Raw genomic sequence first — 56,296 nt, 5'->3', positions numbered from 1 at the left:
ATCCTGGCCCTCACTCCTCGACTGGTGCCTCGCCCCGTCGAACGACACCCCGATCCAGCACCGCACAGACGCCACTCCGGCGTGAGCCGCAGGGCATCTGCCCGACCTCGCCGGGCTCAGAGGTTGACCGGACTCGCGCGGAGCGGCGGCCTGCCGCCGCAGTCACTGACCGGCGGGACCTTCACCCTCAACAATTAGGGGTGTTCGGCGTGGACGGGTCGACGCCCCTCATCAACCACCCGGAGGCGGCGCTCCTCGGCGCGGGCCGCATCGTCGAGAGGCCCTGCGTGGTGGACGGCGAACTCGCATCAGCGTCCGCTCCCCGCGCTTCCGGACGGCGGACGTGAGGCAGGCGCCTCTCCGCCGACTGCCGTGTCCAGCGTCTTGAGCAACGCGCGGGCCACGGCGTCGTTCTGGCGGAAGGCGGGGGCGTTGGTGCGGGGGCGGGCGAAGGCCGCGACACCGCGGACGTTCGTCGGGGCACCGAGTGCGATCCGCCGGGGGTGCGGGCCGCCGAGCGTGGGGTCGACGACGTGGCTCGCGCCGTCCGTCGTCACCGTCAGCAGACCGGAACGGTGAGTGTGCGTGGGGTCGCTGAGGACCTCCTCGCTCAGGGCACCCGCGCCGTGCAGGCCCCGCAGCAGCGGGTCCTCGGTACGGCCCAGGGACGCGCCCGGAAGGTACGCCTCGATCAGCGCGGTCGCCGTGACGGTGTGCCCGGGGACCGTGGGGCTGGACGCGGTGAACGCGCCGCTGTCTTCGTCGGTGCCGACCCGCAACTCGGCGCCGAGGAAGCGCACGATCCCCGCCCGGGACAGGGCGAGCAGCTCGCGCAGCCGGAAGCCGGGCGGGCCGGAGGCCAGGAAGCTGAAGAAGCCGTGCCACCAGCCGTCGAGCCCGTCGGCGACGGAACGGGCGGTCAGCCGTCCCGAGGCGACGAGGCGGGGCAGTTGGCCGTAGACGGAGAGCAGGGCGAGGAAGGCGCCGAGGTCGGCACTGTGGGCGGGGTCCTCGCGTCGGGCGACGTCCTGGGCGATGTAGTCGCGCAGATGCTCCTGGAAAGCGTCCGACGCGGGGAAGGCCAGGCCGTCCAGCGGGCGGTCCAGTGCCTCGAAGTCCAGCCGGTCAGCCGGATCGGGCACGGCCACCGCGACCAGGGCCGTCATCTCGCCGGAGTACCAGCCGAGGCGGTCGTAGGCGGCGAGGAAGTCCCGCCACGGCAGGGTGGTGCGCTCCGGGTGGGCGTGGAACAACTCGTGGTAGTGGGCGAAGCCGATCTCCTTGGCCATCAGTGGCCACACGTCGTGCCGCAGGTCGAGCGGCCGGCCCTCGGCGAGCAGGGCGTCCACCGCCGCGGGCCCGAAGTGGCGTGGGAGCGGCGGCCGCGGGCCCTGGAGCTGGTAGCGGGTCTTGGAGTGGTACGGGACGCCACGGCGCGACCCGACGTACAGGACGGGCTCACGCCCCGACGGCATGTACGTGAGGCTGCCGTCCGCCTCGGAGCGGTACGTGCCGCCCCGCCCCTCGGTCAGCAGCACCATCAGGTCGACGAAGGCCAGCCCGAAGCCGCGCAGGATGACATGCTCGCCCGGCCGGAGGCCCGCCAGGTCGACGTCGGAAGAGAATGCAGGCGGAAGGTGAAAGCGCCCGTGGCGCCGGGCGAACCGGGACAGTTCGAGATGCCCTGCCCCGGGCACGGCATCCAGATGCCCCTGGGTGAGAAGCACCATGTCGGCCGTGAGCGGCGTGGCCCGGTCGGACAGGTGCACCTGCTGCGGCCCGTCCGGCGGGCCCGTGACCGCGGTCGCCGTGGTGGGGTGCCACTCGACCGTGACGTGCGAGGGCAGTTCGGCCAGCGTCCTGCGGAACACCCAGTCGAGGTAGGCGCTTTGGGCACGCCGGGTGGCGAAGTCGGACCCTTCGAGCCCGCGCAGCTCGGCGAAGACGTCCGGGTCGGCCGGCTCCGCGTAGGGCGCGAAACGCACCTCGCCACCGGAGAACCGGGCGGCCCACTCGGCCAGCGTGGGGCCTGGCCGTACCGGGCCCTCGATCACCGAGGACTCGTCCGTGAACATGGTGACGTCCTCGGCCATGGAGTTCATCCGCAGCAACGGCGACTGTTCATGCCGCCACACTCTGCCGGGTCCGGGCGGGTGAGGATCGATCAGATGGATGTGCAGCAGTCGGCCTTCCCACAGTTCGGACGCGTTGGCCGCGATGCGTTCCAGTACGCCCGTGGCGCGCGGACCCGCGCCGACGACGGCCAGGACAGCAGCGCGTGCGGTGGTCGTCGGTGCGTTGATCACCGGTGCGTCGGTCACCGGTCACCGCCGGTCGCGGGCCGGGCGTCGGCGGCAGTCGCCGCACGCAGCCGGGTGCGTACGGCGGCGAACTGCCCGCGCAGCCGTTGCAGCGGGGTGGGCGGCAGTTCCCGGGCGTTGCCGCGCGCGTAGTACCGCTCGACGTAGAACTGCCCCGCGCTCAGCACGGTCGTGACGGCGATGTACCAGAGCGTGGCGACCATCAGCAGCGGGATGACCTGGTACGTCTGGTTGTAGACCAACTGCACGGAGTACAGCAGGTCGTGCACCGCAAGCACGCTGACGATGCTGGTGCCCTTGAGCGTGCCGATCAGCATGTTCCCGGCCGTCGGCACGATGGACCGCATCGCCTGCGGGATCACGATCCGGCGCAGTGTGCGCGTTCTGCTCAGACCGAGGGCCTGCGCGGCCTCGGTCTGGCCGGATTCCACGGAGAGGACGCCGCCGCGCACCACCTCGGCGGCGTACGCGGCCTCGTGCAGCGTCAACCCGATCACGGCGGTGAGGGTGGGGCCGAACAGATTGACCGTCTTGACGGTGACGAACTCCGGGCCGAAGGGGATTCCCAGGCCGAGCGTCGGGTAGAGGGCGCCGATGTTGAACCAGAACAGCAGCTGCACGAGCAGCGGAGTGGAGCGGAAGATCCACACATAGCCCCAACTGAGCGTACGCAGCACCGGGTTGCCGGACAGCCGCATCACCGCCAGGGGCGTGCCGAGCAGAAAGCCGAGCACCATCACCGCACCGGTCAGCCAGAGCGTCAGCAGCAGCCCGTCGAGCACGGCACTCGTGGTGAAGTACCGGCCCACCACACCCCATTGGAAGGCGGGGTTGCGGACGACGGAATTCAGCACCATCGCGAAGACCAGCAGCGCCCCGGCGGCCGCCAGCCAGCGGCCGACGCGGCGGCGCGGCACTATGCGCGGCACGTCGTCGCGACCGGAACCGACGGTCGGCAGGTCTTCGGCGGCAACGTCTTTGGCGGCCGTGTCTTTGGCGGCCGTGTCTTTGTCGGCCAGGACTGATTCGGCCTGAGAAGTGGTGACTTCGGAAGGCGAGACCATCGGGAGGCTCTCCGGAAGAGGGAGTTGCGAGGGCGTGGGTGACCGTTCGGCGGCACACGTACGCAGGCGTCGCGCGGGTACGGAGGAGCCGACATCGGAGAAGGCGGACACTGCGCGGATACGGTGCGGGCGACACTGCCCGCGCACGTGTGCGGCCGAGTCCTGGCGTCATCACGTTCGCCGCGTCCCTCAACGCGGCCGGAGAGGCTCCGCACGAGGGGAGCCGGTCCGCCGTCGATCGTATGTGCCACCGGCCCGGATCTGTCAACAGGGCCCGGGAGCCGGCCAACACCCGTCCGGCATCCGGGCACTGGTTGACGGAATAACGAATGTACTGCTCAATTGACGGCATGAATGCCGATCAGCGTCTGGTCACGCGCGATCACATCGACTTCGGTCGGGTGTGGTCCGCAGCGTGTTGCGCCTGACCCGGCAGCGGGCTGTCTGACCGGCCCTTCCCTCCCTCGGTGAACCCGTCGCGGGCCGAGTTCCTCCCTCGCACCATCGCCGTACACGTGCGCCGACAGGCGTACCGGCGGTTCTGCGAGCCCGGACGCACGCTGCCGCCGCCGCCCCCTCCCGCCCGAGGCCTCATGCCCCTGGCGTCATCACTCATCACTCTTTCTTGATGCCGCATCCGAGCGTGCAGCTGAAGGACCGTCATATACGAACGTGACAGGGGCTGCTCCGCCCTGCCCACGTGCGGCTCACCGCCCCTTGAGGACTTGGGGACGAGTGGGAGGCCCGCGCCCGGGGCCACCGGCGGTTCCACCTCACCACAGGACCACGCCGGCCCGAGGCCCGCGGCCTGTATCTGGCCACCGGTTACACGCCCCTCTTCTGCACGGACGCCGACCCGGAAACCATCGGCCCCCTGCCCTGCGAGAAGCCTCTCCTCCCACTTCACCACCGACATACGCACCTGAAAGGCCCCGGCCCCGTGAACCTCCCAGGAACCAGAACCCGTCTGCGCCTCGCCGCCGCCTCCGTTGCGCTGCTGCCCCTGCTGGCGCTCACCGCGTGCGGCACGGGCACGGCCGACGAGAACGCTCCCGCGGGCGCCAAGGCCTCACCCGCGCCGAGCGACAACCCGGTCGCCTCCGTACAGAAGGTGGACTCCGTCGCCGCCCTGCTGCCCGCCGACGTACGCAAGGCGGGCACCCTGCGCGTCGGCAGCTCCATCGGGTTCCCGCCCGGGGCGTACTACCCGAACGGCACCGGCAAGCCGCCCGCCGGCCAGGACATCGACCTCGCGGACGCTGTGGCGAAGGTGCTCGGCGTCAAGCTGGAACGCCAGGACGCCTCGTTCGAGACGATCCTGCCTGCCCTCGGCAGCGGCAAGTACGACTTCGGGACCGGCAACTTCGGCGTCACCACCGAACGCCTGAAGACCATCGACTTCGTCACCTACATCAACGACGGCCAGGGCTTCGCCGTGAAGAAGGGCAACACGAAGCTCGGGACGAAGGTCACCGAACTGACGCAGCTGTGCGGGCTGACCATCGGCACCGGCGCCGGCACCACCTTCGAGGCGACTCTCGAGGCGCAGAAGGGTGTGTGCGCCAAGGCCGGCAAGAAGCCGTACGACGTGAAGGTCTTCTCGGAGAACGGCGCGACCCTCACCGCGCTCCAGCAGGGCCGGATCGACGTGATCATGTCCACCATCAACGGCCTGCGCTACCAGGCCGCCCAGCCCGCCGCCGGCACCACCTTCCTCGGTGAGTTCCACCGGCTCGACGTCGGTTTCGCCTTCAAGAAGGGTTCCAAACTCACTCCCGCCTTCCAGGCCGCCGTCAACCAGCTGATCGAGGACGGCACATACGCCCGGATCCTCAAGAAGTGGGGCACCGGCGCCTCCGCGATCGAGGAGTCCCGGATCAACCCGCCCGAGCAGAAGTAGAGGCGGCCGATGAGCGATGTCATGGTGGACGTGCACGGCGTCCACAAGAGCTTCGGGCCGCTCGAGGTGCTGCGCGGCGTCGACCTGCAGGTCCGGGCGGGCGAGGTCACCGTGATCCTCGGCCCGTCGGGCTCCGGGAAGTCCACGCTGCTGCGCACCATCAACCACCTGGAGAAGCTGAACCGCGGCTGGATCAGCATCGACGGGGAACTGATCGGCTACCGCCGGTCCGGCGGCAAACTGCATGAACTGAAGGAGAAGGACGTTCTGAAGCAGCGCACCCACATCGGGTTCGTCTTTCAGAACTTCAACCTCTTCCCGCATCTCACCGTGCTCGAGAACCTCGTCGAGGCGCCGGTCTCGGCGCTGCGACGCCCCCGCAAGGACGCCGTGGCGGCGGCCGGGCGCCTGCTGGAGCGGGTCGGTCTCGCCGACAAGGCCGACGCCTACCCGCGCCAGCTGTCCGGCGGCCAGCAGCAGCGCGTGGCCATCGCCCGTGCACTCGCCCTCGAACCCAAGGTGCTGCTGTTCGACGAGCCCACCTCCGCGCTCGACCCGGAACTGGTCGGCGAAGTCCTCGATGTCATCAAGGACTTGGCCCGCACCGGAACCACCATGATCGTGGTGACCCATGAGATCGGCTTCGCCCGCGAGGTCGCCGACACCGTGGTGTTCATGGACGGGGGAGTGGTCGTGGAGCAGGGGCCGCCCGCGGCCGTCCTCGACGCTCCGCGGCACGAGCGCACCCGCGCCTTCCTCTCCAAGGTGCTGTGACATACGCGTTTCTCTGACCGCGACTCGAAGGGCCCGGCGACGCTCAGCCGCCGGGCCCTCACGAGTCCGTCACGTGGTGGTGATCCGCAGAACCCCGGTCACCGTCCCCTGGTAGTAGACGCCGCCCGGTGCCGCCGTACCCGCCATCTGGAGCGAGTCGTAGAGGGAGCCGACGCCGACCTGGAAGCTGCGGATGACCTTCCCGGTGTCCGGGTCGATCTCGGCGTAGCGGTACGGGTCGAGGAGGCTCGTGCCGGACGTGCCCGGGATGAGGGGATCGCGCAGGACGGTGTGCAGCTTGCCGTCCGCCAAGGACAGTTTGGTCACCGCCGCCGACCGCAGTGTGTTGTCCCACACCAGATCGCAGCCGGTGCCGTCGGCCCGTACGTCCACCCGGGTCAGACCGCCCTTGAAGTCCGCCGATGCGGGAACACTGTCCCCGGCGTCGGCCGGCACGGCCGGATACGGGTAGCCGTACGTACTGGCCACGAAGACGCTGCGGCCCGCGCCGATGGGGGAGTTCTCGCTGCCCGCACCACCGGACAGGAGCACCGGTGTCGAGCAGATCCGGCGGCCGGTCGCCGTCTCGTACACCTGGAGCTTCACCCGGCTGTCCGCGTTGTCCACGATGGCCACGTAGTCGGTGCCGTCACCCGGCCCGAAGAAGGTGGGTGTGGAGCCGCTGCCCCAGCTGAGCTGGCCCGGCTTGCGGGCCGAACCGCGGTCGTACTCCTGGCGCCAGGAGATGCGCGGGGTGCCGTCCGCGGTGGCGGTCAGCAGATAGGTGGCCTGCGTGGTGGTGACGAGGGTGCCCTGGGGCGCGGTGGAGATGCTGTTCGCCACCTTCTCGCCGTCCGGCAGTCGCAGGGCGCGTACGGTGCCGGTGCGGTCGTCGGCGGTGCCCACCAGCCCGTTGCCGGTCGCGAACCACACCCGTCCCTGCCAGTCCGGGGACAGTCCGGTCACCGCATCATCCTCGGGTATCACCGAGGTCAGCGACAGACTCCTGTCGATCGTCAGGTTCCAGTCGCCGTCCGCGTCCTGGTGATGGCCGACCCGCAGCAGTGACCTGCTGCCGTCGATCACGACCAGCCGGTCCTGCTGATCGATGTACGCGTACACGCCGCCCAGCAACGAGCCCTTGGTCAGGGCGAGTTCGGCGATGGAGCTGCCGTCGTCCGGGTCGAGCAGATGGACCGTGGGGACCTGCCCGAAGATGGGCGTGCACAGCACCACCGGATAGCCGTCGGACCCGACGAGAACGGTTGGGCAGGCCGACGCCAGCGCCACTCGCTTCGAGGTGAGGGTGCCGGATCCCGGCCCTGCCAGCGGTGTGGTGTCGGAGGAGCCGGTGTCTCCGTGCATGGTGGCTGTGCCGTCCGGGCCGGCGTAGGGGTTGTGCGGGGGCACCGGGGTGAACACCGAGCCGGTGGCACTCGCGGGGGCCGCCGACGCGGCGACGGAGACCACCGCCGCGGTGAGGGCGGTCGCCAGCACTGTGCGCAGCCGTGAACGGGTGTGAGGGGCGGAGGACAACTGGTCTCCTGGGGGGAAGTCGGGATATGGCGGCATGGCGGCTCCGGGCACGTCCCGTCCGACTGCCGTAAGGCACACTTATCGGCAGAAGAGGAGAACTGTGGAAAATGCCCGGCGAATTACGTGCCGCGATTCGGTGCGGTGGCAAAAGGATTGCTCAGCCCACGGCTGAGAATTCCTGGACACTCGCGGCCAGTCACGGGGCGGGAAAAGGTCTGGTCAGGCGCGGGACTTGGACGTGCGTGCGGCGTCGACGCAGGCCATCCGGGGTCGACACAGGCTGGCGGACAGGCGAACCAAGTCGACATGGCGCCGCGCCGTCAGAAAGACTCCCGGATACATGCCGGGAAGAAAACCAAGAGATACGTGTCCCTGTCAAGCAGCTGGCGTGGGCGCCGCTCCATGACGAATCCGACGGCTGGCGGGAGACAGATATCCCATCCCGAATCGCGCCGTTTCCTTGGAAGTTGGCCATTCCCGCTGTGTCTGCCGCATCGGGCGGCCACCATGCCGGATGTGTCCCGTACGCGGCGGCGACGCCGGGCCGTACGAAGCCGGTTGGCGCGCATTGACATTCCCGCCGCTGGCTGCCTACCTTACGGCGCAGAACGGTCATGAGTGTCAGCGACAAGCCCTGGCTCGCTGGCCGGCAACCCTCGCGCCGCGGTGGGGTGCCCCAGGTGACGACCGGACCGGATCTTGGTTTTCGGTAAGCGCGAGGCCCCGCGGGGCGGAACGGCAACGGTGACGGCGATGTACGCAGCTCCGGGGATGGCCGCATGGCGGCGCCACGGTCGCGTCACGACGTGTGCGAACCGTCCCGTCGATCTGCTCCGGGTCAACAGTGCACTGTGTTGCGTCTCCTGCCGCGTCCTCTGTCAGGGCTGACGGCTTTTCTCCATCCCGTCAAGGCTGACGGCTTTCTGATTCCCTGAGGTTCGCCGCCGTCGTCGGCGTTCTCTCTCCCACCCCACCCTGTTCCGCCCGCTCCAGTGCGCTTCGTCCAGCAGAGCTGTTCCCGCTCTGCTGCGACGTCGTCGCCTGCGCGGCCGGGTGCCCGATTCTGCTGGAGTCCTCCATGAGTGAACCTCCCGGCTCTGCTGTGTCCTCCGGCTCAGCACCCCCTGCCCAGGCGATCCCCCGCCCCGAACCTTTCCCGGCCTCCCAGGCCGTGCCGGTATCCGTAGGCTCTCCGGAGCCGATCGAAGGACCCGACGAAGGCTCCAAGCGATCCGACAGCGACTCCGCGCCGCGGCCGCTCTCGGCGCAACGAGTGCTTCCGCTCCGCCGCCCCGGCCGGTGGATCGCCACCGCGGTCGTCCTCGTCCTGGTCGCCCAGATCGCCCACGGGCTGGCGACGAACCCCTTCTACCAGTGGGACCGCTTCGCGTACTGGTTCGTACGCCCGGTGATCCTCGACGGGCTGGTCATCACCCTCGAAGTGGCGGCCTACAGCGCCGTGTTGGGTCTCCTCGGCGGCATCCTGCTCGCCCTCGGCAGGCTCTCCAGGAGCCCGGTGCTGCGGGCGGTCAGCTGGGTCTACATCTGGCTGTTCCGTTCGGTGCCGCTGATCGTCGTTCTGCTGTTCCTGTACAACTTCAGTGCGCTGTACAAGACGTTGAGCATCGGCGTGCCGTTCGGGCCCGCCTTCTTCACCTTCGACGAGTCGCGGCTCGCCACCGACATCGTCGTCGCGGTCGTCGGACTGAGCCTCAACGAAGCCGCCTACGCGGCCGAGGTGGTGCGGGGCGGCATCCTGTCGGTCGACCAGGGCCAGCACGAGGCGGCATCGGCGCTCGGTCTGCCCAAGCGCTACCAGTTCGCCCGGATCGTCTTCCCGCAGGCCCTGCGGGCCATCACGCCGAACTACGTCAACCAGCTGATCGGCCTGATCAAGAGCACCTCGCTCGTCTTCTACGTCTCGCTCCTCGACCTGTTCGGCTCGGTGCAGAGCATGGGCAGCACCTATCCGGGCGACATCGTGCCGCTGCTGCTGGTCGCCACCATCTGGTACTTGATCCTCACCAGCGTCGTCTCCGTCATCCAGTTCTACGTCGAGCGGTACTACTCGCGTGGTGCGGTGCGCACCCTCCCGCCGACTCCGTTGCAGAAGCTTCGGGCCGGCGTGCGTGACCTGCGGGCCCGTGTCCAGAGGGAGGCCGCGATATGACCACCACGGAGAGCACCACCGTCTCCCAGGCGCTGCCCGCCGCGGTCGAGGTCCACGACGTGCACAAGTGGTACGGCACCCACCGGGTCCTGGAGGGCGTGGACCTGACCGTGCGGCCCGGTGAGGTCACGGTGATCCTCGGACCGTCCGGCTCCGGCAAGTCCACCCTGCTCCGGGTGATCAACCACCTGGAGAAGCCCGAGATCGGCTACGTCAGTCTGAATGGCGAGCTGATCGGCGTACGCCGGCACGGCGAGCGCAGCGAGATGGGGGTCCCCCCGGCCGAAGGCTGGGGGAGGCTCAAGGAGCTGAGCGAACGCGCGATCCTCACACAGCGCAGTCGGATCGGCTTCGTCTTCCAGAACTTCAACCTCTTCCCGCATCTGACCGTGCTGGACAACGTGGCCGCCGCACCCGTGGCCACCGGTCTGCTGCGCAAGCCCGAGGCCCAGGAACTGGCGCGCTCCCTGCTCAGCCGGGTCGGCCTCGGCGACAAGACCGCGGCCTACCCGCGGCAGTTGTCCGGCGGTCAGCAGCAGCGGGTGGCCATCGCCCGCGCCCTCGCGCTGCGCCCCGGGGTCATCCTCTTCGACGAACCCACCTCCGCGCTTGACCCGGAACTGGTCGGCGAGGTGCTGGCCGTCATCAAGGACCTGGCCACCAGCGGCACCACCCTGGTCATCGTCACCCACGAGATCGGCTTCGCCCGTGAGGTCGCCGATCGGATCGTCTTCCTCGACGAGGGCCGGATCGTCGAGCAGGGGCCGCCGTCCGAGGTGCTGGACAACCCGAAACATGAGCGGACCAGGGAGTTCCTGAGCAAGGTGCTCTGACCTCCGCTTCCGGTTTCCCAACTCCACGCCGATAACCACCACCGCCGAACACCGAGAACAAGGACAGCCATGCGCACCCTCCGCTTCCGTAGCATCCTCCTCCGCAGCCTCACGGCAGGCACCGCCGTCGCCACGCTCGCCGCCGGGCTCGCCGCCTGCGGGGGCGACAGCGACGCCGCCACCACCAAGGCCGACGCCGCGGGCACGGTCACCGTGGGCCAGCTGTCCAACGGAGCCGCCAAGCAAACCGAGTTGAAGGTCTCCGAGGTGAAGTCGATCAGCGACGCGCTGCCCGATTCCGTCCGCAAGAGCGGCAAGCTGGTGATCGGTGTCGGCGCCCTGCCCGACGGCTTCCCGCCCCTCGCGTACGTCGGCTCGGACCAGAAGACCCTCACCGGCGCCGAACCCGACTTCGGCCGCCTGGTCGCCGCGGTCCTCGGCCTCAAGCCGGAGCTGAAGAACTCGACCTGGGAGAACATGTTCGTCGGCATCGACAGCGGCAAGGTCGACGTCGCCTTCTCCAACATCACCGACACCGAGGAGCGCAAGAAGAAGTACGACTTCGCCTCCTACCGCAAGGACAACGTCGGCTTCGAGGTGCTGAAGGAGAGCACGTGGAACTTCGACGGCGACTACCAGAACCTCGCCGGGAAGACCGTCGCCGTCGACAACGGCACCAACCAGGAGAAGATACTCCTCGAGTGGCAGTCCAAGCTGAAGGAGGAGGGCAAGCAGCTCACCGTCAAGCACTTCGCGAGCAAGAACAGCACCTACCTGGCGCTGACCGGCGGGAAGATCGACGCCTACTTCGCCGCCAACCCCGGTGTCGCGTACCACGTCACGCAGACCGCCAAGTCCCCGGACCCGACGCGCAGCGCGGGCACCTACTCCGGCGCCGGCGCCACGCTCCAGGGCCTGATCGCGGCGACCACGAAGAAGGACAGCGGAATAGCCAAGCCGGTCGCGGACGCTATCAATTACCTGATCAAGAACGGTCAGTACGCGAAGTGGCTGGCAGCCTGGAACCTGTCCAACGAGGCCGTCAGCACCGCGGAGGTCAACCCGCCCGGGCTGCCCGAGAACAACTCCTGATCACGGACGGAGACCCCGAACCGACATGTCGACCAGCGTCCACGAGCCCCAGCCCCCGCAGAGCCCGGCGGCGCCGTACATCCTGGACAACCCGGCCTGGGCCGCGCTGACCGGGCCACACGCCCGGTTCGCCGAGCGTGTCGGCCGCGCCGCCCGCTACCCCGCGGACGTCTCACCGTTCACGGCCCTCGCCGATCCGGCGGACCCGCGTGCCTGGGACGACCTGGCCGCGCTGGTGGGTCCGGGAGGCGAGACGGCGGTCCCAGGAGTGACGGCGCCGCCCGACGGGTGGGAGCTCGTGGACGGGATCAAGGGTGTGCAGCTGGTCGACACGTCGCTGCGTGCCGAGCCCGCACCGGAAGCGGTGCGGCTCGGCCCGGCCGACGTACCGGAGATCCTGGAGCTGATCGCCCGGACCCAGCCGGGGCCCTTCCTGCCCCGCACCGTCGAACTCGGCACCTACCTCGGCATACGGCACGACGGCCGGCTGATCGCCATGGCCGGCGAGCGGCTGCGCCCGCCGGGCTGGACGGAGATCAGCGCGGTCTGCACCGATCCGGCGCACCGCGGCCGGGGCCTGGCCACCCGACTGGTCCGCGCGGTCGCGGCGGGCATCAGGGAACGCGGAGACACCCCGTTCCTGCACGCCTCGGCCGCGAACACGGGGGCGATCCGGCTCTACGAGTCGATCGGCTTCACGCTGCGCCGTTACACGGACTTCCTGCTGGTCCGTGCCCCGGGCGGCCGCCCGGCCGACGCGGAAGGCGGCCGAGCTGCCTCGCACCCGTAACCCGGACGCCTCGGACTCGGACCGGCGGAATAGACGGCGTAGCAGAAACGTTGTGGGTCACGGCAACATGGCTTCCGAGGTCGGCGCCTTGTCTCGCGGTCGCCGGCTGTCCGAGGGCGATGTCGGCGCGGCCGCACATCAAGCACACATAAGCACACGAGCGGAGGGGCGGAGGTGACACTCATGGCACCCCTGTCCAGCCCGCGTGTCATGGTTCTTGCCCCGCGCCGCCGTGTCCGCCTGTACTCCCGGCCCCACATCGATCTCCAGCGCGTGGCCGGCGCGCTCTGTTGCTCCTGACCTGTTGCCTCGACGCCGCGCCCCGCCCGTGAGGTTCGGCTCTCTCGTACGGTCGATCAGGAAGGCACTCCCGGTGTCCTCATCATCTTCTTCGCTGCCTGCTTCACCCCTGTCCTCCACTTCTCTCCACCTCGCCGTCGCGCTCGACGGCGCGGGCTGGCACCCGGCCGCATGGCGCGAGCCGGAGGCCCGGCCGCGGGACCAGTTCACCGCCGGATACTGGGCCGACCTCGTCAAGGAGGCCGAACACGGCCTGCTCGACTTCGTGACCTTCGAGGACGGCCTGGGGCTCCAGTCCTCGCACTTCGCTGAGCCGGACGGCCGTACCGACCAGGTGCGCGGGCGGCTCGACGCGGTGCTCATCGCCGCCCGCGTCGCACCGCTCACGCGGCACATAGGACTCGTACCGACGGTGGTGGCCACCCACACCGAGCCGTTCCACATCTCCAAGGCCATCGCCACACTCGACTACGTCAGTACCGGTCGCGCGGGCCTGCGCATCCAGGTGTCGGGGCGGCAGAACGAGGCGGCACACTTCGGCCGCCGCACCATTCCCCGGATCCGCTTCGGTGAGGCGTACGCACCGGAGATCCAGGAAGTGATCACCGAACTCTTCGAGGAGGCCGCCGACTACGTGGAAGTGGTGCGCCGACTGTGGGACAGCTGGGAAGACGACGCCGAGATCCGCGACGTCGCGACCGGCCGCTTCATCGACCGCGACAAGCTGCACTACATCGACTTCGAGGGGCGGCACTTCAGCGTCAAGGGACCCTCCATCACGCCCCGCCCGCCGCAGGGACAGCCCATTGTCAGCGCGCTGGGGCACGAGACCGTCCCGTATCGGCTGATCGGGCGCTCAGCCGACATCGGGTACGTCACCCCGCACGACACCGCGCAGGCCCGCGCCATCGTCGACGAGATCCGCACCGAACAAGCCGCGGCGGGGCGGGCGGAGGAACCCCTGCACATCTTCGGCGACCTGGTGGTCTTCCTCGACGACGACCCCGCAGCGGCGGCGGCCCGCCGGGACCGCCTGGACGGCCTCGCCGGATATGCGTACGCCAGCGACGCAACGGTGTTCACGGGCACGCCCGCACAGTTGGCGGATCTGCTCCTCCAGTGGCAGCAGGCCGGGCTGACCGGCTTCCGGCTGCGCCCGGCCGTCATCGGCCAGGACCTCCCGAAGATCACCCGGGGCCTGGTCCCCGAACTCCAGCGCCGCGGCGCCTTCCGGACCGCCTATGAGTCCGACACCCTCCGCGGGCTCCTCGGACTCGCCCGCCCAGCCAACCGCTACGCCGCCGCCACCGCCTGAGCCGGAGGGACCGTACGACCATGAGCAAGCCGCTGAAGCAGATCCATCTGGCCGCCCACTTCCCCGGCGTCAACAACACCACCGTGTGGAGCGACCCCGAGGCCGGCAGCCACATCGAGTTCAGCTCGTTCGCGCACTTCGCGCAAACCGCCGAACGCGCCAAGTTCGACTTCCTGTTCCTCGCCGAGGGGCTGCGGCTGCGCGAACAGGGCGGGAAGATCTACGACCTGGACGTGGTGGGGCGCCCCGACACCTTCACCGTCCTGACCGCCCTCGCCGCCGTCACCGAACACCTCGGCCTGACCGGCACCATCAACTCCACCTTCAACGAGCCCTACGAGGTGGCACGCCAGTTCGCCAGTCTCGACCACCTCTCGGGCGGACGCGCCGCCTGGAACGTCGTCACCTCCTGGGACGCCTTCACCGGCGAGAACTTCCGCCGCGGCGGCTTCCTGCCGCAGGAGGAGCGGTACTCGCGGGCCAAGGAGTTCCTGGCCACCGCGAACGAACTGTTCGACTCGTGGCGCGGCGACGAGATCGTCGCCGACCAGGGGACCGGCACCTTCCTGAGGGACGCGAAGTCCGGTGCCTTCGTGCACAAGGGGCAACACTTCGACATCGAGGGCCAGTTCAACGTTCCACGGAGTCCGCAAGGCCGCCCGGTGGTCTTCCAGGCGGGCGACTCCGACGAGGGACGGGAGTTCGCCGCATCCGACGCCGACGCGATCTTCAGCCGGTACAGCACCCTCAAGGCGGGACAGGAGTTCTACACGGACGTCAAGGGCCGCCTCGCCAAGTACGGCCGCACCCACGACCAGCTGCTGATCCTGCCCGCCGCGACCTTCGTCCTCGGTGACACGGACACGGAGGCGGAGGAGCTGGCCCGCGAGGTACGCCGCCAGCAGGTCAGTGGCGCCACCGCGATCAAGCACCTGGAGTTCGTCTGGAACCGCGACCTGTCCGCGTACGACCCGGACGGCCCGCTCCCCGACATCGACCCGGACCTCGGCGAGCACACCATCGCCCGCGGCCGCGCCCAGGTGCGGATGTACCGCGACCCGCTGGCCATCGCCCGCGAATGGCGGGAGCTCGCGGCCGCCAACAAGTGGTCGATCCGCGACCTGGTCATCGAGACCGGCAACCGCCAGGCGTTCGTGGGCTCCCCTGCCACCGTCGCCAAGACGATCAACGACTTCGTGCAGGCTGACGCCAGCGACGGCTTCATCCTCGTCCCGCACATCACCCCCGGCGGCCTCGACGTCTTCGCCGACAAGGTCGTCCCGCTGCTGCAGGAGCGCGGCGTGTTCCGCACGGAGTACGAGGGCACGACCCTGCGCGACCACCTCGGCCTGGCCCACCCCGACGCCGACGCGCCGCGGGAGCGGGCGGCGTCATGAAGTTCCTCGCGATCACCCTCATCATCCACGCCCCGCACCCGGTGACCGGCGTCCAGAAGCCGACCAACGAGCGCTTCCGCGAGGTGGTCGACAACGCCCTGCTGGCCGAGGAGCTGGGCTTCGACGGCTTCGGCGTGGGGGAGCGGCACGAGCGGCCGTTCATCTCCTCCTCGCCGCCGGTCGTGCTCAGCCACATCGCCGCGCTCACCTCCCGCATACGCCTGTTCACCGCCGTCACCACGCTCAGCCTGCTCGACCCGGTGCGCGCGTACGAGGACTACGCGACCCTGGACCATCTGTCCGGCGGGCGGCTCGAGTTGATCATCGGCAAGGGCAACGGTGAAGCCCAGCGCGAGCTGTTCCATGTCACGCCCGAGGACCAGTGGGACCGCAACGCCGAGAGCTATGAGCTGTTCCGCCGCATCTGGCGCGAGGACAAGGTGACGGCCTCGCCGCGCTTCCGCCCCGAGCTGGCCGATGCCGAGGTGTGGCCGAGGCCGTTCCAGCAGCCCATCCGGGTGTGGCACGGCAGCGCGACGAGCCGGGAGTCCGTCGACCTGGCCGCCCGCTACGGCGACCCGCTCTTCTCGGCGAACGTCACCAACCCCATCGAGCCGTACGCCGAACTGATCCGCTACTACCGGGAGCGGTGGGAGCACTACGGCCACGACCCGGCCGGCATCGCGGTGGGGGCAGGCACGGCGGGACTCCATGTGGCCCGTACCTCGCAGGAGGCGATCGCCGCGTACCAGCCGGTGTTCGAGGGCTATCTCGCCTTCCAGAAGCGGCTCGGCGTCGAGCCGGTGTTCCCGACCCTGGAGGACTTCGTGGAGCGCAGCTCCGCGCTGATCGGCAGCCCTCAGCAAGTGATCGAAAAGGTGCACCGCTACCACGAGCTGTTCGGGCACACGGTGCTGCACCTGCACGCGGACGCCGGCGGTCTGACCGATGCCCAGCACCGGGCCTCGCTGGAGCTCTTCCAATCCGACGTCGCGCCCGTGCTCCGGCGCGAGATCCCCGACCCGCCGTTCGCCTGGGGCCCGGTGTTCGCCGAGCCGCAACCGGCCTTGGAGCCCGTCTTCCTCCCAACCGCCCACTGAGGAGAACCCCGCCCGTGTCCAGCATCCCCCTCGGGGTCCTCGATCTCGTCCCGATATCGTCCGGCTCCACCGCCACCGAGGCGCTGCGCAACTCCATCGATCTGGCCCAGCAGACAGAGCGGTTCGGATACGCCCGCTACTGGTTCGCCGAACACCACCTCAACCCGGGCGTGGCCGGCACCTCGCCCGCCGTCCTCCTGGCCCTGACCGCCTCCGCGACGTCGACGATCCGGCTCGGCTCGGGTGCCGTGCAGCTCGGTCACCGCACCGCCTTGTCCACCGTCGAGGAGTTCGGCCTGATCGACGCGCTGCATCCCGGGCGCCTCGACCTGGGCCTCGGCCGCTCAGGCGGCCGTCCGCCCGGGCAGTCGGCCACCCCGCTGACGACCACGACACCGGTCGTCGACGGGCGCGCCCCCAACGGGCTGAGGATCCCGCCGAAGTTCTCATTCGAGCACCTGCTCGGCTCACCCCGGCTCGCCCTCCAGCGCAAGCTGCTCCAGCTGCCGGGCGCCGAGTCGCAGGAGTACGGCGAGCAGATCGACGACATTCTCGCGCTGCTGGCGGGCACCTACCGGTCGCCCGACGGCATCGAGGCGCGCGCGGTGCCGGGTGAGGGCGCCGACGTCGAAGTGTGGATCCTGGGCAGCAGCGGCGGTGAGAGCGCGCAGGTCGCGGGCCGCAACGGCCTGCGGTTCGCCGCGAACTACCACGTCAGTCCGGCCACGGTGCTGGAGGCGGTGGAGGGCTACCGCGCCGCGTTCCAGCCGTCCGACGTCCTCGACAAGCCGTACGTCAGTGTCTCCGCCGACGTCGTCGTCGCCGAGGACGACGAGACCGCCCGCGAACTCGCCGCCGGCTACGGTCCCTGGGTCCGCAGCATCCGCACCGCCGAGGGCGCCATCGAGTTCCCCACGCCGGAGGAGGCCCGCGCCCACGCCTGGACCGACAAGGACAGGGCCCTCGTCCAGGACCGCATCGACACCCAGTTCGTCGGGTCTCCTGCGCGCGTCGCCGACCACCTCGAACGCCTCCAGGAAGCCACCGGCGCCGACGAGCTGCTCGTCACCACCATCACGCACGACCACGCCGACCGGGTGCGGTCGTACGAGCTGCTCGCGGAGGAGTGGCGACGGCGGTGAGCGGTGTCGGCGCGGGCGACGGGCTTCAGCGGCCGTCCCCCGCGTCCGCTGCCACACGGAACCCGATGTTGCCGGTCGAGCTGTCGGGCGTGTTGGAGCTGCGGGCGGCGACGCGGTAGCGGTTGCAGTAGGAGTCGTGGCACATGTGGGAGCCGCCGCGCATGACGCGGGCGGTGCCGGTGTCCGGGCCGACCGGATCCTGGCGCGGTCCGGTCCGGTGGAAGTCGGGGCTGAACCAGTCGGCGCACCATTCCCAGACGTTGCCCACCGTGTTGTACAGGCCGTAGCCGTTGGGCCGGTACGACTTGGCCGGTGCCGTGCCCGTCCGGGCGTGCGGCCCGGTGTTGCGGACAGGGAATTCGCCCTGCCAGATGTTGCACATGTCCCGTCCACCGGGGGCCAGTTGGTTACCCCAGGGGTAGCGGGCCTGCTCGAGTCCGCCGCGGGCCGCGTACTCCCACTCGGCCTCTGTCGGCAGCCGGGTCCCGGACCAGACGCAGTAGGCCTGTGCGTCGTTCCAGGAGACATGGACCACGGGATGGTTCTGCCGGTCCGCGAACGACGAGCCGGGGCCTGTCGGCCGGCGCCAGCTCGCGCCGGACACCGCTCGCCACCAGGGAGTTCCTGGTACGGCCTGCGACGCCCTCGCCACGTGGTCGGGGAGGAAGGCGTCGACGACATACGAGAAGCCGAATTCCTCCGCCTCCGTGACGTAGCCCGTGTCCTTCACGAAGGAGGCGAACTGGGCGTTCGTCACGGTCGTCGGCGCGATACGGAAGGCCCCGACAGTCACCTCCCGGACCGGACCCTCGCCGTCCGCCGGAAAACCGTCCGGGACGTCGGTGCCCATGAGGAAGCGGCCGCCGGAGAGACTGAGGAGCTGCTTCTCGGCCCTGAGCGCTGCCGGACTCCGGACGTGGGCAGGGGGCCGGGTGATCGTGAGAGCGACCAGGTCGTGGCCGTGGCCGGGGGTGCAGCAGGAGGGCATGGCGTTCCCTGAGGGATCGGGCCGCCCGCCCGGTTGCCCGGGCGGGCGGCGGACGGTGTGTCGACCAGCTGGTGACTAGCCGGTGACTAGCTGGTGCGGTCGGCCGCGAGCTGGGCGGCCAGCGCGGGGATGCCCAGGTTCTGCTCGTCGCTCGGCGTCGCCTGGTACAGTTTGTTGGTGAGCTGGTACGGGTCGCCCGCGAGGTCGTAGTACTCCCGGAACTTGACCTGCCCGGTGCCGGTCACCTTGCCGTTGGTGTCGGTGGTGAGGTCGTAGTACTCGGTGTACTGCTTGTCCTTGGCGACGTATGAGGCCCAGGTGGGCGGACCGCCCGCGTTGGTGCCCTGCTCCCACCACTCCACCAGCAGGTGGTCGCGGTTGAAGCCGGACAACAGCGACTTGCCGTCCACCGAGTGGGTCGGGGTGATTCCGGCCGCGTCGAGGATGGTGGGGGCGATGTCGATGTTGGCGACGATGCGGTTGTCGGTGGTCCCGGCGCCCAGGCCGCCGGCCGGCCAGGACAGGTAGAACGGCACCTCGTGGGCCGGGCGGTAGGGCACCGACTTCTTGGTCCAGCCATGATCGGCCCAGCTGAAGCCGTTGTCACCGATGTAGATGACGAGAGTGTTGTCCAGCTGGCCGAGCGCCTGGAGCTTGTCCTTGAACGCCTGCACCGCGTCGTCGACCGACAGCAGGGTCCGCAACTGCTCCGCGCGGATCGTCTTGCCGTCTGCCAGCGTCCCGGTCGCGTTCCTGATGTACGCCGGCTTGTCGTCCCGGTTGTTCTCGGGCACGGAGGGCCGTCCGTTCCAGTCCGGCACGGCCGTGCCCGCGTACTTGGCCTCCGGCGTACGGGGGCCGTGCGAGGCGTACGGCGTGACGTACGCGAACCAGGGACGGGAATCAGTGGCGGCCTTGTCGATGAAGTTCAGGGTCCGGTTCTTGATGATGTTGGTGGTGTAGCCGTTGATCGTCTGAACGGTGCCGTTGACGTTCCACTGGGCGTCGACGTAGCCCGGCTGCAGCAGCGCGAACTCCTCGAAGTGCGGCGGGTTCTGGGACAGCGTCCAGGAGTTGAGGTACTTGCCGAACAGGCCGGTGCGGTAGCCCGCCTGCTTCAGGTAGCGCTGAACGGTGGTGCTCTGGTCCAGGCTGTACGAGGCCTGGTTGTTGCGGACACCGTGGTTGTGGGCGTAGCGGCCCGAGAAGACGGACGACCGTGAGGGCGCGCACAGCGGTGTGGTGACGTGGCCGTTGGTGAACTTCACGCCCTGATCGGCCAGCCATGCGGTGGTCTTCTGCAGGGCCCATTCGGTGTTCTTCGGCTGATCGTCGGTGACGATGAGCAGGATGTTCGGACGGCTGGCTGCTGCCGCCGTATTGGCGGCCGCGAGCCCGGCGACACCGGGGACGGCCGCGGAGGCGGCCACCGCGGCGGCACCCGCGAGGAAATTACGCCGCCCGACCTGCGGTTGGCTCGAATGACTCATCGATTTCACTCCTGTTTTGGCGCCCTGCGTATCGCGAAGTGGACACAGGGGTGCCGTGAATGGAAATACTCCGAAATTCGGCGCAGGCCTGTATCGGAAACGCGTAACTATGCCTGCGTATGCGAATACGAACGGTGCCTGCGCATGCGAATACGAACGGTGTCTGCGCATGCGAATACGGAGCATCGACGGAAATACTCGAGAAGAATCCGGATCCGGTGTGCCGGTCTCCTGGGCGCCCCCGCCGCGCTTCCCCCGGAGCGGCAGCTGCTTGCCGACGCCTGTGCCGGCCTGCTCAACAGGCCTGCAGACGACGCAGGTGAGGGCATGAGGAAGCACCGGACGATCCGGTGGCGATATGGCGTTCAGGTGCCGGATTACCGCTTGGTCGGACGGCAGTCGGCCGAGGCTGTCACGCCGAGTCGGCTGTACAGAGACCGCTGGCCAGTCGACCGAAATTGACGTGGCGGCGGCCGACGAGAGTGTCTCGTGCTGCCATGGCCCCGACAATACGAGTTACCGTGAGGTAAAGGCAATGCCGCTCGGTGAATTCTCGGATCGTGGTACGGATTCCGGAAATCGCAGAGTTGGCGGCTCGTCGGTCGGCGCTGAGGCGGGCGTCCTCGGGTCCACTCGGGAGGGCTGGACGCGGCGTTCAACAGCGACCGTAACCACGGCCGGCCTTGAGCACGGTGTGGTCACGGGTGTGATTCTGCGATCGCGTGAGCGGCGCTGCGGACCATGGTCGCCAGTTCCGGAGGGGCGAGGACCACGGCGTCCCCGGCTTGGGCCAGTACGGCGGCGCAGGCCTCGTGGGCGTTCTCGAGATCTGTGTGCACGATCCACCAGCCGTCGTCGTCGGCGGGGACCATCGGGGCTGTCGGTTTGAAGCGCCGTAGGGCGTGGTCGCGCACGCGGAGGACGATCGGGTACGACGGCCTGCTCGCCCGGAAGCTCCGTTGGGACTCGGCCCAGTAGCGGGTCAGGTCGAAGTCCGTCGGCCGGCTGAACCCGTCGCCGGTCAAGGATGCCGAGCTGATCCGGCTCAACCGATAGGTGCGCAACTCTCCGTCCGGGCGGGCCGCGGCCAGGTACCAGGTGCGGGCCTTGGCGACCAGGCCGAGCGGCGCGACGGCGAACGGTTCGGCCGGATCCCGGTAGGTGATCGTGATCCGCCGTTCCTCCCAGATCGCCTGCCGGCAGAGGTCGAGCCAGCGGGGTTTGCCTCGCGGCGGTCGTCCCAGCCGGCGTGATCGATCAGGAGTCGTTGACGCGCGAACTCGGCGTCACGCCGTACGCCCTCGGGCAGCACGGTCATCAGCTTCGTCATGGCCTGGTCGTTCGACGCGTCGATGCCCAGATCGGCGAGCACGTGCGCGGTCGCTCCGATGAACACCGACATCGCCTCGGACGGCGTGAGCCCTGTGAGCCGGGTCCGGTAGTCGGGTAGCAGGGCCCAGCCGCCGCCTCGGCCGCGCACCGAGTAGACCGGTACGCCGGCCAGGCTGAGGGCATCGAGGTCGCGCTGGACTGTTCGCGGCGAGACCTGCAGGTGCTGCGCGAGTTGGTCCACGGTCGACTGACCGCGGGTCTGCAGGTGCAGTAGCAGCCTGAGGAGCCGTTCGGCACGCATGCTCCGACTATGTCAGGAAAATAAGCCACCAGATGGCGTCTTTTCTTCCTACGGTCGGGCTCATGATTGGTGTCGAGGTGGACGAGCTGACAATGTCCTACCGCGTGCCGGTCCGCGACGGCGGGCTGCGCGCGGCATTGGGTTCGCTGGTACGACGCGAGTATCGAGCGGTGCAGGCGCTGGACGAGGTGTCGTTCAGGATCGAGCCGGGCGAGGTGGTGGGGTTCATCGGTCCGAACGGCGCAGGCAAGACCACCACGATGAAGATCCTGTCCGGGATACTGCACCCGAGCAGCGGCCGGGTTCGCGTCCTGGCGAATGTCCCGTGGCAGCGCCGTTCCGGCTTCCTCAAACGCATCGCTTTCGTTCGCGGCAGCCAACCGGTCGGCGGCTCGCAGGAGCTGACCGTGATGGACTCCCTCGAGTACCAGCGACTCTTGTATGACGTCCCGCGCGCGGCCTTCGGTCGGGCGCTGACCACACTGGAAGAGTTGTTGCGACTCGGGCCGTTGCTGGACAGGCAACTGCGCGCCCTGAGCCTGGGCGAGCGGATGCGGGTCGGGCTGGCGATGGCGCTGATCTACCAGCCAGAGGTGCTCTTCCTCGATGAGCCGACCATAGGGCTTGACGTCACCGCCGCCACCCTGATGCGCGAGTTCGTCTCCGACTACGTGGCACAAACCGGCGCCACGGTGCTGTTGACCAGTCACTACATGGCCGATGTCGCGTCACTGTGCCCGCGGCTGATCCTGATCGACCATGGGCGGGTCGAGTACGACGGGCCGCTTGCAGAACTGTCCGCGCGGCTGTCGCCGTACAAGCTGATCCGCATCGCGGCGCGTGGTGATGGTGACGCCGTCGTCCACGAGCTCGGTGAGGTGGTGGAATCCTCGGACGGACTGTGGGTCCTCCGGGTGCCGAGGGACGAGGTGGCCCGGACGACATCACAGTTGCTGACGGCACTCGAGGTCCTGGATCTGGCCGTCGAGGAGCCACCGCTGGAGAAGGTCATCGACCGGGCGTACCGGGAGGGCCTGCGGTGATCGTCGCGAGGACCGTGCAGTTGCTCGGGTTCCGTCTCCGACAGGAGGTGCTGGAATGGTCCGGCTCGTGGTGGTTCCTGCTGACCCTCGTCGTCCAGGCCGTCGTCGCGCCGTTGAACGGGCTCTTCGTCTGGTCGGCGGTCTACCCGGATGATCCGGCGATCGGGCGCTACTACGTCGCCATCATCCTGGTGACGTTGATGACCGAGTCGTTCGAGCAGCACACCTTCTCGGAACGGATCTACGACGGAACGATCAGCCACGAACTGCTGCGACCGCAGCCGGTGGTGATCGGCGTACTCGGCACGAACCTGGCGATCCGTGCTTGGCTGACCGCCCTTGGCGCGCCCGTGGTCCTGCTGGCCGGATTCTCGCTCAGCGCCGGCTTCGGGTGGTGGCCGGTTCTGCTGAGCCTTCCTTCCGTCGCGCTGGCCGCCGTGCTGGTCTTCCTCTGGACGTTCCTGCTGTCGATGGCCGCGTTCTGGACCGATCGCGTGCACGCCGTCGTCGGCTTCGGCAGCCAGCTGATCTTCCTGTTGGGCGGCACGGCGGCCCCGATCGGCCTGCTGCCGGACCCCTGGCGAGGTCTGGCGGGGGCGTCGCCGTTCTGGGGCATGAACGGTCTTCCGGCAGAGATCGCGGCCGGTGATCCGTACGACGGGTCGATCGCCGCCGCATGGGGATATCAACTCTTCTGGGTGGTGGTGTTCGTGGTCGCCGTCTGGGCTGTCTGGCGAGCAGGAGTACGGCGCTACACGGCGGTGGGATCATGAAGCTGCTGCGCCTGCTCGGTGCGAGCTTCTCGATGTCGCTGCGCCGAAGCGTCGCCTTCCGGATCAACCTGGTCTTCGATGTGCTGCTGGCGTTCGCGGGTCTCGGTACGGCGGTCGCCGCGGTACTGCTCGTCTTCACCCAGGCCGACACGTTGGCAGGCTGGTCGAAGGCCGAGTCCCTCGTTCTGATCGGCACGTACCAGTTGATCACCGCGCTGAGGGGCACATTCATCGATCCCAACCTGTCGTGGTTCCCCGAGACCGGCGTCCGCAACGGCAAGCTCGACGGCTACCTGTTGCAGCCGGCATCGAGTCTCTTCCTGGCAAGCCTGTCGCTGTCCTCACCCCTCGCACTGATCCAGCTCGTGCCGGGTCTGGGGGTACTCGGCTGGGGGATCGTGTCGGCCGAGCGACCGCCAAGCGTCGCCGGACTGCTTGGCTGGCTGCTGCTCGTGGCGGCCGCACTGGTGGTCACCTGGGCGCTCAGCGTGCTGCTGGCCTGCCTCGCCTTCTGGGCATCCAAGTTGCAGCTCGATGTCTTCTACCACTCTGCCTGGCAGCTCGGCCGCTACCCGACGGATATCTTCTCGCGCCCGCTTCGGCTGTTGCTGACCTACGTGTTCCCCATGGCCTTGATCGCTTCGGTCCCGTCAGCCACGCTGCTGCGCGGACCTCGATGGGAAGTGATGGTCGGAGGTGTGGCGGCGGCCGGCTTCGCCGCGCTCCTGGCGGTCACTGCGTGGAGCGCAGGTTTGCGTCGCTACACCGGTGCCACTTCATGACCGTTGCTCGGGGCCGGCGAACCAGCACAATGCCCACGACGAAGGCGAAGTGTCGGTTGCCGGTCGCGGGACGGGCATGGTTTGAGCCCGACGCTCGGGCCGGGTGCCGTGTCGGTGAGGAAGACCTGGTGGCGCATGCCCTCGTCCAGGTCGAACGGGGATCGTTCTCGTAGGTCGCCACTGCCTGTTTCTTCTCGGAGTGGCAGGCAACCATGGTTGCCAGGCCGCCCCAAGGGGGTCGGGCGACGGCCGAGTTCAAGGGCATCCCTATCACGACCTCGTGAATACCGACTCGTCGCCCGGCAGGCATGGCCGGTAATCTCGCCTACGGGTGCACGGTATTTCCGCAGCACAGCACCCGTGTCCGGGATGTGGAATCACATCAGGGCCTTCTTGACCGGCTGGACTTCCCACTGGTTGGATCGGTGACATGAAGCGACAGGACCTCACGCGGCGACGGCACGTCGACCTTGCGCGTGTTTCCAGTGCCTTCTGTTGCTGTCGGGCCTGAGCGGACCTGAGGGAAACCCTCCAACTCGCTGCATTTGCCGGACGCCTGTCAAGCCGTCGATCGATCGCACGGGCCGCAGTGCCGTCCGCCTTCATGAATTCGGTCGCGGTTGATTTCCGCGCCGTGAATCTTCGATTCCCCCGCTCGCTGCCGTAGCGCAACGCATCTGCATCGCTCGCGGTCCATCGACGTCGATTGACTGCATCGACCAAGTCGCTTCGTCGGCGTACGGAAACTCAGATCACTTCGCACGGCCGCGCAGGCTGATTCGGCCTGCCCGCACCGCCTTCACGTACCGGGAGTTCTTCGATGCCCGCACCGTCCATACCGCCCGCAGAGCCCGCAGGGCCCGGCGCCGGTCCCGTCCGCTTCGCCTACTGGGTGCCGAACGTCAGCGGTGGCCTGGTCACCAGCAAGATCGAGCAGCGCACCGACTGGGGCTACGAATACAACCGCGAACTGGCCGTGCTCGCCGAGAACAACGGCTTCGACTACGCTCTCAGCCAGGTCCGCTACATGGCCAGCTACGGCGCCGAGTACCAGCACGAGTCCACCAGCTTCAGCCTCGCCCTGCTGCTGGCAACGCAACGCCTGAAGGTCATCGCCGCCGTACATCCCGGCCTGTGGCACCCCGGCGTGCTGGCCAAGCTGGGTGCCACCGCAGACCAGCTGTCCGGCGGCCGGTTCGCCGTCAACGTCGTCAGCGGCTGGTTCAAGGGGGAGTTCACCGCCCTCGGTGAGCCCTGGCTGGAGCACGACGAGCGGTACCGGCGCTCCGAGGAATTCATCCGCGCACTGCGCGCCATCTGGACCGAGGACCACGCGGAACTGGCCGGGGACTTCTACCGCATCCGCGACTTCTCCCTGAAGCCCAAGCCCGTCGAGGTGCCGGGACGCGCCCACCCGGAGATCTTCCAGGGCGGCAACTCCACCGCCGCACGCGCCATGGCCGGCCGGGTCTCCGACTGGTACTTCAGCAACGGCAAGGACTTCGACGGCGTCACCGAGCAGATCAACGACGTCCGAGCCTCGGCGGCCCAAGCGGGTCGCCCGGCACCGAAGTTCGGCCTCAACGGCTTCCTCATCGCCCGCGACACCGAGGCCGAGGCCCGCGAGACGCTCCGCGAGATCGTTGCCAAGGCCGACACCGAGGCCGTCCACGGCTTCGGAGCAGCCGTCAAGCAGGCCGGCCGGTCCACCTCCGACGGCAAGGGCATGTGGCAGGACTCCAGCTTCGAAGACCTCGTCCAGTACAACGACGGCTTCCGTACGGGCCTGATCGGCACCCCGGAGCAGATCGCCGAGCGGATCGTCGCCTACAAGCGGCTCGGTGTCGACCTCTTCCTCCTCGGCTTCCTGCACTACCTGGAGGAGGTCGAGTACTTCGGCAAGCGCGTACTGCCTCTCGTTCGCGAACTGGAGGCCGAGCTGCCCGAGTCCGATACGGCCACCGAGTCCGATACGGCCCGCGAGTCCGTGCCGGTGACTACCTGACGGCTGGTCACACACAGCGTCGGCATACACGCCTCAACCCGAAGGAAACCCTCATGGCCACCATCCTCTCCGTCTCCGGCAGCCCCTCCGCAACCTCCCGCACAGCCCGTCTGCTGCGCCACCTGGATGCCCGGCTCACAGCCCAGGGACATGAGGTGATCCCGCTGGACGTCCGCACGCTGCCCGCAGAGGCGCTGCTCGGCGCCGACTTCAAGCACCCCGCGATCGTCGAGACCACCGCTCTCTTCGCCCAGGCCGACGGAGTCGTGGTCGGTACCCCCGTCTACAAGGCCGCCTACTCCGGCCTGCTGAAGTCCCTGCTGGACCTGCTCCCGCAGTACGCCCTGGAGGGCAAGACCGTCCTGCCGCTGGCCACCGGTGGTACGACGGCCCACGTCCTGGCTATCGACTACGCGCTGCGGCCCGTGCTCAACTCCATGGGCGCCGGGCATATCGTCCAGGGCTGGTTCACGCTCGACAAGGACATCACGGTCGGCGACGACGGCTCCCTGACCATCGCCCCGGGCTCGGCCGAGGCCCTGGAGCAGGTCGTGGACCGCTTCTCCGTCGTCCTCGGCGGCCGCCCGTCGCGTACGTCCCTGCTGGCGGCCGCCGGATGAGCGCCGAGCCCACCAATGGGACGGCCACCGCGCGCCCGACCGCAGCCGTGATCGGCGACGACGACGAAGCTCTCGCCGTCGCCGCCGATCTGGCCGCGCAGTTCCGCAAGGACGCCGCCGAACGCGACGCGCAGCGCCGGCTGCCGCGCGCGGAACTCGACCGGTTGTCCGCATCCGGACTGCTCGCTGTGACGGTGCCCGCCATGTTCGGCGGCGCGGACGTACGCCAGGAGACGCTGGCCGAGATCTTCAGGCTGCTGGCCGCCGCCGACGCGAGCATCGCCCAGATCCCGCAGAGCCACTTCGTCTACGTCAACGTGCTGCGCCGTCAGGGCACCAGGCAGCAGCAGGAGTTCTTCTTCGGGGAGGTGCTGTCGGGGAAACGCTTCGGCAATGCGCAGTCCGAGGCCGGCACCAAGCACGTTCAGGACATCCGCAGCCGTCTGGTGTCGGGGCGAGGGGCCGACGGCGACGGCTCGTACGTGCTGACGGGCGTCAAGCACTACTCCACCGGAGCCCTGTTCGCCGACTGGATCCCCGTGCTGGCCCGCGCGGAGGACGACAACCTTCACGTCGCCTACGTGCCGCGCAACGCGCCCGGTGTGACGGTGGTGGACGACTGGGACGGCATGGGACAGCGCACCACGGCCAGTGGCACCGTCCGCCTGGACGCGGTGCACGTCCCCGCCGACCGGATCGTGCCGCACCACCTCACCTTCCAGGGGCCTCAACTCCATGGCGCGATCGCCCAGTTGCTGCACGCGGCCATCGACGCCGGGATCGCTTCCGGTGCGCTGGCCGAGGCCGTGGAGTTCGTCCGTACGAAGAGCCGCCCCTGGTTTGAGAGCGGTTTCGAGACGGCCGCCGAGGATCCCCTGCTGATCCAACGGTTCGGTGAGCTGGCGATCCAGGTACGGGCCGCCGAGGCGCTGCTGTCCGCGGCCGCGCGGTCCGTGGACGCGGCCCGTGCCGACCTCACCGACGACACGGCGGCCGAGGCGTCGATCGCGGTGGCGGCGGCGAAGGTGACGGCGGCGCACGCGGCCGTCGATGTCGGGAGCGCTCTCTTCGAGGTCTCCGGCACCCGGTCCGCGCTCAACGCGCTGGATCTGCACCGCCACTGGCGGGACGCCCGCACCCACACCCTGCACGACCCGACCCGCTGGAAGGTCCAGCACGTCGGCCGCTACGTCCTCAACGGGACGAGGCCGCCACGTCACGGCCTTCTCTGACACCCCCACATCTTCCGCGAGCGAAAGGCGTACTCCGGTGAGCCTCACCTTCCACTGGTTCCTGCCCACCAACGGCGACAGCCGCCATGTCGTCGGCGGCGGCCACGGCACCCCGGTCACCGCGGCCGGCGGCGACCGGCCGCCGACCGTCGGCTACCTCACCCAGATCGCCCGCGCCGCCGAGGACCTGGGTTTTACGGGCGCGCTGACGCCGACCGGTGCCTGGTGCGAGGACGCCTGGCTCACCACCGCCATGGTCAGCCAGCAGACGGAACGGCTGAAGTTCCTGGTCGCCTTCCGGCCCGGCTTCGTCTCGCCCACCCTCGCCGCTCAGATGGCATCCACCTACCAGCGGCAGACCGGCGGGCGGCTGCTGCTCAACGTGGTCACCGGCGGCGAGAGCCACGAGCAGCGCGCCTACGGAGACTTCCTCGACAAGAACGCCCGCTATGAGCGTACGGACGAGTTCCTGGCGATCGTCAGGGCGCTGTGGACCGGCGAGACCGTGGACTTCGCGGGCAAGCACCTGAAGGTCGAGGACGCGAGGCTGGCCCGGGTGCCCGACCCGCTGCCGGAGATCTACTTCGGCGGCTCCTCGCCCATCGCGGGCGAGGTCGCGGCCCGCTACGTGGACGTCTACCTCACCTGGGGCGAGCCGCCCGCCGCCGTCGCCGAGAAGATCGCCTGGATCCGGGCGCTGGCGGAGAAGGAGGGCCGCACCATCCGCTTCGGCATCCGCCTCCACGTCATCACCCGCGACACCACCGAGCAGGCCTGGGCCGAGGCGCAGCGGCTCCTTGACGCCTTCGACCCCGAGACCGTACGGAACGTCCAGAGCGGCCTCGCCCGCAGTGAGTCCGAGGGCCAGCGGCGCATGCTCGCGCTGCACGGCGGCAGCCGGGACGGCCTCGAGATCTACCCCAACCTGTGGGCCGGTATCGGCCTAGTCCGCGGTGGCGCGGGCACAGCACTCGTCGGCAGCCACACCGAGGTCGCCGAGCGGATCGCCGAATACCACCGGCTCGGCATCGACGAGTTCGTGCTGTCCGGCTACCCGCACCTCGAGGAGGCGTACTGGTTCGGCGAGGGCGTCCTGCCGAAGCTCGCGGCGCAGGGCCTGTGGTCCCACCCGAGTCGCAGCGGCGACGCCCAGCCTGCCGCGCAGGTGCCCTTTGCGGCCGCCGCGAGTCCGCGCTGACCCCCAGGCACAGCACCCCGGGGGCTGCGTCATGCCTGCGGACCCTTGCCCGCCCCGCCAGGTACGGGCCGGGCCGCCCCTCTCACAGCTCCACCTGCTGTTGTCGAGCAGGGCTCGGCCACCTGTACGCGATCGGCGCCGGTGTCGGGAAGGGCGGCCGGGCGTCGCCGGTTGCGGTGGAGACGTAGGGACAGCAGGGCGGCGCCCGTCACCAGCAGAGGCCAGATCAGGTACACGCCCGACAGGGCCAGCAGCAGAGCCACGGCGGCGAGCGCGGCCCAGGCCGCCGCGCGCCCGGCGCTGCGTCGTGGCAGCAGGCGGATCGCGGCGGCCACGCCGATCGCGTACACCGCGACGAAGGAACCCGTCGACAGCAGCACCACCGGCCGCGCGCCCACACCGGTCACCGTCACCGCGAGCAGGGCAAGCATCGCAAGCGCGGAGATGAAGCCGAGGCTGCGGCGGGGCGTCTCGCCCGCCAGGCTGCCGTGCGCGAACCAGCGGGGGAGCACGCCGTCCCGGCCGAGGGCCGCGCCGAGCTTGGCCGCACTGGCGTAGTAGGCGTTCATGGTGCCGAGGGTGAGCAGCACGGCGGCCAGCGCGGCGAGCGGACGGGCGCCGCCGCCCAGGCCGCGGGCCATCAGATCCCCGAGCGGCGCGTCGGACCGGGCCGCGCCGCCGCCCAGCACCGCGATCACGGCGAACGCCACGGCCAGATACAGCACGCCCACGATCACGACCGCGAAGGCCGTGGCGCGCGGCAGATCGCGGGCCGGATCGCGGAATTCCCCGGCCATATGCGTGATCGCCTCCCATCCGGCGAAGCTGAACACCAGAAGGACCGCAGCGGGCCCGACGGCCGTCCAGCCGTGCGGCGCGAACGGCTCGAGGTTCTCCGCCTTCGCGTGCGGCAGTGACAGCACGACGGCGGCTGTCAGCAGGGTGACGAGCAGTCCGAAGAGCACGGACTGCAGGCGGCCGGTCATCCGCAGTCCCGCCATGTTGATCACGGTGACGGTGGCCATCAGCGCGCCGCCCGTCACCGCCGTGGTCACCGTCCCACCGCCGACGGCCGCGGCGACATACGACCCGCCGAAGAGGGCCGCGGCCGTCGCGCCCGGAGGTATCGCCAGGTAGAAGCACCAGCCGACCACGGCGGCGGTCCGCTCGCCGAACGCCAGCCGGGCGTACGTCGACACTCCTCCCGCGTCCGGGTGGCGCGCGCCCAGGGCGGCGAAGGCCGCGGCGAGCGGTGCGGACAGGACCACGAGGCCGAGCCAGGCCAGCAGCGAGGCCGGCCCGGCGACCTCGGCGGCGAGCGCGGGCAGCGCGATGACACCGGTGCCGAGTACCGCGCCGACGTAGAGCGCGGTGCCCTGGACCGCGGTGAGCCGTCCCCGCGGGGGACTGATCGTTTCGTTCTGCATGCCGATCAGCCTCGCGGGCGCCGCACCTCACCGGCCATCGGCAGAAACGCCGGTGTGCGCTAAATTCCTGCCATGAGCGCAGACCAGCATGTCGTGGCCGTGGCGGTGACCGACGCCGCCCCCACCTTCGAACTCGCCGTGCCCTGCGAGGTCTTCGGCGTCGACCGGAGCGACATCACCGACCCGTGGTACGACCTGCGGCTGTGCGCCGCCGAACCGGGCCCGCTGCGCACCACGGCCGGGCTGAGCCTGGAAACGCCGTACGGCCTCGACGACCTCGTCGAGGCCGACACCGTCGTCGTGGCCGCCTGCTCCCGCCGCGTCCAGACCAACCCACCGGAGCCTCTGGTCGATGCCGTACGCGCAGCGCACCAGCGGGGCCGGCGCGTCGTGTCCCTGTGCAGCGGCGCCTACGTGCTCGCCGCCGCCGGGCTGCTCACGGGCCGACGGGCGACCACCCACTGGATGAACGCCGTCGACTTCGGCCACCGCTTCCCCGACGTCCAGTACGACCCGACAGCGCTCTACATCGAGGACGGCACCGTCTACACCTCGGCCGGCACCGGTGCCGTCATCGACCTCTGCCTCCATCTGGTCCGGCTCGACCACGGATCCGCGGTCGCCAACGAGGTCGCCCGCCGCATGGTCGTGCCACCGCACCGCGAGGGAGGACAGACCCAGTACGCCAAGCCACCGGCCCGGGAACGGAAGAACGACAGCCTCGCCCCCGTCCTGGAGTGGGCACGCGAGCACCTGCACGAGCCGCTGACGGTCACCGCACTCGCGCGCGCCGCCCATCTCAGCGAACGCACCTTCGCCCGCCGCTTCCGCGAGGCGCTCGGCACCACCCCGCTGCAGTGGATCCTCCAGGAGCGGGTGCGGCTGGCCCAGGAACTCCTGGAGACCACGGACGACCCCGTGGAGAACATCGCCCGGCGCACCGGCTTCGGCACCGCCGCCAACCTGCGGCACCACTTCGGGCGCCTCACCACCATCTCGCCGCAGGCGTACCGGCACATCTTCCGCCACCGTGCCGCCGCCGCGCAGCGCGCAGGCGCGGGCGTGGCGCCGGGCTCACCCTGACCGCCGTGGCGCCGGGCTCACCCTGACCGCCCGACCTTGTGGTGCGTCAGTGGTGACGCGTCAGTCCCAGAGTTTGAACGTCTCTTCCTTGTCCGCCTGCGCAGGCTTGTCGTCGGTGTAGACGAGGCGCATCCGGGTGTAGTGGTCCTGGTCCGGATCCTTCTCCCAGGGCTCAGGCCGGTCGAGCTTCACGGTGACCGGGTAGGCGTGGAACTTGCCCACGGCGCAATAGGGCCGGCAGTCGTTCACGAGGTCGACGCCGCGGGCCTCGGCGACCGCCGGTCCCCAAGACGACCATCGGAGGTCGACGAGCCGGTTGTTGCCGTCCCCGCAGGCGAGGATGAAGTCGTCGGGGCGGACTTGTGGGTCGAAGAAACAGTCGACCAGGACCGGATCGGGCTCCGGCGTCGGTGACGATGCCCCTGCGGAGGTGGATGCCGGTGCCACCGCTGCAAGCGCTGCGGCGGCACAGAGCGTGACCGCTGTCCTCAGCTTGTGTCTCTGCATGTCGGATCCCCTCCACAGCTTGGCTCCAGTGTCGACGCTACGACCGCGCCTGGAGATGCACCACTGCGACACGCATAACCATGCAAGTCATGAAATATGAACAGGGCTGGGGCTGATCCTGTGTGGGTCGCCGCGGCGGCACCCTGCCAGAATCGGGACAGCACTGGTGCACGGCAGAACATGCCGCCGCGAACGATGGAGGAGCCTGTGCCGCTGACCTCGGAGCCGTTGCGGAAGCTGGGCTTCCTGACCATCGGGTTGTTCGACGAGGCCGACCCTCGCCGGGGTCACGAGTCGACACTCGAGATCATCGAACTGGGTGAGCAGCTGGGTTTCGACAGCGCGTGGGTACGCCACCGTCATCTGCAATACGGCATCTCGTCACCCGTCGCCGTCCTGGCAGCGGCCTCACAGCGCACCACCCGCATCGAGCTCGGCACAGCGGTCATTCCCCTGGGCTGGGAGAACCCGCTGAGGCTGGCCGAGGACCTGGCGACGGTCGACATCCTGTCCGGCGGCCGCCTCAATCCGGGCGTCAGCGTGGGCCCGCCCATGCACTACGACCACGTCAAGCACGCGCTCTACCCCGGCACCGCCGACAGCGAGGACTTCAGCTACGACCGAGTGGAGCGGCTGCTGGACTTCGTACGCGGCAAGCCGGCCACCGACTTCAGCGGCGTCGAGGGTTTCGAGGTGTTCTCCGACAGTGTCCAGCCCCACGCCCCCGGTCTGGGGCGGCGCATGTGGTACGGCGGCGGAAGCCTGCGGTCGGCCCAGTGGGCCGGTGAGCACGGGATGAACCTGTTGACCAGCAGCGTCGTGAAGGCGGAGGAGTCCGAGGACTTCGCCGAGATCCAGCTCTCGCACGTCCGGGCGTTCCGCGCCCACCACCCTGACGGTGATCGCGCCCGCGTCTCCCAGGGACTCGTCGTCATCCCCACCGACTCCGCCTCACCGGAACAGCGCGCGAAGTACGGGGCGTACGCCGAGAAGCGGACGCCGCGTACCACCGCACCGCAGGGACCGGCACGCATGATGTTCGCGCCCGATCTTGTCGGAACCTCCGCGGAGATCGCCGAGCGGCTCTACTCCCACGCCGCGTTCCGGGAGATCGACGAGGTCGCGTTCGCGCTTCCCTTCACCTTCGCCCACGAGGACTACGTCCAGATCCTCACCGACATCGCCACCAAGCTCGGCCCGGCGCTCGGCTGGCGAAGGGCCGCCTGAACCCCGGTGTCGGGTCCGAACGGCGACGCCGGTCGAAAGCGTCGCATGGAGCGGAACCGGCATGGGCCACCTCCTTCGCAAAGCCTGGTCTCATCTGGACGAGCCCGGCCACATCAGGTGAGCCCTGCCTTGTCGCAGGCGGACCGTAGCTTGGGGATGCAGATCTGGTCGATCGTGTAGACGCCGTCCTTGATGAGGGTGTCCTTGATATCGCGGACGGTCACGGAGACGGGAGTGAGCAGTACGGCGGGGATGTCCTTGGTGGTGGCGCTGTCGATGGTGCCTGTGGCGATGCCGCCCACGTCCTCCCCGCGCCCCAGGGCGACGGCCATTGCGGCAGCGGCGCCGGCCTGGTCCCTGAAGGGCTTGTAGACCGTCATGTACTGCTCACCGGTGACGAGGCGCCGCACGGCTTCAAGGTCGGCGTCCTGACCGGTGACGGGCGGCAGCGGTGTGACGTGGGCGGTCTTGAGCGCGGAGATGACGCCGGTGGCGATGGAGTCGTTGGCCGCCAGGACGCCGTCGATCCCGCCCATGCCCAGGGAGGCGATGGCGCCGGACATGTTGGCGTGAGCGTTCCCCGCCTGCCAGTCGACGGTGTAGTAGGACTTGCCGATCTTCACCTTGCCCTGGAGGACGGACAGCGCGCCCCTCTCGAACCACTCCGCGTTGGGGCCGCTCGGATCGCCGTTCATCATGACGATCTGGCTGTGGTCCGCCTTGTCACCGAGGGCCTTGAGCAGAGCCTCACCCTGGAGCCTGCCGACCTGCGCACCGTCGAAGGTGACAAAGCCCGAGATGGGGCCTTGGGCCAGCCGGTCATAGGCGACGACCGGGATTCCCGACTTGTGGGCCGCCTCGACCGAGGAGCGGAGCGCCTTCGGGTCGACGACGTCGAGGATCAGGACGCTCGCCCCTTTGGTGATCATGGTGTCAAGCTGGCGCCGCTGGACCGCCGCATCGTCGCCGGCGTTGGCGTACTCGACCTTGCAATGGGCGCACAGTTCCTTCAGCCTCTTCTCGATCAGGGGCCTGTCGAAGTGATCGAAACGAGGGCGCCCGTAGCTCGGAAGCAGCAGGCCGATCGTGAAGCTGTCACCGCCCGCCCCACCGTTCCCACCGCAGCCTGCCAGGGCTGTGAGCATGAGTCCCGCGCTCATGGCTGCGATGGCGTGCAACCTGCGGGTCCTCATGTCAGAGACCCCCGCATCGCTCAGCGGCCGGGCAGGCGCAAGCCGAGAAGACGCTCAAGGCGACTCGCAAACGGCCCGCGGCGAGGGTGAGGGCTCGGCACATCCCCATCTGCCTCCCGTCCGATGCCGCAAGTATCGGCAGGTGGAGGTCCCGGACACGCTCGGCGACGGTGAGGGCGCCGAATCCCTGCGCTGGGGGACCAGCAGCCGCCCAAGACTGGTAGGGCACCTACACACCAGAGTGGCACACTCGGCGGTGCTGGTATTGCGTAGTCCCCCTGCCAGTCGGGCAGGGTTGTACGTCGAACGCGAAGCGGGGCGACGCCGCGTTGCCCCTCGCAGAGGCGGTCGCGTGCGACATCGCCGCCGTCTGCTGGGACGTCGCGGTGGGCCGCGTCGTCAGTCCCCGGCGACCAGCACGACCTCCAGGGTCCGCGGACCGTGCACGCCCTCCACCCGGTCCAGCTCGATGTCGCTGGTCGCGGAGGGACCCGAGATCCAGGTGAGCGGGCGCGCCGGGTCCAGCCGGTCCAGGGCCTGGGGGACCGAGGAGACGACCTGTCCCGGCACGCGAACGACGCAGATGTGGTGGTCGGGGACCAGGGTGATGCGGCGGCGGCCCTGGTCGGGGCCTCCGTCGAGGACGATCGTGCCGGTCTCCGCGATGGCCACCGCACAGCCGGTGACGACGCTGTCGATCTCGTCCAGCTCGTGCGGAGTGCTCGCCGCGCTGTCGGGGACACGCGTCGCGTCGGCCGCCTCGGCCAGCCACTCCGGGGGCAGACCGGAAGGCACCAGCACCGTCCGAGAACCGCGCTCGGCAAGCAGCCTCGCGATCACACCAGGCAGGCCGCCGTTGTCCGTGCGGTGCACGATCGCCCGGTAGTCGGCGAGGTTCTCGGCGAGCAGGTCCACGGTCTGTTCCGTCGTACGGTCGCCGTGCTCGCGCAGATACGTGCGGTCCACGGCCTGCTCGTACTGGGGGTCCCTCCCAGGCCGTTCAGGCACTGGGGGAGTGTCGTCCTTCGGTACGTCGGCCAGCGCGCGACGCACCCGTCCAAGAATCAGATCCCTGCTGCTCACTTGGCGTCCTTTCCACCGCGCGTACGCTGCCACCAGTCGCGGAACGGCTCCGCCGGTACCGCCGGCATCTCCCGGCTCGCGCTCCACGCCTGGCCGGGGCCCGGCAGCGACCGGGGATGCAGCCGGCGGGTGCGCGATGCCAGCCGCTGGCCCGTGCGCAGCGCCCCCGGGTGGCTGAAAGCCCAGCGTGCCGCCCGCATCGCCGCCCGCTCGGCGGCATGCCCCTTCGCGGGCTTCAGCACCACCTTCGCGCCCTGACGCGTGACCGGGCCGCCCTCGACCACGCGCTCCCGCAGATGCACCAGCACCTCCGGGATGTCGATCGCCACAGGACACACCTCGTAGCAGGCGCCGCAGAGGGACGAGGCGTACGGCAGCGAGGCGTCGATCTCGCTCTCCGTGCCGCGCAGTTGAGGGCTCAGGATCGCGCCGATCGGGCCGGGATACACCGAGCCGTACGCATGGCCGCCCGCCCGCTCGTACACCGGGCAGACGTTGAGGCACGCCGAGCAGCGGATGCAGCGCAGCGCCTGGCGGCCGACCTCGTCGGCGAGTGTGTCGGTGCGGCCGTTGTCGATCAGGACAAGGTGGAACGTCTGAGGGCCGTCCTCGTCCGTGGTGCCGGTCCACATGGACGTGTACGGGTTCATGCGCTCGGCCGTCGACGAGCGGGGGAGTGTCTGGAGGAAGACCTCCAGGTCCCGCCAGGTGGGCACGATCTTCTCGATGCCCACGACCGAGATCAGCGTCTCGGGGAGGGTCAGGCACATACGGCCGTTGCCCTCCGACTCCACGACGACCAGGGTGCCGGTCTCCGCGACCATGAAGTTCGCGCCCGAGATACCGACCTTCGCGCGCAGGAACTTCTCGCGCAGATGGAGACGGGCCGCTTCGGCGAGTTCGGCGGGCGTGTCGGTGAGTCCGTCCGGCGCCGGTCGGCCCCACTCGCCCATCTCGCGCTTGAAGATGTCGCGGATCTCGCCCCGGTTGCGGTGAATGGCGGGGACGAGGATGTGGGAGGGGCGGTCCTTGCCGAGCTGCACGATGAGTTCGGCCAGATCGGTCTCGTAGGCGTGGATGCCCTCGGCCTCGAGGGCCTCGTTCAGACCGATCTCCTGCGTCGCCATCGACTTGACCTTGACGACCTCGGTCTCGCCCGTGGCCTTCACCAGGTACGTGACGATGCGATTGGCCTCGTCGGCGTCGGCCGCCCAGTGGACGGTGCCGCCCGCCGCGGTGACCGCATCCTCCAACTGCACGAGATAGCGGTCGAGATGGTGCAGCGTGTGGTCCTTGATCTGCTTGCCCGCCTCGCGCAGCCGCGCCCAGTCCTCCAGCTCCGTCACGGCGCGGGCGCGCTTGTCGCGGATGGTGTGCGTCGCGTGCCGCAGATTGCCGCGCAGGGTCTTGTTGCGCACGGCGTCGTGCGCGGCCTTGGGAAACGCGGGCATGCCCACGAAGGTGCCGGTCATGCCAGAGGCTCCTCTTCCGTGCTTGCCAGGATCTCCGCGATATGGACGGGACGCATGGCCGTTCGCAGCCGTCCCATCGTGCCGCCGATGTGCATGAGGCACGAGTTGTCCGCCGCGCACAGCACGTCGGCACCGGTCGATTCGGCGTTGCGCACCTTGTCGGCGCCCATGGCCGCCGAGACGTCGGCGTTCTTCAGGGCGAAGGTGCCGCCGAAGCCGCAGCACTCCTCGGCGCCGGGCAGTTCCACCAGCTCGAGCCCCTTGACGGCCTGGAGGAGCCGACGCGGGCGGTCGCCCAGGCCGAGACCGCGCAGGCCATGGCACGTGGGATGGTACGTGACCTTGTGCGGGTAGTACGCGCCGACGTCCGTCACCTTCAGCACGTCCACCAGGAACTCGGTGAGTTCGTACGTCTTGGGAACCACGGGTGCCAGTGCGGTCGCGAGTCCGTCGCCGCGGCCCTCCGCCCGCGCCCGCTCACCCATCCGCGGATACAGCTCACGTACCATCGCCCCGCATGAGCCGGACGGCGTCACGATCGCGTCGTAGTCACGGAAGACATCGGAGAAATGCCGGGCGAGCGGCTCGGCCTCGTGCCGGTATCCGGTGTTGTAGTGCGCCTGCCCGCAGCAGGTCTGCGCCATCGGGAAGTCGACTTCGACACCCAATCTGGTCAGCAGATCCACCACGGCACGGCCGGTGTCCGGATAGAGCGTGTCGTTGACACAGGTCAGGAACAGTGCGACACGCATTGCGGCTCCTTCGCGTTCCTTCGTATTGGATCATCGGATGAGTGCAGAGTACGCGGCGGGAGGGTGCCCTGGGAGACGCCCCGCAACACCCTCCCGCCGTCCCCTCCTGTTTCCCGAGTCACGGTGCGGTGATCCTGGCCTCCGCCGCACGCCATGCGGCGGTATCGCCGGCCGGCTCGTAGCGCCGCAACGGCTGTGTCCGCGCCAGGAGCTCACGCATCGACGCGCGGTCGCCGACGAGGCCCCGGGCCCGCGCCTGGACCAGCACGTTCCCGAGGGCGGCGGCCTCCGCGGGTCCCGCCACCACCGGCAGCCCGCACGCGTCGGCCGTCAACTGGCACAGCAGCTCGTTGTGCGCGCCGCCGCCCACGATGTGCACGACATCGACGGACCGGTCGGCGAGCTGCTGGGCCTCGGTGATCGCCCGGCGGTGGGCGAGGGCGAGCGAGTCGAGGATGCAGCGGGTGGTCTCGGCGGGGGAGCCGGGCACCGGCTGGCCGGTCGCCCGGCAGGCGTCGGCGATCCGCTCCGGCATCCGGCCAGGGGCGAGGAACGCTGCGTCACCCGCGTCCACAACGGCCCGTAGCGGCTCGACCTGAGCAGCATCCCGCAGCAGCGCGGGCAGATCCGGGCCGCCCCAGGACCGCAGGCACTCCTGCAGCAGCCACAGGCCCATGATGTTGCGCAGATAGCGGACCGTGCCGTCGAGGCCCAGCTCATTGGTGAAGTTGGCCGTTCGGCTCGCCTCGCTCAGCACGGGAGCGTCGAGCTCCAGACCGGCCAGCGACCAGGTGCCGGTGCAGATGTAGGCGAACCGCTCGGTCGTCGCAGGGACCGCGGCGACGGCGGAGGCCGTGTCATGCGAGCCGACCGCTGTCACCGGCACGGGTCCGGTCAGCCCCGTCTCCTCCAGGATGTGCGGGAGCAGATGGCCTGCCGGGTCCCCCGGGTTCCGCAGAGGCGCGAAGAGGCTGAGGTCGATGCCGAGCCGGGCCGCGGTGTCGTACGACCAGTCACGCGTGCGTGGATCGATCAGCTGGGTGGTGGAGGCGTTGGTGAGCTCCGTGCCCGCCTCGCCGGTCAGCCAGTACGAGATCAGGTCCGGGATCAGCAACAGGCGCTCGGCGGCGGCCAGTTGAGCGGTGTCGTGGGCGGCCACCAGCTGGTACAGCGTGTTGAAGGGCGCGTGCTGAAGCCCTGTCGCCGCGTACAGCTCCTCCGCCGGGACCGTCGCCCACACCTTCTCGGCGACGCCCTCGGTACGGGCGTCGCGGTAGTGCACCGGGTTGCCGAGCAGCGCGCCGTCCGTGTCCAGCAGTCCGTAGTCCACGGCCCAGCTGTCGACGCCGACCGAGTCGACCTGCCCGGCCGCCCGCAGCCCGTCCAGCACGCCCGAGTACAGGGTGAGGATGTCCCATCGCAGCCCCTCGGCCAGGCGCACCGGCCGGTTGGGGAAGCGGTGGACCTCCGTGAGGTCCAGGGTGCCGGGGCCGACGCGGCCGACCATGACGCGTCCGCTGGACGCGCCGAGGTCGACCGCGGCGAACGAGCCCGCCGTCCCCGCGCTCATCGCAGGAAGGCGGCCGCGACACCCGCGTCCACGGGGATGTGCAGCCCGGTCGTGTGTGTCAGGTCCCCGCCGGTCAGCGCGAACACGGCGTTCGCGACATGATCAGGCAGCACCTCGCGCTTGAGGATGGTGCGCTGGGCGTAGAACTCGCCGAGCTTCTCCTCCTCGATCCCGTACGTGGCCGCGCGCTGAGCACCCCAGCCGGCGGCGAAGATGCCGGAGCCGCGCACCACACCGTCGGGGTTGACGCCGTTGACGCGGATGCCGTGCTCGCCCAGCTCGGCCGCAAGGAGCCGCACCTGGTGGGCCTGATCCGCCTTGGTCGCGGAGTAGGCGATGTTGTTCGGCCCTGCGAACACGGCGTTCTTGGAGGCGATGTAGACGATGTCGCCGCCCAGGCCCTGGTCCCGCATGACGCGCGCCGCCTCGCGGGAGACCAGGAACGAACCGCGAGCCATGATGTCGTGCTGCAGGTCCCAGTCCTTGGCCGTGGTCTCGAGGAGCGGCTTGGAGATGGAGATGCCGGCGTTGTTGACGACGAGGTCGACGCCACCGAACGCGAGCAGCCCGGCCTTGAACGCCTCGGCGATCTGCTCCTCGCTGGTCACGTCGACAGTGACGGCGACAGCCTTGTCAGGACCGCCCAGCTCCTCCGCGACGGCGGCCGCGTTCTCCGCGTTCAGGTCGGCGACCACCACGCACGCGCCCTCGGCGACCAGCCGGTGCGCGATCGCCTTGCCGATGCCGCTGCCCGCGCCCGTCACCAGCGCCACGCGCGTGGCGAGCGGCTTGGGCTTCGGCATCCGCTGGAGCTTGGCCTCCTCCAGCGCCCAGTACTCGATGCGGAACTTCTCCGACTCCTCGATCGGCGCGTACGTCGAGACCGCCTCGGCGCCCCGCATCACGTTGATCGCGTTGACGTAGAACTCGCCGGCCACGCGGGCCGTCTGCTTGTCCTTGCCGAAGGAGAACATGCCCACGCCCGGGACCAGCACGATCGCCGGGTCCGCGCCGCGCATCGCGGGCGAGTCGGGCTCGGCGTGCCGCTCGTAGTAGGCCGCGTACTCCTCGCGGTACTCGGCGTGCAGCTCCTTCAGGCGGGCGATCGCCTCGTCGAGGGGAGCGGTCGGCGGCAGGTCGAGGACGAGCGGCCTGACCTTCGTACGGAGGAAGTGGTCCGGGCAGGAGGTGCCGAGGGCCGCGAGGCGCGGGTGCTCGGCGCGCGCGAGGAAGTCGAGGACGACATCGGAGTCGGTGAAGTGGCCGACCTGCGGGCGGTCCTGAGAGGCGACGGCCCGGACGTACGGCGCGAGGGCTGCCGCCCGCTCACGGCGCTCACCCTCGGGCAGCACCTCGTATCCCTCGATGACCGTCCCGAACGGCTCGGCCTTGCCGCGCTCGGCGAGGAACGCCTCGGCGGTGCGGATGATGTGCAGCGAGTTGCGCTCGCACTCCTCGGCCGTGGCGCCCCACGCCGTGATGCCGTGGCCGCCGAGGATGCAGCCGATCGCCTGCGGGTTGGCCTCCTTGACCGCCGCGATGTCCAGACCGAGCTGGAAGCCGGGCCGGCGCCACGGCACCCACACCACGCTGTCGCCGAAGCACTCGGCGGTCAGCTTCTCGCCGTCGGCCGCGCAGGCCAGCGCGATACCGGAGTCGGGGTGGAGGTGGTCGACGTGCGGCGCGTCCACCAGGCCGTGCATCGCGGTGTCGATGGACGGCGCCGCACCGCCCTTGCCGTGCAGGCAGTAGTCGAACGCGGCGACCATCTCGTCCTCGCGCTCCACGCCCGGGTAGACGTCCGTGAGCGCCCGCAGCCGGTCGAGGCGCAGGACCGCCAGTCCCGCTTCGGTGAGCGTACCGAGATCGCCGCCCGAGCCCTTGACCCACATCAATTCGACGTCGCCGCCGGTCACGGGGTCGGTGTCGGTGCCTTTCGCGGATGCGTTGCCACCTGCGTAGTTGGTGTTGCGGGGGTCGGCGCCGAGCCGATGGGAGCGCGCCAGGAGGGCGGCGGCTTCGGGGTGGGGTGCCATGGTTCTCAGTCCTTAAGTGAAGATTGGTACGGGTGCTCGGGCGCCCCATTAGGGGCGCGGGGAACTGCGCGACCAGCCGAAGTCGGCCGGCAGACTGCCACCGGCCTGGCCCGCAGACGAAACCCAGCGATCAGGCGCCCCACCCCGCCTGCTGCCCGCCGACCCGCTCCTCGGCGATCCTCTGCGCCCAGCCGGAGGCGTGATAGGCAGCGATCGGGTCGGGGTCCAGCCCCATCTCCTCGCGCACCTCACGCAGCAGGGGCCGTACATCGGTGTTGTACGCATCCATAAGTACGGCGTTCGCGCCCAGCACGTCACCAGACCGCTGAGCCTCGGCGAGCGCGTCGCGATCGACGAGGAGAGCCTTCGCCGTCGCCTCCTGCACGTTCATCACCGAACGGATGATCGCCGGGATCTTCGCCTCGATGTTGTGGCACTGGTCGAGCATGAAGGCGACATCAGAGGTGAAGCCACCGCCGCGCACCACCTCGTACATGATCCGGAACAGCTGGAAGGGGTCGGCGGCACCCACCATCAGGTCGTCGTCCGCGTAGAAGCGGGAGTTGAAGTCGAAGCCGCCGAGCTTCCCCTCGCGCAGCAGCGTGGCGACGATGAACTCGATGTTGGTGCCCGGCGCGTGATGCCCGGTGTCCACCACGACCTGCGCCTTCGGGCCGAGCTTGAGGCAGTGCGCGTACGCCGTGCCCCAGTCCGGGACGTCCGTGGTGTAGAAGGCCGGCTCGAAGAACTTGTACTCGAGCAGCATCCGCTGGTCGTCACCGAGCCGCCCGTAGACCTCGGCCAGGCCCTCCGCGAGGCGGTCCTGACGCTCGCGGACGTCGTCCTGGCCGGGGTAGTTCGTGCCGTCCGCGAACCACAGCTTCAGGTCCTTCGAACCGGTCGCGTCCATGATGTCGACGCACTCCAGGAGGTGGTCCACGGCCTTGCGGCGCACTGCCGCGTCCGGGTGGCAGATGCTGCCGAGCTTGTAGTCGTCGTCCTGGAAGGTGTTGGAGTTGATCGCGCCCAGCTTCAGGCCGCGCTCCTCCGCGTGCTTCGCAAGAGCCGCGTAGTCGTCGACCTTGTCCCAGGGAATGTGCAGGGCGACGGTCGGTGCGACCCCGGTGTACTCGTGCACCTTCGACGCGTCGTCCAGCTTCTCGCGGGGATTCCGCGGGACCCCCGGCTGGGCGAACACCTTGAAGCGGGTCCCTGAGTTCCCGTACGCCCACGACGGCGTCTCGACGGCCTGGGTCTTGAGCGCGGCCTTCACCGCGGCGAGCTCGGTCACTTCGGGGCTCCTGTGACATCGGGTCTGGAAGACGCGTACTGAAGAATTCTGAATCGATTCAGACAGCGAAGCTATGAGCCGCTCGAAGGGCTGTCAACCCTTCGGACAAAGACTGACCGCCGTGACCCTGTCGTGACCATTTGGCGTCGAAAATTTCGACACGGACCCATTGACGTGACCTGCGTGGCATGTCTAACGTCCCGGCAACCCAGTTGAAACCTTTCACGACGTCGTGAGGCGGCTCTGCCCGCGTCGTTGAGGAGCCCCCATGACCCACCGGTCCGACACGGGTCCGGCCCCCGTGCTGGCGCTGAAGGACATCTCCAAGTCCTTCGGCGCCGTACGCGCCCTGCGGGACGTATCCCTGGAACTGTTCCCCGGCGAAGTGCACGCACTCGCCGGCGAGAACGGCGCGGGCAAGTCGACCCTCATCAAGACGCTCGCCGGCGTGCACCGACCGGACGCCGGTCAGGTGCTGCTGGACGGCGAGCCCACCGTCTTCCACGGTCCGGCCGACGCCCGCGACGCGGGCATCGCCGTGATCTACCAGGAGCCCACGCTCTTCCCCGACCTGTCGATAGCCGAGAACATCTTCATGGGCCGCCAGCCCCGGCGCGCCCTCGGCCGCATCGACCACAAGGCCACGCACGCCGCGACCGTCGCCCTGATGCAGCGCCTCGGCGTGGAACTCGACCCCGACCGCCCGGCGCGCGGCCTGTCCATCGCCGACCAGCAGATCGTCGAGATCGCCAAAGCGCTCTCCTTCGACGCACGCGTCCTGATCATGGACGAGCCCACCGCCGCCCTGACCGGCAGCGAGGTGGCGCGCCTGTTCGGCGTCGTCCGCACCCTGCGCGAGCAGGGCGCCGCGGTGCTGTTCATCTCGCACCGCCTGGAGGAGATCTTCCAGATCTGCCAGCGGGTCACGACTCTGCGGGACGGCGCCTGGATCTCCAGCGAGCCGCTGGACGGCATGACCGAGGACGACCTCGTACGACGGATGGTCGGGCGCGATCTCGACGAGCTGTACCCCAAGCAGGAGGTGCAGGCGGGCGAGGTGGCGATGAGTGTGCGGCGCCTGACCCGCGAGGGCGTGTTCACCGACGTCTCCTTCGACGTCCGGCGCGGCGAGATCGTCGGCCTCGCCGGACTCGTGGGCGCCGGCCGCACCGAGGTCGCCCGGGCCGTCTTCGGCGTAGACCGCTGGGACGCCGGTGAGGTGGAGGTCGACGGCAAGGCGCTGACGAACGGCGCACCGTCCACCGCCATGGCCGCCGGGCTCGCCCTCGTCCCCGAGGACCGGCGCGCCCAGGGCCTGGTGATGGACATGTCCATCGAGCGGAACATCGGCCTCACCGGTCTGCGTACGACCGTGAAGGCCGGCCTGATGGACCGCGGCGCCGAGCGCAGCCGGTCCCTCGACTGGGCGGTCAAGCTGCAGGTGAAGTACGCCCGGATCGCCGACACCGTGAACACGCTGTCCGGCGGCAACCAGCAGAAGGTCGTCCTCGCCAAGTGGCTCGCCACCGCGCCCAAGGTGCTGATCGTCGACGAGCCGACCCGTGGCATCGACGTCGGTACGAAGGCGGAGGTCCACCGGCTGCTCAGCCAGCTGGCCGCCGACGGCGTGGCCGTCCTGATGATCTCCTCCGACCTGCCCGAGATCCTCGGCATGGCCGACCGCGTGCTCGTGATGCACGAGGGCAGGCTGACCGCCGAGATCCCACGCTCTGAAGCCACCGAGGAATCCGTGATGGCCGCAGCCACCGGGAGGGCCGCCGCATGACGGTGACCGCCCCCAACCCCGCGCCCGCAGCAGAAATACGCAAGTCGAGTGGCACTCGCCTGGTCGACCGCGTCTTCAAGATGCGCGAACTCGCCATCCTGCTCGTGTTCCTGGTGATGATCGCGATCACCCAGATGGGCAACAGCGAGTTCCTCTCCGAGCAGGGCATCAAGGACCTGCTGCTGAACGCGACCATCCTGGTGCTTGTCGCCACGGGCCAGTCGCTGGTCGTGATCACCCGGAACGTCGACCTGTCGGTCGGCTCGACGCTCGGCATCAGCGCCTTCGCGGCCGGGACTTATCTGCAGGGCGGCGGGAACTCCGTCGTGGCGATCGCCCTGGCGGTGCTGCTCGGAGTCGGCTTCGGCCTCCTGAACGGCCTGCTGGTCAGCCTCGGCCAGGTGCCCGCGCTCGTCGTCACCCTCGGCACGCTCTACATCATCCGCGGCATCGACTCGATCTGGGTCGGCTCACGGCAGATCACCGCGGCCGATCTCCCCGGCGGATTCGTCGACTTCGGCTCCGGCGGCATCTCCGCGGTGCCGTACCTGGCGCTGATCGCGCTGGCGGTGCTGGTCGCCACCGCGTACTACCTGAAGCACTTCGGCAGCGGGCGTGAGCTCTACGCGCTCGGCTCCAACCCGGAGGCCGCCCGCCTCGCCGGCATCCCGGTCCGCAAGCGGATCCTGGCCGCGTACACCTTCTGCGGCGGCCTGGCCGGTCTCGCGGGCGCGATGTACCTCGCCCGGTTCGGCAACGTGGACTCCGGCACGGGCAACGGCTACGAACTGACCGTCGTCAGCGCGGTCGTGGTCGGCGGCGTCGTCTTCACCGGCGGCTCCGGCAGCGTCTACGGCGCGGCGCTCGGCGCACTGCTCCTGACCTCCATCAACAGCGTGCTGCCCGCACTCGGCGTCAGCTCCGTCTGGGTGCTCGCCATCAACGGCATCCTGCTCATCCTCGCCATTGCCGTGGACCGTGTGGTCGCACTGCGGGTGGCGTCCGCCCTGAAGAAGAGGAACGCCCGCCATGGCTGACTCGCCCCTCGCGCGCGCCGTCCGCTGGGACACGGTCGTCGGCGCCCTCCTCATCGTCGTACTCCTGCTGTCCTTCGGCTTCGTCGACGGCTTCGGCAACGCCCTCAACCTGTCCTTCCTGATCGGCAACACGCTGCCGATCGCGCTGATCGCCCTGCCGATGACCCTGCTCGTGGTCTCCGGCGAGATCGACCTGTCGGTCGCCTCCACGGCCGGTCTCTCGGGCGCCGTGATGGGCGCTCTGTGGAACCAGGGCATGACGATCGAGACGATCATCCCGCTGTGCCTGCTGCTCGGCGCGGTGTGCGGCCTCATCAACGGCCTGCTCGTCACCCGGCTCGGACTGCCGTCTCTCGCCGTCACGATCGGTACGCTCGCCGCTTACCGAGGCATCGCCCAGATCATCCTCGGCTCGGACGCCGTGACCGACTTCCCCACGCAGTACCTGGACTTCGCGGCCGGACGCATCGGCGACACCTTCATCCCGTACGCCCTCCTGCCCTTCCTGGTGCTGCTGGCGATCGCCGTGGTCGTGCTGCACGCCGCGCCGTTCGGCCGCTCGCTGTTCGCCATCGGCGCCAGCGAGGAGGCCGCCCGGTTCGCGGGCATCCGCGTCAAGCGGCAGAAGCTGATCCTGTTCACCGTGACCGGCCTGATGGCCGCGCTCACCGGCGTCTTCTGGGCGCTGCACTACGCCAGCGCCCGCTACGACAACGCCACCGGCCTCGAACTGGCCGTCATCGCCGCGGTGCTGCTCGGCGGCATCGACTTCGACGGCGGCAAGGGCACGCTCGGCGGTGCGATCGCGGGAGTCTTCCTGCTCGGCGCGCTGCAGAACGTGATGAGCCTCGTCAACGTCTCCGCCCAGTCGCAGATCGTCGTCACCGGCGTCCTGCTCGTCGTCTCGGTGCTCGGCCCCCGGGTCGGGCGCCAGATCTCGGTCGCGAGAGCGGGTCGCAGAGCCGCCGCCTCGACACCGACCTCGTAACCGCTCCGCTCACCCTCGTAAAGGACCTCCACCATGCGCAAGTCATCCATCCGCCGTGCCTGCGCGGCCCTCGCCGCCGTCACCTCGCTCGCCCTGGCCGCCACCGCCTGCGGCGGCACCACCAAGAACGACGTCAAGGACGAGGGCGGATCCTCCGCCTCGGCCGGCAAGGCCGACCCGAACGCGGAACTCAAGAAGGGCCTGACCGTCGGCTTCCTGCCCAAGCAGGTCAACAACCCGTACTTCACCTCCGCCGACAAGGGCGGCGAGGCCGCCCTGAAGGAGCTGGGCTCCAGCTACAAGGAGGTCGGCCCGAGCAGCGCCACCGACACCTCCAGCCAGGTCAGTTACGTCAACACGCTCACCCAGCAGCAGGTCGACGCGATGGCCGTCTCGGCGCAGGACCCGGGCGCCCTGTGCACCGCTCTCAAGCAGGCCATGAAGAACGGCATCAAGGTCGTCACGTACGACTCGGACACCAAGGCCGACTGCCGCAACGCCTTCGTGTCGCAGGCCAGCGCCGAGGACCTGGGCCGCACCGAGGTGCAGCTGCTCGCCGAGCAGATCGGCTACAAGGGCGAGATAGCGATCCTGTCCGCGGCGCAGACCGCGACCAACCAGAACACCTGGATCGAGTTCATGAAGGACGAGCTCAAGGATCCCAAGTACAAGGACATGAAGCTGGTGAAGGTCGCGTACGGCAACGACGACGCGCAAGCGTCCTTCCAGCAGACCCAGGGCCTGCTCCAGGAGTACCCGAAGCTGAAGGGGATCATCTCCCCGACCACGGTCGGCATCAAGGCCGCGGCCCAGTACCTGTCCGGCTCCAAGTACAAGGGCAAGGTCAAGCTGACGGGCCTCGGCACCCCGAACGACATGCGCAAGTACGTCAAGAACGGCACCGTCGAGGCGTTCGAGCTGTGGGACCCGGCCAAGCTCGGCGAGCTCGCCGCGCGTACCTCGGTCGCCCTGGTCTCCGGGCAGATCACCGGCAAGGAGGGTGAGACCTTCAAGGCCGGCGACATGGGCACCTACACCATCGGCAAGGACGGCGTGATCAGCCTCGGCAAGCCGACCGTGTTCGACAAGAAGAACATCGACCAGTTCAACTTCTAGTACCTGGAGGGTCGTTGATGCAGCGCGTGTGCTTTCTGCTGAAGGTCCGTGCGGACCGCCTCGACGAGTACCGCGAGCGGCACGCCGCCGTGTGGCCCGAGATGCTCGAAGCGCTCTCGGCCACTGGCTGGCACAACTACTCGCTGTTCCTGCGTGAGGACGGCCTGCTGGTCGGCTATCTGGAGACCGAGGACTTCGCGGCCGCCCAGGCCGGCATGGAGGCCACCGACGTCAACGCCCGCTGGCAGGCGGAGATGGCGCCGTTCTTCGAGTCGTTGGACGGCGCCCGGCCCGACGAGGCCATGAAACCCCTCACCGAAGTGTTCCATCTTGCGTGACACACCCCCCATCTCAGGAGCATGCGGATATGAGAAGACGCACGTTGCTGGCCACCGCCCTCGCCTCGGGACTGAGTGCCGTGGCACTCACTAGCACGGCCCGCGCCGCCGACCCGGGCCCCTCGCTCACCCTCACCGGCAGCACCACACTCGACACCCAGGCCCTCTACTTCGTCTCCTACGACGGCCTGGTGAACAACAACTCGTTCCAGAAGAACGGTCTGCTGACCTACAAGGGCTACCAGTACGCCGTCTGGTACACCGCCGACCGCAACGCCGTCGTCGGCCGTCGCGTGTTCGGTTCGAGCACCTGGTCCACGGTCAAGGTCGGCCACACCCTCCGGTACAACGACTCCCACAACGTCATCTCCATGGGCATCTCCAAGGTCGACGGCCGGCTGCACCTCAACATGGACTCCCACAGCGACGGCTTCACCTACGTCAGGTCGGTGGCCGGCCTCATGGACAACCCGGGCGGACTGAGCTGGACCGCGAGCCGCTTCGGCGCACCGCAGTCCACCCTCGACGGACTCGCGCTCACCTCGCAGTTCACCTATCCGCAGTTCATCTCGACGCCCGAGGGCAGGCTCCAGCTCAGCTACCGCGTCGGGATCTCGGGCAACGGCCGCAACGCACTCGCCGAGTACGACGGCACCTCGTGGACCAACCTCGGCGAGTGGACCAGCTCCACCGGCACCTACACCAGCGAGCACGGCTCCAGCACGGCCCGCAACATGTACCTGCACGGCATCGACTACGACAAGAACGGGCGCCTGCACTCGTTCTTCACCTGGCGCGAGCAGAACGGTGCCGTGATGTGCAGCAGCGGCGGCATCACCAACCACGACACCGGCTACGTCTACTCGGACGACCGCGGCCGGACCTGGCGCAACAACGCGGGCACCGTCGTCGGCACCACCGGCGGCTCTGACAAGGTCGCCGTCACCGACGCCGGACTCGTCGTCGACCCCCTCAACCCCGACCACTCGCTGATGAACCAGGAGAGCCAGTTCACGGACTCGGCCGGTCTGCCGCACGCCATCATCAGCTACGTGCCGGGCCGCTTCGGCCAGTGCACCACGAACTACGTCACCGACCGGACCAACAACGGCCGTGCCTTCCACGTCCGCAAGAACTCGTCCGGCGCCTGGCAGAAGACCGAGATACCGGTGCCGCTGAACTCCAGCCAGCGCACCAAGCTGATCCTCGACAAGTACGACAACGCGTACGCGATCTTCCCGTTCTGTCGTATCGCCGGGGCCTCCAAGGCGTCCGGGTACACGGACTGGACGATCCTGTACGACGGAGTCGGCGCCGGGCTGAACGCCTTCGGTGAGGTCGTGATCGACGAGACGCGGGTCGCGCAGGACAACTTCCTGTCGATCATGTACCAGGAGAAGTCCAGCGGTACGACGCCTTCGGCGCTGCGCAACCTCAACTTCCGCCTGCCCACCTGATCCGTGACGTCGTCACCGGGAAGCCGTGACCGACGTGACCGTGGCGGGTGCGCCACGAAGGTAATGTGAACGCGCACCCGCCGCTCCACATCCCTTTGGAGGTCCTCGCCCGATGGCCCAGTCGGTGGGTATCAAGGACGTCGCCCGCGCCGCCGGAGTCTCCGTGGGCACGGTCTCGAACGTCATCAACCGTCCGGACACGGTGGCCACCGAGACCCGCGCCCGGGTGCTGTCCGCGATAGACCGGCTCGGCTACGTCCGCAGCGAGTCGGCCCGCCAGCTGCGGGCCGGCCGCAGCCGGATCATGGGTCTGCTCGTCCTCGACATGGGCAACCCCTTCTTCGTGGACGTGGCGCGCGGCGCCGAGCGGGCCGCGCGCCAGGCCGGTCTTGGTGTCATGGTCTGCAACAGCGCGCAGAGCGCGGGCGAGGAGGCCGAGTACCTGTCGCTCTTCGCCGAGCAGCGGGTGCGCGGTGTGCTGTTGACGCCCGCCGACGCGACGGGACGCAACATCGAGACGTTCCGCCGCCACGGCATCCCGTTCGTGCTCGTCGACCGGGTCGCCGAGGGCACCACCGAGTGCTCGGTCTCGGTCGACGACGTGGTGGGCGGCGCGCTGGCCGTACGGCATCTCGTCGACGCCGGGCACCGCTCCATCGCGTATGTGAGCGGGCCGCCCGGGCTGAACCAGGTCCGGGACCGCCGGACGGGTGCCCTCAGTGCGCTCGCCGAGGCGGGGCTCGGGCCGGATGCGCTGCGCGAACTGCCGACCGAGCGGCTCGATGTGGCCGCGGGCCGTGACGCCGGGGCCCGGCTGCTCGGGCTCGCCGAGCGCCCGACGGCCGTGTTCTGCGCCAACGACCTGCTCGCGCTCGGCGTCCTGCAGGCCATGTTCGCGGCCGGGGTGAGCGTGCCGGACGACCTGGCGATCGTCGGGTACGACGACATCGAGTTCGCCGCCGCCGCGGCCGTGCCACTCACCTCGGTGCGTCAGCCCGCGGTGACCATGGGCGCGCTCGCCGCCGAGCTCCTCCTGGAGGAGACGGAGGCCGAGACCGCCTCGGCGCCGCACGAGCACAAGCGGGTCGTGCTCCAGCCGGAGCTCGTGGTGCGCCGCTCCAGCCTGGCCACGCGCTGACGTCGGGCCGACGTCGGAAGGGTGGTCACTCCTCCGACGGGAGGCGGGTGCCGCACCGGCTGCAGTACAGGGCGTCGCGCTCCGACGCGAGACGCCCGCAGTCGGGGCAGACACGGTGCAGGAGACAGGCGGCCTCGCCGCCTTCCGGCTGTGCCACGGGCTCGCCCGGGTGTGGCCGGCGCTGCGGCTCTGGCGCGCCCTCCGCCTGCAGCTCGCTCTCGCTCCCCCTCTGCGGCTCGCGCCCAGGTGCGGCCGAGCGGATGGTGAGGCCGGGCCTGCGGCGGTGCACTGTGACATAGGCCATGCCGTCCGGGCCCGCCGACAGCGACCGGCGGGTGCCGTGCGGCAGCCACGTCAGGCTTCCCGGCCCGAGCGTGTGCCGTCTGCCCTCCGCGTCGAGTTGTCCGCCGCCGTCGGTCACGTACAGCAGTACGTCGAGATCCGGCTCCGTGTGTGCGGCGACATCGGCCCCAGGCGTCAGACGCACCACGTTCGCGTCCAACTGCCGTTCCCGGGCAGCCAGCCGCCACAGTGCTCCGCCCTGTTCCGGGGGCGTCTCACCGAGCAGATCGGCCATCCAGGCGAGCACGCCGGGTTCCGAGTGCGGTGCCACCGACTTCCTCCCATGTTCAGCCTATGCGGAGGCGGATGTTACCCGGAGCCGGGAGACACCCCGGGCCAGGCCGCGACGCCATAGGCTCCCGTTCATGACTGAGCCGCAGACCGACCCGACGACCGAGCCGCAGCTCGCACCCATGCCGACCGACTGGCAGCGCGCCCTCGCCGTCGTGGCCCACCCCGACGATCTCGAGTACGGCTGCTCGGCCGCGGTCGCCGCATGGACCGACGCCGGCCGCGAGGTCGCATACGTCCTGGCCACCCGCGGAGAGGCGGGCATCGACACGATGGAGCCCGCCAAGTGCGGGCCCCTGCGGGAACAGGAGCAGCGGGCGAGCGCCGCCGTCGTCGGGGTGACGAGTGTGGAGTTCCTCGACCACAAGGACGGCGTGATCGAGTACGGACTCCGGCTGCGCCGGGACATCGCCGCGGCGATCCGGCGCCACCGGCCCGAGTTGGTCATCACCCTCAACCACCGCGACACCTGGGGCGGCGTCGCCTGGAACACACCGGATCATGTCGCCGTCGGCCGCGCCACCCTCGACGCCGCGTCCGACGCCGGCAACCGCTGGATCTTCCCGGAGCTCGCCGACGAGGGCCTCGAGCCGTGGAACGGGGTGCGCTGGGTCGCCGTCGCCGGATCCGCGCAGCCGACGCACGCCGTGGACGCCACCCCGGGACTGGAGAGGTCGGTCCGTTCCCTGTTGGAACACCGCACCTACATTGAGGCGCTCACGGACGAGGATCCGGAGACGTACTGCCGCACCTTCCTCTTCGACAACGCCGAGGCCACGGGCCGGCGGTTCGGCGGAAGGCCCGCGGTGGCGTTCGAGGTCTTCGGCCGCTGAGGCCGACGGGAGGCGGGCAGGGAAACTCACGCGGACAGTGATGGACGCGACTGTTCCCACACATCCAAGCGACCGCTTAGTATGCGTGTCCGAGCCTGGTTCTACGAACAGTCCCGTGGAGGCCCCGCAATGCAGGCATGGCAGGTGCACGAGAACGGCGAGCCGAGGGAGGCGATGCGCCTCGAGGAGACGGCCGAGCCGGTACCCGGCGACGGGCAGGTCCTCCTCAGGGTGCGGGCCGCGAACGTCAACTTCCCCGACGCCCTGTTGTGCCGCGGGCAGTACCAGATCCGGCCCTCGCTGCCGTTCACGCCCGGCGTGGAGATCTGCGGCGAGACGGAGGACGGCCGCCGCGTCATCGCGAACCCCGCGCTCCCGTACGGCGGTTTCGCCGAGTACGCCGTCGCCGATGCGGCCGCCCTGCTGCCCGCGCCCGACGCGCTGGACGACGCCGAGGCGGCGGCGCTGCACATCGGCTACCAGACGGGCTGGTTCGCCCTGCACCGCCGCGCCCGCATCCAGGAGGGCGAGACGCTGCTCGTGCACGCGGCCGCGGGCGGCGTCGGAAGCGCGGCCGTGCAGCTCGGGAAGGCGGCGGGTGCCACCGTCATCGGCGTCGCGGGCGGCCCGGAGAAGGTGAAGGTCGCTCGTGAACTCGGCTGCGACCTCGTGCTGGACCGGTACACGGACGACGTCGTCGCCGCGGTCAAGGAGGCCACCGGCGGCCGGGGCGCGGACGTGATCTACGACCCGGTGGGCGGCAACGCGTACGCGCAGTCGGCGAAGTGCGTGGCGTTCGAGGGCCGGATCGTCGTCGTCGGGTTCACGAGCGGCACGATTCCGACGCCCGCGCTCAACCACGCGCTGGTGAAGAACTATTCGATCCTCGGCCTGCACTGGGGCCTGTACAACACGAAGGACCCGCAGGCGGTCCTGCACTGCCACGAGCAGCTGACCGAGCTCGCCGCGAAGGGCGCGATCAAGCCCCTCGTCAGCGACCGCCTGCCGCTGGAGGGCGCGGCGGAGGCCGTGCAGCGCGTCGCTGACGGAGTCACGACCGGTCGTATCGCCGTCGTCCCGGGTCTTGGGGGAGCGGCGATCGCCTGACGGGCGCAGCCACACCGTGCCGTCGCGCAGGACCCCCTGCGTGACGGCACAGCCCGCGCCATGCCGCTGACGTCACCCGTCGGCGACGTCTTGGTTCTCCCAGCGCAGCAGGTCTCCCGGCTGGCACTCGAGCACCTCGCAGAGCGCCGCGAGCGTCGAGAAGCGCACCGCCTTGGCGCGGCCGTTCTTGAGCACGGCCAGGTTGGCGGGCGTGATCCCGACGCGGTCCGCGAGCTCGCCCACGGACATCTTCCGCTTGGCCAGCATCACGTCGATGTCGACGGCGATCGGCATCAGATCACCTCTGCCAGCTCGGCCTGCATCTGCGCCGCTTCGATGTCGCGCGCGACGGCCTGAGCGAGCAGCATCCGCAGCACGAGCACGATGAGCGCCACGCCCAGGACCGCCACGGAAACCCCGCAGACCAGGAGGACGATGCCCGGCGCGACGGCCTCACCCGGCGCCAGGACCACCGCGATCCCGAACACCAGTAGAGCGGCCGCCGCGAACGCGCCGGTGATGACGTCCACGTACCGGAACGCCGCGTCGGAGAAGACCGTTCCGCGGCGCACCATCGTCACCAGGCGCCACACGCAGACCAGTACGACCTGGAAGGCGAGAACTCCGAGCACCACGATCACCAGGAGCGGGACGCGCTGGGTCACGAGATCGGCTTCGGCCTCCTTCAGGTCGATGGCCAACAGCGGCACCATCACGGCCTGGACGAACACCGAGCCGGCGAGCAGCACCACGAGCACGGCGCGCAGTGCAAGCACTGTCAGCTTTCCCATCGCCTCTCCTTCGATCGAGTCACGATGGGAATCTATCGATTTTCGATAGGTGCGGCAAGGTGAGACCGCCACCTCGTACGATCGCTCCCGCCGGTATCCAGCCGACCGCGCAGCAGCGGCGGTGGTTGAGCCGGTTGTCGGCGAAGCGCCACGAGTACGTTGAGCCGGTTGTCGGCGAAGCGCCACGAGTACGTTGAGCCGGTTGTCGGCGAAGCGCCACGAGTACGCCGTGCCCTCGCTGCCGCTCGCCATGGTCGCCGCGTGAACGCGAGGTGCGGCTCCGTCGCGAAGTGAACGCACGGCGGCAGTCCAGCCAACTCAGTGCGCAGTCATGCCCGTTGTGCATCCCGGGCCCCCATACTCGCCGGTGTCCCGTACGGCACTTCCGGGAGGCTGAGTATGGCCCTTACCACCCGCCGCAGAGCCCTCACCACCCTCGGCGCCGCCCTCGCGGGCAGCGTCGTCGCTCCCGCCGCGCATGCCCGCGCGAGCGAGCGACAGCGGGGGCCGCGACCGCTCCGGCGCGCCCACGCGCACAACGACTACGAGCACCCCCGGCCCCTGTTCGACGCACTGGACCACCGCTTCACGAGCGTGGAGGCCGACATCTACCTCGTCGGCGACCAACTGCTCGTCGCGCACGACCCGGTGGACCTCGACCCGTCCCGCACGCTCGAATCGCTGTACCTGGACCCGCTGCTGGCCCGCATCCGGGCGAACAGCGGCTCCGTGTACCGCGGTTATCGCGCGCCCCGGCAGCTCCTCATCGACATCAAGACCGAAGGCGCCTCGACGTACCTCGAACTCGACCGCCACCTCCAGCGCTACCGGCAGATCTTCACCTCGTACGCGCACGGCACCGTGCACCAGAGGGCGGTGACCGCTGTGATCTCCGGGGACCGGGCCGCCCGTGCCCCGATGGAGGCGCAGCATATGCGCCGCGCGTTCTACGACGGCCGGCTGGCCGACCTCGGATCGCCGGCGCCCGCCTCCTTCATCCCGCTGATCAGCGACAACTGGAACAACAACTTCACCTGGCAGGGAGTCGGTCCGTTCCCCGCGGCGGAGCGCGACAAGCTGCGGGGCATCGTCACCACCGCCCACGCGCGCGGGCAGCGCGTGCGCTTCTGGGCCACTCCCGACCTGGCAGGGCCCGCACGCGACGCGGTGTGGAGCGAGCTGGTCGCCGCCGACGTCGACCACCTGAACACGGACGACCTGGCGGGCCTCGAGGCGTTCCTGGACGCGCACGACAAGGCGTAATCGAGCGGTCCCCCGGTTCAGGGCCATGCCATCACAGCGAGTCAACACACTTTCGGGGGACACGCCAGTCGCCGGGAGGGTCCCTCCGCTACGCCAGACTTGCGGCCGGAGGCCACGGATTTCGACGTGGCGGAGGAGACCGGGCGATGGCTGTTTCAATTTCTGCGGTGCTACTGCTGCTGATCCTGGCGGTGGTCTTTATGCGTAACGGCTCGCTGAAGGTCTCGCATGCCTTGGTGTGCATACTGCTCGGGTTCTATCTCGCGAGCACGAGCATGGCGCCGACCATCCATGAGGGCCTCTCGGCGACGGCGGAGATCGTCAGCCACCTCGATCCGTGAGCAGCCCGGGCGGTCGGCGTCATCGCGCTGGACTTGCCCAACAGCCCCAGGGCGTCTTACTGATCGTTTCAGAATGATTTGCGGAGTCGGCGGAGGCAGATGATGGCGCATGCCAGTTCCAGCAGGCCCTGGTGGAGGTCGGCACGGCGCTCGTAGCGGGTCCTCAGTCGTTTGAACTGGTGGAGCCAGGCGAAGGTGCGCTCGACCACCCACCTGGTTCGGCCCAGGCCCGAGCCGTGGGCGGCACCGCGCCTGGCGATGAGGGGCTTGATGCCGCGCTTCCACAGCAGGCGGCGGTACTTGTCGAAGTCGTAGCCGCGATCAGCGAA

General features: G+C 69.6%; 53 protein-coding genes, 3 pseudogenes and 1 riboswitch (1 of these 57 cut by a window edge). Of the genes and pseudogenes, 34 read left to right on the top strand and 22 right to left on the bottom strand.

The genetic code is table 11. From position 1 onward, the window contains the following. Both H1D24_RS35500 and H1D24_RS43815 read left to right on the top strand, forming a co-directional pair. On the top strand, window positions 1-85 hold the end of the coding sequence (locus H1D24_RS35500) for an alpha/beta hydrolase (RefSeq protein ID WP_181661847.1). 539 nt of this gene lie to the left of the window's left edge; the window shows 85 of its 624 coding nt (coding positions 540-624); its start codon lies beyond the left edge, outside the window; the stop codon is at window positions 83-85. A 32-nt stretch (window positions 86-117) separates the two neighbouring features. Next, window positions 118-308, top strand: a pseudogene (locus H1D24_RS43815) (2-oxo acid dehydrogenase subunit E2); the annotation flags it as partial. Here H1D24_RS43815 and H1D24_RS35490 read toward each other — a convergent pair. Then, entirely contained in the window at window positions 309-2,321 is a 2,013-nt protein-coding gene (locus H1D24_RS35490) for an FAD/NAD(P)-binding protein (protein ID WP_309484569.1), read from the bottom strand. Next, window positions 2,318-3,385: an amino acid ABC transporter permease gene (locus tag H1D24_RS35485; protein ID WP_258564572.1), complete on the bottom strand. Its 1,068-nt coding sequence runs from the start codon at window positions 3,383-3,385 to the stop codon at window positions 2,318-2,320. The genes H1D24_RS35490 and H1D24_RS35485 overlap by 4 nt, the downstream gene beginning before the upstream one ends. A 940-nt stretch (window positions 3,386-4,325) precedes the next feature. Between H1D24_RS35485 and H1D24_RS35480 the strand changes: the two genes are divergently transcribed. After that, entirely contained in the window at window positions 4,326-5,285 is a 960-nt protein-coding gene (locus H1D24_RS35480; protein ID WP_181661846.1) for an ABC transporter substrate-binding protein, read from the top strand. A 9-nt stretch (window positions 5,286-5,294) separates the two neighbouring features. Beyond that, on the top strand, window positions 5,295-6,059 hold the full coding sequence (locus tag H1D24_RS35475; RefSeq protein WP_309484568.1) for an amino acid ABC transporter ATP-binding protein: 765 nt from the start codon (window positions 5,295-5,297) through the stop codon (window positions 6,057-6,059). A 69-nt stretch (window positions 6,060-6,128) separates the two neighbouring features. Here H1D24_RS35475 and H1D24_RS35470 read toward each other — a convergent pair whose 3' ends face one another. Both H1D24_RS35470 and H1D24_RS43810 read right to left on the bottom strand, forming a co-directional pair. Next, window positions 6,129-7,595, bottom strand: a complete 1,467-nt coding sequence (locus tag H1D24_RS35470) for a hypothetical protein (protein WP_258564571.1) — start codon at window positions 7,593-7,595, stop codon at window positions 6,129-6,131. A gap of 219 nt (window positions 7,596-7,814) precedes the next feature. Continuing rightward, complete coding sequence (locus H1D24_RS43810; protein WP_309484567.1) at window positions 7,815-7,937, bottom strand: putative leader peptide; 123 nt, start codon at window positions 7,935-7,937, stop codon at window positions 7,815-7,817. Between the two features lie 268 nt (window positions 7,938-8,205). Continuing rightward, window positions 8,206-8,317, top strand: a riboswitch (SAM riboswitch). Between the two features lie 356 nt (window positions 8,318-8,673). On the opposite strand from H1D24_RS43810, the gene H1D24_RS35465 reads away from it, so the two are divergent. The 9 genes from H1D24_RS35465 to H1D24_RS35430 all read left to right on the top strand — a co-directional run bounded on the left by H1D24_RS35465 (window position 8,674) and on the right by H1D24_RS35430 (window position 17,734). Beyond that, window positions 8,674-9,765 (top strand): amino acid ABC transporter permease, encoded by a 1,092-nt coding sequence (locus H1D24_RS35465; protein WP_181661844.1) that lies wholly within the window; start codon window positions 8,674-8,676, stop codon window positions 9,763-9,765. Then, on the top strand, window positions 9,762-10,598 hold the full coding sequence (locus tag H1D24_RS35460) for an amino acid ABC transporter ATP-binding protein (protein ID WP_181661843.1): 837 nt from the start codon (window positions 9,762-9,764) through the stop codon (window positions 10,596-10,598). The genes H1D24_RS35465 and H1D24_RS35460 overlap by 4 nt, the downstream gene beginning before the upstream one ends. Before the next feature lie 69 nt (window positions 10,599-10,667). Further along, complete coding sequence (locus H1D24_RS35455) at window positions 10,668-11,690, top strand: ABC transporter substrate-binding protein (RefSeq protein WP_181661842.1); 1,023 nt, start codon at window positions 10,668-10,670, stop codon at window positions 11,688-11,690. Between the two features lie 25 nt (window positions 11,691-11,715). Next, complete coding sequence (locus H1D24_RS35450; protein WP_181661841.1) at window positions 11,716-12,480, top strand: GNAT family N-acetyltransferase; 765 nt, start codon at window positions 11,716-11,718, stop codon at window positions 12,478-12,480. A gap of 183 nt (window positions 12,481-12,663) precedes the next feature. Then, window positions 12,664-12,780, top strand: a complete 117-nt coding sequence (locus H1D24_RS44255; protein ID WP_374064467.1) for a putative leader peptide — start codon at window positions 12,664-12,666, stop codon at window positions 12,778-12,780. 73 nt (window positions 12,781-12,853) lie between these two features. Beyond that, the gene (locus H1D24_RS35445; protein WP_309484566.1) at window positions 12,854-14,095 is read left to right on the top strand and encodes an LLM class flavin-dependent oxidoreductase; all 1,242 of its coding nucleotides are present in this window, start codon (window positions 12,854-12,856) and stop codon (window positions 14,093-14,095) included. Window positions 14,096-14,115: 20 nt separating this feature from the next. Further along, window positions 14,116-15,492 carry an NtaA/DmoA family FMN-dependent monooxygenase gene (locus H1D24_RS35440; RefSeq protein ID WP_181661840.1) on the top strand — a complete coding sequence of 459 codons (1,377 nt, stop codon included), beginning with the start codon at window positions 14,116-14,118 and terminating at the stop codon, window positions 15,490-15,492. After that, a complete protein-coding gene (locus H1D24_RS35435) occupies window positions 15,489-16,592 on the top strand; it encodes an LLM class flavin-dependent oxidoreductase (RefSeq protein ID WP_181661839.1) in 1,104 nt (367 codons plus the stop codon). Before H1D24_RS35440 ends, H1D24_RS35435 begins: the two co-directional genes overlap by 4 nt. Before the next feature lie 14 nt (window positions 16,593-16,606). Beyond that, window positions 16,607-17,734, top strand: a complete 1,128-nt coding sequence (locus H1D24_RS35430) for an MsnO8 family LLM class oxidoreductase (RefSeq protein WP_181661838.1) — start codon at window positions 16,607-16,609, stop codon at window positions 17,732-17,734. Between the two features lie 25 nt (window positions 17,735-17,759). On the opposite strand, the gene H1D24_RS35425 is transcribed toward H1D24_RS35430, so the two are convergent. The 5 genes and pseudogenes from H1D24_RS35425 to H1D24_RS43090 all read right to left on the bottom strand — a co-directional run. Then, on the bottom strand, window positions 17,760-18,722 hold the full coding sequence (locus tag H1D24_RS35425) for a formylglycine-generating enzyme family protein (protein WP_181661837.1): 963 nt from the start codon (window positions 18,720-18,722) through the stop codon (window positions 17,760-17,762). An 86-nt stretch (window positions 18,723-18,808) separates the two neighbouring features. After that, window positions 18,809-20,212 carry a sulfatase family protein gene (locus H1D24_RS35420; protein WP_181661836.1) on the bottom strand — a complete coding sequence of 468 codons (1,404 nt, stop codon included), beginning with the start codon at window positions 20,210-20,212 and terminating at the stop codon, window positions 18,809-18,811. Window positions 20,213-20,910: 698 nt separating this feature from the next. Then, window positions 20,911-21,237, bottom strand: coding sequence for a helix-turn-helix transcriptional regulator (locus tag H1D24_RS43095; RefSeq protein WP_181661835.1), 327 nt, complete (start codon window positions 21,235-21,237; stop codon window positions 20,911-20,913). 63 nt (window positions 21,238-21,300) lie between these two features. Continuing rightward, window positions 21,301-21,378, bottom strand: a pseudogene (locus H1D24_RS44445) (hypothetical protein); the annotation flags it as partial. Window positions 21,379-21,689: 311 nt separating this feature from the next. After that, window positions 21,690-21,845 (bottom strand): annotated as a pseudogene (locus H1D24_RS43090) (HTH domain-containing protein); the annotation flags it as partial. 62 nt (window positions 21,846-21,907) lie between these two features. Here H1D24_RS43090 and H1D24_RS35405 point away from each other — a divergent pair. From H1D24_RS35405 to H1D24_RS35375, 8 genes are all read left to right on the top strand, one after another. Next, window positions 21,908-22,888, top strand: coding sequence for an ABC transporter ATP-binding protein (locus H1D24_RS35405; RefSeq protein ID WP_220137604.1), 981 nt, complete (start codon window positions 21,908-21,910; stop codon window positions 22,886-22,888). Then, window positions 22,885-23,661 (top strand): ABC-2 family transporter protein, encoded by a 777-nt coding sequence (locus H1D24_RS35400; RefSeq protein WP_181661832.1) that lies wholly within the window; start codon window positions 22,885-22,887, stop codon window positions 23,659-23,661. The genes H1D24_RS35405 and H1D24_RS35400 overlap by 4 nt, the downstream gene beginning before the upstream one ends. Then, window positions 23,658-24,443, top strand: coding sequence for an ABC transporter permease (locus H1D24_RS35395; RefSeq protein WP_181661831.1), 786 nt, complete (start codon window positions 23,658-23,660; stop codon window positions 24,441-24,443). The genes H1D24_RS35400 and H1D24_RS35395 overlap by 4 nt, the downstream gene beginning before the upstream one ends. A 430-nt stretch (window positions 24,444-24,873) precedes the next feature. Next, window positions 24,874-24,954, top strand: coding sequence for a putative leader peptide (locus H1D24_RS44250; protein WP_351291306.1), 81 nt, complete (start codon window positions 24,874-24,876; stop codon window positions 24,952-24,954). A gap of 309 nt (window positions 24,955-25,263) precedes the next feature. Then, window positions 25,264-26,448: a dimethylsulfone monooxygenase SfnG gene (sfnG, locus tag H1D24_RS35390; protein ID WP_181661830.1), complete on the top strand. Its 1,185-nt coding sequence runs from the start codon at window positions 25,264-25,266 to the stop codon at window positions 26,446-26,448. A 53-nt stretch (window positions 26,449-26,501) separates the two neighbouring features. Beyond that, window positions 26,502-27,068 (top strand): NADPH-dependent FMN reductase, encoded by a 567-nt coding sequence (gene ssuE, locus H1D24_RS35385; protein ID WP_181661829.1) that lies wholly within the window; start codon window positions 26,502-26,504, stop codon window positions 27,066-27,068. Continuing rightward, the gene (locus H1D24_RS35380) at window positions 27,065-28,300 is read left to right on the top strand and encodes an SfnB family sulfur acquisition oxidoreductase (RefSeq protein ID WP_181661828.1); all 1,236 of its coding nucleotides are present in this window, start codon (window positions 27,065-27,067) and stop codon (window positions 28,298-28,300) included. The genes ssuE and H1D24_RS35380 overlap by 4 nt, the downstream gene beginning before the upstream one ends. Window positions 28,301-28,337: 37 nt before the next feature. Further along, on the top strand, window positions 28,338-29,498 hold the full coding sequence (locus H1D24_RS35375) for an LLM class flavin-dependent oxidoreductase (RefSeq protein WP_181661827.1): 1,161 nt from the start codon (window positions 28,338-28,340) through the stop codon (window positions 29,496-29,498). 29 nt (window positions 29,499-29,527) lie between these two features. On the opposite strand, the gene H1D24_RS35370 is transcribed toward H1D24_RS35375, so the two are convergent. Further along, window positions 29,528-30,925, bottom strand: a complete 1,398-nt coding sequence (locus H1D24_RS35370) for an APC family permease (protein ID WP_181661826.1) — start codon at window positions 30,923-30,925, stop codon at window positions 29,528-29,530. A 72-nt stretch (window positions 30,926-30,997) separates the two neighbouring features. On the opposite strand from H1D24_RS35370, the gene H1D24_RS35365 reads away from it, so the two are divergent. Next, entirely contained in the window at window positions 30,998-32,008 is a 1,011-nt protein-coding gene (locus H1D24_RS35365) for a helix-turn-helix domain-containing protein (protein ID WP_181661825.1), read from the top strand. Between the two features lie 60 nt (window positions 32,009-32,068). On the opposite strand, the gene H1D24_RS35360 is transcribed toward H1D24_RS35365, so the two are convergent. Beyond that, window positions 32,069-32,515 carry a hypothetical protein gene (locus H1D24_RS35360; protein ID WP_181661824.1) on the bottom strand — a complete coding sequence of 149 codons (447 nt, stop codon included), beginning with the start codon at window positions 32,513-32,515 and terminating at the stop codon, window positions 32,069-32,071. A 207-nt stretch (window positions 32,516-32,722) separates the two neighbouring features. On the opposite strand from H1D24_RS35360, the gene H1D24_RS35355 reads away from it, so the two are divergent. Continuing rightward, the gene (locus H1D24_RS35355; RefSeq protein WP_181661823.1) at window positions 32,723-33,742 is read left to right on the top strand and encodes an LLM class flavin-dependent oxidoreductase; all 1,020 of its coding nucleotides are present in this window, start codon (window positions 32,723-32,725) and stop codon (window positions 33,740-33,742) included. A gap of 113 nt (window positions 33,743-33,855) precedes the next feature. Here the strand turns inward: H1D24_RS35355 and H1D24_RS35350 are convergent, their stop codons facing one another. The 7 genes from H1D24_RS35350 to rhaI all read right to left on the bottom strand — a co-directional run bounded on the left by H1D24_RS35350 (window position 33,856) and on the right by rhaI (window position 43,139). Next, window positions 33,856-34,935 (bottom strand): sugar ABC transporter substrate-binding protein, encoded by a 1,080-nt coding sequence (locus H1D24_RS35350; protein WP_181661822.1) that lies wholly within the window; start codon window positions 34,933-34,935, stop codon window positions 33,856-33,858. A gap of 399 nt (window positions 34,936-35,334) precedes the next feature. Then, window positions 35,335-36,018 carry a LutC/YkgG family protein gene (locus H1D24_RS35345; protein WP_181661821.1) on the bottom strand — a complete coding sequence of 228 codons (684 nt, stop codon included), beginning with the start codon at window positions 36,016-36,018 and terminating at the stop codon, window positions 35,335-35,337. After that, entirely contained in the window at window positions 36,015-37,490 is a 1,476-nt protein-coding gene (locus H1D24_RS35340) for a LutB/LldF family L-lactate oxidation iron-sulfur protein (protein ID WP_181661820.1), read from the bottom strand. Before H1D24_RS35340 ends, H1D24_RS35345 begins: the two co-directional genes overlap by 4 nt. Further along, entirely contained in the window at window positions 37,487-38,242 is a 756-nt protein-coding gene (locus H1D24_RS35335) for a (Fe-S)-binding protein (protein ID WP_181661819.1), read from the bottom strand. Before H1D24_RS35335 ends, H1D24_RS35340 begins: the two co-directional genes overlap by 4 nt. Before the next feature lie 118 nt (window positions 38,243-38,360). Beyond that, the gene (locus H1D24_RS35330; RefSeq protein ID WP_181661818.1) at window positions 38,361-39,812 is read right to left on the bottom strand and encodes a rhamnulokinase; all 1,452 of its coding nucleotides are present in this window, start codon (window positions 39,810-39,812) and stop codon (window positions 38,361-38,363) included. Then, window positions 39,809-41,848 carry a bifunctional aldolase/short-chain dehydrogenase gene (locus H1D24_RS35325; RefSeq protein WP_181661817.1) on the bottom strand — a complete coding sequence of 680 codons (2,040 nt, stop codon included), beginning with the start codon at window positions 41,846-41,848 and terminating at the stop codon, window positions 39,809-39,811. Before H1D24_RS35325 ends, H1D24_RS35330 begins: the two co-directional genes overlap by 4 nt. A 130-nt stretch (window positions 41,849-41,978) precedes the next feature. Next, a complete protein-coding gene (rhaI, locus tag H1D24_RS35320; RefSeq protein WP_181661816.1) occupies window positions 41,979-43,139 on the bottom strand; it encodes an L-rhamnose isomerase in 1,161 nt (386 codons plus the stop codon). Window positions 43,140-43,407: 268 nt separating this feature from the next. Between rhaI and H1D24_RS35315 the strand changes: the two genes are divergently transcribed. The 7 genes from H1D24_RS35315 (at window position 43,408) to H1D24_RS35285 (ending at window position 50,999) form a co-directional block, all read left to right on the top strand. Beyond that, window positions 43,408-44,925: a sugar ABC transporter ATP-binding protein gene (locus H1D24_RS35315; RefSeq protein ID WP_181661815.1), complete on the top strand. Its 1,518-nt coding sequence runs from the start codon at window positions 43,408-43,410 to the stop codon at window positions 44,923-44,925. Beyond that, entirely contained in the window at window positions 44,922-45,962 is a 1,041-nt protein-coding gene (locus H1D24_RS35310; RefSeq protein ID WP_181661814.1) for an ABC transporter permease, read from the top strand. Before H1D24_RS35315 ends, H1D24_RS35310 begins: the two co-directional genes overlap by 4 nt. Continuing rightward, window positions 45,955-46,950: an ABC transporter permease gene (locus H1D24_RS35305; RefSeq protein ID WP_181661813.1), complete on the top strand. Its 996-nt coding sequence runs from the start codon at window positions 45,955-45,957 to the stop codon at window positions 46,948-46,950. Before H1D24_RS35310 ends, H1D24_RS35305 begins: the two co-directional genes overlap by 8 nt. Window positions 46,951-46,983: 33 nt before the next feature. Next, complete coding sequence (gene rhaS / locus H1D24_RS35300; protein WP_181661812.1) at window positions 46,984-48,066, top strand: rhamnose ABC transporter substrate-binding protein; 1,083 nt, start codon at window positions 46,984-46,986, stop codon at window positions 48,064-48,066. Between the two features lie 17 nt (window positions 48,067-48,083). Beyond that, on the top strand, window positions 48,084-48,404 hold the full coding sequence (locus H1D24_RS35295) for an L-rhamnose mutarotase (protein ID WP_067280349.1): 321 nt from the start codon (window positions 48,084-48,086) through the stop codon (window positions 48,402-48,404). A 29-nt stretch (window positions 48,405-48,433) separates the two neighbouring features. Next, the gene (locus H1D24_RS35290; protein ID WP_181661811.1) at window positions 48,434-49,861 is read left to right on the top strand and encodes a BNR repeat-containing protein; all 1,428 of its coding nucleotides are present in this window, start codon (window positions 48,434-48,436) and stop codon (window positions 49,859-49,861) included. Window positions 49,862-49,973: 112 nt separating this feature from the next. Then, window positions 49,974-50,999, top strand: coding sequence for a LacI family DNA-binding transcriptional regulator (locus H1D24_RS35285; RefSeq protein ID WP_181661810.1), 1,026 nt, complete (start codon window positions 49,974-49,976; stop codon window positions 50,997-50,999). 25 nt (window positions 51,000-51,024) lie between these two features. Here the strand turns inward: H1D24_RS35285 and H1D24_RS35280 are convergent, their stop codons facing one another. After that, a complete protein-coding gene (locus H1D24_RS35280; RefSeq protein WP_309484565.1) occupies window positions 51,025-51,612 on the bottom strand; it encodes an AraC family ligand binding domain-containing protein in 588 nt (195 codons plus the stop codon). 94 nt (window positions 51,613-51,706) lie between these two features. On the opposite strand from H1D24_RS35280, the gene H1D24_RS35275 reads away from it, so the two are divergent. Continuing rightward, window positions 51,707-52,465, top strand: coding sequence for a PIG-L deacetylase family protein (locus H1D24_RS35275; RefSeq protein WP_181661809.1), 759 nt, complete (start codon window positions 51,707-51,709; stop codon window positions 52,463-52,465). Window positions 52,466-52,594: 129 nt separating this feature from the next. Beyond that, entirely contained in the window at window positions 52,595-53,572 is a 978-nt protein-coding gene (locus H1D24_RS35270; RefSeq protein ID WP_181661808.1) for an NADPH:quinone oxidoreductase family protein, read from the top strand. 72 nt (window positions 53,573-53,644) lie between these two features. Here H1D24_RS35270 and H1D24_RS35265 read toward each other — a convergent pair whose 3' ends face one another. After that, window positions 53,645-53,866, bottom strand: coding sequence for a helix-turn-helix domain-containing protein (locus H1D24_RS35265; RefSeq protein ID WP_181661807.1), 222 nt, complete (start codon window positions 53,864-53,866; stop codon window positions 53,645-53,647). Beyond that, complete coding sequence (locus H1D24_RS35260; protein ID WP_181661806.1) at window positions 53,866-54,363, bottom strand: DUF2975 domain-containing protein; 498 nt, start codon at window positions 54,361-54,363, stop codon at window positions 53,866-53,868. The genes H1D24_RS35265 and H1D24_RS35260 overlap by 1 nt, the downstream gene beginning before the upstream one ends. Window positions 54,364-54,762: 399 nt before the next feature. On the opposite strand from H1D24_RS35260, the gene H1D24_RS35255 reads away from it, so the two are divergent. Together H1D24_RS35255 and H1D24_RS35250 are read left to right on the top strand one after the other, a co-directional pair. Next, complete coding sequence (locus H1D24_RS35255; protein ID WP_181661805.1) at window positions 54,763-55,626, top strand: phosphatidylinositol-specific phospholipase C/glycerophosphodiester phosphodiesterase family protein; 864 nt, start codon at window positions 54,763-54,765, stop codon at window positions 55,624-55,626. 146 nt (window positions 55,627-55,772) lie between these two features. After that, on the top strand, window positions 55,773-55,967 hold the full coding sequence (locus tag H1D24_RS35250) for a hypothetical protein (RefSeq protein ID WP_181661804.1): 195 nt from the start codon (window positions 55,773-55,775) through the stop codon (window positions 55,965-55,967). Between the two features lie 68 nt (window positions 55,968-56,035). On the opposite strand, the gene H1D24_RS35245 is transcribed toward H1D24_RS35250, so the two are convergent. Continuing rightward, window positions 56,036-56,296: transposase (locus H1D24_RS35245; protein ID WP_181661803.1), on the bottom strand; the 261-nt coding region annotated here is incomplete at its 5' end.

The organism is Streptomyces himalayensis subsp. himalayensis, from assembly GCF_013778455.1.
In the GTDB taxonomy this organism is placed as follows: domain Bacteria; phylum Actinomycetota; class Actinomycetes; order Streptomycetales; family Streptomycetaceae; genus Streptomyces; species Streptomyces himalayensis.
This window is presented reverse-complemented; position numbering and strand designations above follow the sequence as displayed.

Bases quoted from the DNA above. Each gene is read 5' to 3' on its own strand.
- H1D24_RS35460 (WP_181661843.1), top strand. From the start codon at position 9,762: ATGACCACCACGGAGAGCACCACCGTCTCCCAGGCGCTGCCCGCCGCG.
- H1D24_RS35295 (WP_067280349.1), top strand. From the start codon at position 48,084: ATGCAGCGCGTGTGCTTTCTGCTGAAGGTCCGTGCGGACCGCCTCGAC.
- H1D24_RS35350 (WP_181661822.1), bottom strand. From the start codon at position 34,935: ATGAGGACCCGCAGGTTGCACGCCATCGCAGCCATGAGCGCGGGACTC.
- H1D24_RS35395 (WP_181661831.1), top strand. From the start codon at position 23,658: ATGAAGCTGCTGCGCCTGCTCGGTGCGAGCTTCTCGATGTCGCTGCGC.
- H1D24_RS35265 (WP_181661807.1), bottom strand. From the start codon at position 53,866: ATGCCGATCGCCGTCGACATCGACGTGATGCTGGCCAAGCGGAAGATG.
- H1D24_RS35330 (WP_181661818.1), bottom strand. From the start codon at position 39,812: ATGAGCGCGGGGACGGCGGGCTCGTTCGCCGCGGTCGACCTCGGCGCG.
- H1D24_RS35485 (WP_258564572.1), bottom strand. From the start codon at position 3,385: ATGGTCTCGCCTTCCGAAGTCACCACTTCTCAGGCCGAATCAGTCCTG.
- H1D24_RS35380 (WP_181661828.1), top strand. From the start codon at position 27,065: ATGAGCGCCGAGCCCACCAATGGGACGGCCACCGCGCGCCCGACCGCA.
- H1D24_RS35435 (WP_181661839.1), top strand. From the start codon at position 15,489: ATGAAGTTCCTCGCGATCACCCTCATCATCCACGCCCCGCACCCGGTG.
- H1D24_RS44250 (WP_351291306.1), top strand. From the start codon at position 24,874: ATGAAGCGACAGGACCTCACGCGGCGACGGCACGTCGACCTTGCGCGT.
- H1D24_RS35315 (WP_181661815.1), top strand. From the start codon at position 43,408: ATGACCCACCGGTCCGACACGGGTCCGGCCCCCGTGCTGGCGCTGAAG.
- H1D24_RS35325 (WP_181661817.1), bottom strand. From the start codon at position 41,848: ATGGCACCCCACCCCGAAGCCGCCGCCCTCCTGGCGCGCTCCCATCGG.
- H1D24_RS35305 (WP_181661813.1), top strand. From the start codon at position 45,955: ATGGCTGACTCGCCCCTCGCGCGCGCCGTCCGCTGGGACACGGTCGTC.
- rhaS (WP_181661812.1), top strand. From the start codon at position 46,984: ATGCGCAAGTCATCCATCCGCCGTGCCTGCGCGGCCCTCGCCGCCGTC.
- H1D24_RS35370 (WP_181661826.1), bottom strand. From the start codon at position 30,925: ATGCAGAACGAAACGATCAGTCCCCCGCGGGGACGGCTCACCGCGGTC.
- sfnG (WP_181661830.1), top strand. From the start codon at position 25,264: ATGCCCGCACCGTCCATACCGCCCGCAGAGCCCGCAGGGCCCGGCGCC.
- H1D24_RS35285 (WP_181661810.1), top strand. From the start codon at position 49,974: ATGGCCCAGTCGGTGGGTATCAAGGACGTCGCCCGCGCCGCCGGAGTC.
- H1D24_RS35420 (WP_181661836.1), bottom strand. From the start codon at position 20,212: ATGAGTCATTCGAGCCAACCGCAGGTCGGGCGGCGTAATTTCCTCGCG.
- H1D24_RS35440 (WP_181661840.1), top strand. From the start codon at position 14,116: ATGAGCAAGCCGCTGAAGCAGATCCATCTGGCCGCCCACTTCCCCGGC.
- H1D24_RS35455 (WP_181661842.1), top strand. From the start codon at position 10,668: ATGCGCACCCTCCGCTTCCGTAGCATCCTCCTCCGCAGCCTCACGGCA.
- H1D24_RS35290 (WP_181661811.1), top strand. From the start codon at position 48,434: ATGAGAAGACGCACGTTGCTGGCCACCGCCCTCGCCTCGGGACTGAGT.
- H1D24_RS35405 (WP_220137604.1), top strand. From the start codon at position 21,908: ATGATTGGTGTCGAGGTGGACGAGCTGACAATGTCCTACCGCGTGCCG.
- H1D24_RS43810 (WP_309484567.1), bottom strand. From the start codon at position 7,937: ATGTATCCGGGAGTCTTTCTGACGGCGCGGCGCCATGTCGACTTGGTT.
- H1D24_RS35340 (WP_181661820.1), bottom strand. From the start codon at position 37,490: ATGACCGGCACCTTCGTGGGCATGCCCGCGTTTCCCAAGGCCGCGCAC.
- H1D24_RS35260 (WP_181661806.1), bottom strand. From the start codon at position 54,363: ATGGGAAAGCTGACAGTGCTTGCACTGCGCGCCGTGCTCGTGGTGCTG.
- H1D24_RS35335 (WP_181661819.1), bottom strand. From the start codon at position 38,242: ATGCGTGTCGCACTGTTCCTGACCTGTGTCAACGACACGCTCTATCCG.
- H1D24_RS35310 (WP_181661814.1), top strand. From the start codon at position 44,922: ATGACGGTGACCGCCCCCAACCCCGCGCCCGCAGCAGAAATACGCAAG.
- ssuE (WP_181661829.1), top strand. From the start codon at position 26,502: ATGGCCACCATCCTCTCCGTCTCCGGCAGCCCCTCCGCAACCTCCCGC.
- H1D24_RS35275 (WP_181661809.1), top strand. From the start codon at position 51,707: ATGACTGAGCCGCAGACCGACCCGACGACCGAGCCGCAGCTCGCACCC.
- H1D24_RS35365 (WP_181661825.1), top strand. From the start codon at position 30,998: ATGAGCGCAGACCAGCATGTCGTGGCCGTGGCGGTGACCGACGCCGCC.
- H1D24_RS35465 (WP_181661844.1), top strand. From the start codon at position 8,674: ATGAGTGAACCTCCCGGCTCTGCTGTGTCCTCCGGCTCAGCACCCCCT.
- H1D24_RS35475 (WP_309484568.1), top strand. From the start codon at position 5,295: ATGAGCGATGTCATGGTGGACGTGCACGGCGTCCACAAGAGCTTCGGG.
- H1D24_RS35360 (WP_181661824.1), bottom strand. From the start codon at position 32,515: ATGCAGAGACACAAGCTGAGGACAGCGGTCACGCTCTGTGCCGCCGCA.
- H1D24_RS35255 (WP_181661805.1), top strand. From the start codon at position 54,763: ATGGCCCTTACCACCCGCCGCAGAGCCCTCACCACCCTCGGCGCCGCC.
- H1D24_RS44255 (WP_374064467.1), top strand. From the start codon at position 12,664: ATGGCACCCCTGTCCAGCCCGCGTGTCATGGTTCTTGCCCCGCGCCGC.
- H1D24_RS35450 (WP_181661841.1), top strand. From the start codon at position 11,716: ATGTCGACCAGCGTCCACGAGCCCCAGCCCCCGCAGAGCCCGGCGGCG.
- H1D24_RS35250 (WP_181661804.1), top strand. From the start codon at position 55,773: ATGGCTGTTTCAATTTCTGCGGTGCTACTGCTGCTGATCCTGGCGGTG.
- H1D24_RS35270 (WP_181661808.1), top strand. From the start codon at position 52,595: ATGCAGGCATGGCAGGTGCACGAGAACGGCGAGCCGAGGGAGGCGATG.
- H1D24_RS35425 (WP_181661837.1), bottom strand. From the start codon at position 18,722: ATGCCCTCCTGCTGCACCCCCGGCCACGGCCACGACCTGGTCGCTCTC.